The organism is Nocardia niigatensis NBRC 100131 (assembly GCF_000308655.1).
Lineage (GTDB): Bacteria > Actinomycetota > Actinomycetes > Mycobacteriales > Mycobacteriaceae > Nocardia > Nocardia niigatensis.
The window spans coordinates 1-57,298 of record NZ_BAGC01000109.1; the positions used below are offsets into that span (position 1 = coordinate 1).

The 57,298-nt window shown below is 65.1% G+C and carries 55 protein-coding genes and 1 pseudogene (1 of these 56 cut by a window edge); 19 read left to right on the forward strand and 37 right to left on the reverse strand.

Annotation, left to right across the window (positions count from 1 at the left end; all coding sequences use genetic code 11):
- From ON33_RS33060 to ON33_RS33115, 12 genes are all read right to left on the reverse strand, one after another.
- The coding region (locus tag ON33_RS33060) for an ATP-binding cassette domain-containing protein (RefSeq protein ID WP_040863092.1) at nt 1-195 on the reverse strand (195 nt) is incomplete at its 3' end.
- A gap of 144 nt (nt 196-339) precedes the next feature.
- Entirely contained in the window at nt 340-1,077 is a 738-nt protein-coding gene (locus ON33_RS33065) for a hypothetical protein (RefSeq protein WP_040863093.1), read from the reverse strand.
- A 37-nt stretch (nt 1,078-1,114) separates the two neighbouring features.
- Entirely contained in the window at nt 1,115-1,762 is a 648-nt protein-coding gene (locus ON33_RS33070; RefSeq protein ID WP_157184850.1) for an Rv1363c family protein, read from the reverse strand.
- The gene (locus ON33_RS33075) at nt 1,759-2,349 is read right to left on the reverse strand and encodes an Rv1363c family protein (RefSeq protein ID WP_040863094.1); all 591 of its coding nucleotides are present in this window, start codon (nt 2,347-2,349) and stop codon (nt 1,759-1,761) included. The genes ON33_RS33070 and ON33_RS33075 overlap by 4 nt, the downstream gene beginning before the upstream one ends.
- On the reverse strand, nt 2,325-3,776 hold the full coding sequence (locus ON33_RS33080) for an MCE family protein (protein WP_040863095.1): 1,452 nt from the start codon (nt 3,774-3,776) through the stop codon (nt 2,325-2,327). Before ON33_RS33080 ends, ON33_RS33075 begins: the two co-directional genes overlap by 25 nt.
- Nucleotides 3,776-4,906: an MCE family protein gene (locus ON33_RS33085; protein ID WP_051153274.1), complete on the reverse strand. Its 1,131-nt coding sequence runs from the start codon at nt 4,904-4,906 to the stop codon at nt 3,776-3,778. Before ON33_RS33085 ends, ON33_RS33080 begins: the two co-directional genes overlap by 1 nt.
- Entirely contained in the window at nt 4,903-6,105 is a 1,203-nt protein-coding gene (locus tag ON33_RS33090) for an MCE family protein (protein ID WP_040863096.1), read from the reverse strand. Before ON33_RS33090 ends, ON33_RS33085 begins: the two co-directional genes overlap by 4 nt.
- Entirely contained in the window at nt 6,102-7,112 is a 1,011-nt protein-coding gene (locus ON33_RS33095) for an MCE family protein (protein ID WP_040863097.1), read from the reverse strand. The genes ON33_RS33090 and ON33_RS33095 overlap by 4 nt, the downstream gene beginning before the upstream one ends.
- Entirely contained in the window at nt 7,109-8,131 is a 1,023-nt protein-coding gene (locus tag ON33_RS33100) for an MCE family protein (protein ID WP_040863098.1), read from the reverse strand. The genes ON33_RS33095 and ON33_RS33100 overlap by 4 nt, the downstream gene beginning before the upstream one ends.
- Nucleotides 8,128-9,294, reverse strand: a complete 1,167-nt coding sequence (locus ON33_RS33105) for an MCE family protein (protein WP_040863099.1) — start codon at nt 9,292-9,294, stop codon at nt 8,128-8,130. The genes ON33_RS33100 and ON33_RS33105 overlap by 4 nt, the downstream gene beginning before the upstream one ends.
- Entirely contained in the window at nt 9,291-10,175 is an 885-nt protein-coding gene (locus ON33_RS33110; RefSeq protein WP_040863100.1) for an MlaE family ABC transporter permease, read from the reverse strand. Before ON33_RS33110 ends, ON33_RS33105 begins: the two co-directional genes overlap by 4 nt.
- Before the next feature lie 13 nt (nt 10,176-10,188).
- The gene (locus ON33_RS33115; protein WP_040863101.1) at nt 10,189-10,941 is read right to left on the reverse strand and encodes an MlaE family ABC transporter permease; all 753 of its coding nucleotides are present in this window, start codon (nt 10,939-10,941) and stop codon (nt 10,189-10,191) included.
- Nucleotides 10,942-11,278: 337 nt separating this feature from the next.
- Between ON33_RS33115 and ON33_RS33120 the strand changes: the two genes are divergently transcribed.
- Complete coding sequence (locus ON33_RS33120) at nt 11,279-12,313, forward strand: MBL fold metallo-hydrolase (RefSeq protein ID WP_040863159.1); 1,035 nt, start codon at nt 11,279-11,281, stop codon at nt 12,311-12,313.
- A gap of 62 nt (nt 12,314-12,375) precedes the next feature.
- Here the strand turns inward: ON33_RS33120 and ON33_RS33125 are convergent, their stop codons facing one another.
- Complete coding sequence (locus ON33_RS33125; protein WP_040863102.1) at nt 12,376-13,353, reverse strand: NAD(P)H-dependent flavin oxidoreductase; 978 nt, start codon at nt 13,351-13,353, stop codon at nt 12,376-12,378.
- 182 nt (nt 13,354-13,535) lie between these two features.
- On the opposite strand from ON33_RS33125, the gene ON33_RS33130 reads away from it, so the two are divergent.
- The 4 genes from ON33_RS33130 to ON33_RS33145 are packed head-to-tail and all read left to right on the forward strand — an operon-like array spanning nt 13,536 to nt 17,275.
- Nucleotides 13,536-15,908, forward strand: coding sequence for a sensor histidine kinase (locus ON33_RS33130; protein ID WP_051153276.1), 2,373 nt, complete (start codon nt 13,536-13,538; stop codon nt 15,906-15,908).
- A complete protein-coding gene (locus tag ON33_RS33135; RefSeq protein ID WP_040863104.1) occupies nt 15,905-16,330 on the forward strand; it encodes a roadblock/LC7 domain-containing protein in 426 nt (141 codons plus the stop codon). The genes ON33_RS33130 and ON33_RS33135 overlap by 4 nt, the downstream gene beginning before the upstream one ends.
- Complete coding sequence (locus tag ON33_RS33140) at nt 16,330-16,704, forward strand: DUF742 domain-containing protein (RefSeq protein WP_040863105.1); 375 nt, start codon at nt 16,330-16,332, stop codon at nt 16,702-16,704. The genes ON33_RS33135 and ON33_RS33140 overlap by 1 nt, the downstream gene beginning before the upstream one ends.
- Entirely contained in the window at nt 16,685-17,275 is a 591-nt protein-coding gene (locus ON33_RS33145; RefSeq protein ID WP_040863106.1) for a GTP-binding protein, read from the forward strand. Before ON33_RS33140 ends, ON33_RS33145 begins: the two co-directional genes overlap by 20 nt.
- 19 nt (nt 17,276-17,294) lie before the next feature.
- Here the strand turns inward: ON33_RS33145 and ON33_RS33150 are convergent, their stop codons facing one another.
- Nucleotides 17,295-18,065 carry an alpha/beta fold hydrolase gene (locus ON33_RS33150; protein ID WP_051153277.1) on the reverse strand — a complete coding sequence of 257 codons (771 nt, stop codon included), beginning with the start codon at nt 18,063-18,065 and terminating at the stop codon, nt 17,295-17,297.
- A gap of 215 nt (nt 18,066-18,280) precedes the next feature.
- Here ON33_RS33150 and ON33_RS33155 point away from each other — a divergent pair, with 215 nt between their 5' ends.
- Entirely contained in the window at nt 18,281-19,006 is a 726-nt protein-coding gene (locus ON33_RS33155; RefSeq protein WP_051153278.1) for a TetR/AcrR family transcriptional regulator, read from the forward strand.
- 12 nt (nt 19,007-19,018) lie between these two features.
- On the opposite strand, the gene ON33_RS33160 is transcribed toward ON33_RS33155, so the two are convergent.
- On the reverse strand, nt 19,019-19,210 hold the full coding sequence (locus ON33_RS33160) for a ferredoxin (RefSeq protein WP_040863162.1): 192 nt from the start codon (nt 19,208-19,210) through the stop codon (nt 19,019-19,021).
- Between the two features lie 75 nt (nt 19,211-19,285).
- On the opposite strand from ON33_RS33160, the gene ON33_RS33165 reads away from it, so the two are divergent.
- The 3 genes from ON33_RS33165 to ON33_RS33175 are packed head-to-tail and all read left to right on the forward strand — an operon-like array spanning nt 19,286 to nt 22,294.
- Complete coding sequence (locus ON33_RS33165; RefSeq protein ID WP_063711127.1) at nt 19,286-19,951, forward strand: TetR/AcrR family transcriptional regulator; 666 nt, start codon at nt 19,286-19,288, stop codon at nt 19,949-19,951.
- 41 nt (nt 19,952-19,992) lie between these two features.
- Complete coding sequence (locus ON33_RS33170; RefSeq protein ID WP_040863107.1) at nt 19,993-21,144, forward strand: acetyl-CoA C-acetyltransferase; 1,152 nt, start codon at nt 19,993-19,995, stop codon at nt 21,142-21,144.
- Nucleotide 21,145: 1 nt separating this feature from the next.
- Nucleotides 21,146-22,294, forward strand: coding sequence for an acyl-CoA dehydrogenase family protein (locus ON33_RS33175; RefSeq protein WP_040863108.1), 1,149 nt, complete (start codon nt 21,146-21,148; stop codon nt 22,292-22,294).
- 105 nt (nt 22,295-22,399) lie between these two features.
- On the opposite strand, the gene ON33_RS33180 is transcribed toward ON33_RS33175, so the two are convergent.
- The 5 genes from ON33_RS33180 to ON33_RS33200 all read right to left on the reverse strand — a co-directional run bounded on the left by ON33_RS33180 (nt 22,400) and on the right by ON33_RS33200 (nt 28,659).
- The gene (locus ON33_RS33180) at nt 22,400-23,566 is read right to left on the reverse strand and encodes a CaiB/BaiF CoA transferase family protein (RefSeq protein ID WP_040863109.1); all 1,167 of its coding nucleotides are present in this window, start codon (nt 23,564-23,566) and stop codon (nt 22,400-22,402) included.
- A gap of 412 nt (nt 23,567-23,978) precedes the next feature.
- Complete coding sequence (locus ON33_RS33185; protein WP_373281078.1) at nt 23,979-25,352, reverse strand: aldehyde dehydrogenase family protein; 1,374 nt, start codon at nt 25,350-25,352, stop codon at nt 23,979-23,981.
- 11 nt (nt 25,353-25,363) lie between these two features.
- Nucleotides 25,364-26,629, reverse strand: a complete 1,266-nt coding sequence (locus tag ON33_RS33190) for a cytochrome P450 (RefSeq protein ID WP_040863111.1) — start codon at nt 26,627-26,629, stop codon at nt 25,364-25,366.
- A 33-nt stretch (nt 26,630-26,662) separates the two neighbouring features.
- Nucleotides 26,663-28,213: an acyl-CoA synthetase gene (locus ON33_RS33195; RefSeq protein WP_083869484.1), complete on the reverse strand. Its 1,551-nt coding sequence runs from the start codon at nt 28,211-28,213 to the stop codon at nt 26,663-26,665.
- Between the two features lie 41 nt (nt 28,214-28,254).
- On the reverse strand, nt 28,255-28,659 hold the full coding sequence (locus tag ON33_RS33200; RefSeq protein ID WP_040863112.1) for an SCP2 sterol-binding domain-containing protein: 405 nt from the start codon (nt 28,657-28,659) through the stop codon (nt 28,255-28,257).
- Nucleotides 28,660-28,904: 245 nt separating this feature from the next.
- On the opposite strand from ON33_RS33200, the gene ON33_RS33205 reads away from it, so the two are divergent.
- Entirely contained in the window at nt 28,905-29,465 is a 561-nt protein-coding gene (locus ON33_RS33205; protein ID WP_040863113.1) for a TetR/AcrR family transcriptional regulator, read from the forward strand.
- On the opposite strand, the gene ON33_RS33210 is transcribed toward ON33_RS33205, so the two are convergent.
- Together ON33_RS33210 and ON33_RS33215 are read right to left on the reverse strand one after the other, a co-directional pair.
- A complete protein-coding gene (locus ON33_RS33210) occupies nt 29,433-30,416 on the reverse strand; it encodes a MaoC family dehydratase (protein ID WP_040863114.1) in 984 nt (327 codons plus the stop codon). The genes ON33_RS33205 and ON33_RS33210 overlap by 33 nt on opposite strands.
- On the reverse strand, nt 30,413-31,312 hold the full coding sequence (locus ON33_RS33215; RefSeq protein ID WP_306307531.1) for an HpcH/HpaI aldolase/citrate lyase family protein: 900 nt from the start codon (nt 31,310-31,312) through the stop codon (nt 30,413-30,415). Before ON33_RS33215 ends, ON33_RS33210 begins: the two co-directional genes overlap by 4 nt.
- Before the next feature lie 59 nt (nt 31,313-31,371).
- On the opposite strand from ON33_RS33215, the gene ON33_RS33220 reads away from it, so the two are divergent.
- The gene (locus tag ON33_RS33220; RefSeq protein WP_040863115.1) at nt 31,372-32,529 is read left to right on the forward strand and encodes an acyl-CoA dehydrogenase family protein; all 1,158 of its coding nucleotides are present in this window, start codon (nt 31,372-31,374) and stop codon (nt 32,527-32,529) included.
- A gap of 81 nt (nt 32,530-32,610) precedes the next feature.
- On the opposite strand, the gene ON33_RS33225 is transcribed toward ON33_RS33220, so the two are convergent.
- The 3 genes from ON33_RS33225 to ON33_RS33235 form a co-directional block, all read right to left on the reverse strand.
- Entirely contained in the window at nt 32,611-34,062 is a 1,452-nt protein-coding gene (locus tag ON33_RS33225) for a WS/DGAT/MGAT family O-acyltransferase (protein ID WP_040863116.1), read from the reverse strand.
- A gap of 260 nt (nt 34,063-34,322) precedes the next feature.
- The gene (locus tag ON33_RS33230; RefSeq protein ID WP_245550988.1) at nt 34,323-35,192 is read right to left on the reverse strand and encodes an SDR family oxidoreductase; all 870 of its coding nucleotides are present in this window, start codon (nt 35,190-35,192) and stop codon (nt 34,323-34,325) included.
- Between the two features lie 407 nt (nt 35,193-35,599).
- Nucleotides 35,600-36,838, reverse strand: coding sequence for an NAD(P)/FAD-dependent oxidoreductase (locus ON33_RS33235; protein WP_040863118.1), 1,239 nt, complete (start codon nt 36,836-36,838; stop codon nt 35,600-35,602).
- Between the two features lie 164 nt (nt 36,839-37,002).
- Between ON33_RS33235 and ON33_RS33240 the strand changes: the two genes are divergently transcribed.
- From ON33_RS33240 to ON33_RS33270, 8 genes and pseudogenes are all read left to right on the forward strand, one after another.
- Nucleotides 37,003-39,759, forward strand: a complete 2,757-nt coding sequence (locus tag ON33_RS33240) for a serine/threonine-protein kinase (protein WP_051153280.1) — start codon at nt 37,003-37,005, stop codon at nt 39,757-39,759.
- Entirely contained in the window at nt 39,704-40,369 is a 666-nt protein-coding gene (locus ON33_RS38800; protein ID WP_051153281.1) for a hypothetical protein, read from the forward strand. The genes ON33_RS33240 and ON33_RS38800 overlap by 56 nt, the downstream gene beginning before the upstream one ends.
- Nucleotides 40,370-40,669: 300 nt before the next feature.
- On the forward strand, nt 40,670-41,275 hold the full coding sequence (locus ON33_RS38805) for a TetR/AcrR family transcriptional regulator (protein ID WP_051153282.1): 606 nt from the start codon (nt 40,670-40,672) through the stop codon (nt 41,273-41,275).
- A 71-nt stretch (nt 41,276-41,346) separates the two neighbouring features.
- Nucleotides 41,347-42,492 carry a phosphotransferase gene (locus tag ON33_RS33250; protein WP_040863119.1) on the forward strand — a complete coding sequence of 382 codons (1,146 nt, stop codon included), beginning with the start codon at nt 41,347-41,349 and terminating at the stop codon, nt 42,490-42,492.
- Between the two features lie 189 nt (nt 42,493-42,681).
- On the forward strand, nt 42,682-43,413 hold the full coding sequence (locus ON33_RS33255; protein ID WP_245550990.1) for a hypothetical protein: 732 nt from the start codon (nt 42,682-42,684) through the stop codon (nt 43,411-43,413).
- Between the two features lie 214 nt (nt 43,414-43,627).
- A pseudogene (locus ON33_RS33260) lies at nt 43,628-43,906 on the forward strand (phosphotransferase); the annotation flags it as partial.
- On the forward strand, nt 43,906-44,763 hold the full coding sequence (locus tag ON33_RS41910) for a protein kinase family protein (RefSeq protein ID WP_157184851.1): 858 nt from the start codon (nt 43,906-43,908) through the stop codon (nt 44,761-44,763). The pseudogene ON33_RS33260 and the gene ON33_RS41910, both read left to right, overlap by 1 nt.
- Nucleotides 44,764-44,846: 83 nt before the next feature.
- Complete coding sequence (locus ON33_RS33270) at nt 44,847-45,284, forward strand: nuclear transport factor 2 family protein (protein ID WP_040863122.1); 438 nt, start codon at nt 44,847-44,849, stop codon at nt 45,282-45,284.
- 91 nt (nt 45,285-45,375) lie between these two features.
- Here ON33_RS33270 and ON33_RS33275 read toward each other — a convergent pair whose 3' ends face one another.
- From ON33_RS33275 to ON33_RS33330, 12 genes are all read right to left on the reverse strand, one after another.
- Nucleotides 45,376-46,164, reverse strand: coding sequence for a maleylpyruvate isomerase N-terminal domain-containing protein (locus ON33_RS33275; protein ID WP_040863123.1), 789 nt, complete (start codon nt 46,162-46,164; stop codon nt 45,376-45,378).
- Between the two features lie 500 nt (nt 46,165-46,664).
- Nucleotides 46,665-47,969 (reverse strand): phytoene desaturase family protein, encoded by a 1,305-nt coding sequence (locus tag ON33_RS33280; RefSeq protein WP_040863124.1) that lies wholly within the window; start codon nt 47,967-47,969, stop codon nt 46,665-46,667.
- A gap of 14 nt (nt 47,970-47,983) precedes the next feature.
- Nucleotides 47,984-48,847 (reverse strand): SDR family NAD(P)-dependent oxidoreductase, encoded by an 864-nt coding sequence (locus tag ON33_RS33285; RefSeq protein WP_040863125.1) that lies wholly within the window; start codon nt 48,845-48,847, stop codon nt 47,984-47,986.
- Between the two features lie 34 nt (nt 48,848-48,881).
- Entirely contained in the window at nt 48,882-50,042 is a 1,161-nt protein-coding gene (locus ON33_RS33290) for an acyl-CoA dehydrogenase family protein (RefSeq protein ID WP_040863126.1), read from the reverse strand.
- Nucleotides 50,043-50,051: 9 nt separating this feature from the next.
- The gene (locus ON33_RS33295) at nt 50,052-50,828 is read right to left on the reverse strand and encodes an enoyl-CoA hydratase/isomerase family protein (protein WP_051153283.1); all 777 of its coding nucleotides are present in this window, start codon (nt 50,826-50,828) and stop codon (nt 50,052-50,054) included.
- Between the two features lie 90 nt (nt 50,829-50,918).
- The gene (locus ON33_RS33300; protein ID WP_040863127.1) at nt 50,919-52,112 is read right to left on the reverse strand and encodes an acetyl-CoA acetyltransferase; all 1,194 of its coding nucleotides are present in this window, start codon (nt 52,110-52,112) and stop codon (nt 50,919-50,921) included.
- On the reverse strand, nt 52,109-53,494 hold the full coding sequence (locus tag ON33_RS33305) for an OB-fold domain-containing protein (RefSeq protein ID WP_040863128.1): 1,386 nt from the start codon (nt 53,492-53,494) through the stop codon (nt 52,109-52,111). The genes ON33_RS33300 and ON33_RS33305 overlap by 4 nt, the downstream gene beginning before the upstream one ends.
- Complete coding sequence (locus ON33_RS33310; RefSeq protein ID WP_040863129.1) at nt 53,494-54,690, reverse strand: acetyl-CoA C-acetyltransferase; 1,197 nt, start codon at nt 54,688-54,690, stop codon at nt 53,494-53,496. Before ON33_RS33310 ends, ON33_RS33305 begins: the two co-directional genes overlap by 1 nt.
- Before the next feature lie 69 nt (nt 54,691-54,759).
- The gene (locus tag ON33_RS33315; protein WP_040863130.1) at nt 54,760-56,016 is read right to left on the reverse strand and encodes an acetyl-CoA hydrolase/transferase family protein; all 1,257 of its coding nucleotides are present in this window, start codon (nt 56,014-56,016) and stop codon (nt 54,760-54,762) included.
- Nucleotide 56,017: 1 nt separating this feature from the next.
- The gene (locus ON33_RS33320; RefSeq protein ID WP_051153284.1) at nt 56,018-56,260 is read right to left on the reverse strand and encodes a hypothetical protein; all 243 of its coding nucleotides are present in this window, start codon (nt 56,258-56,260) and stop codon (nt 56,018-56,020) included.
- Between the two features lie 11 nt (nt 56,261-56,271).
- Nucleotides 56,272-56,757, reverse strand: a complete 486-nt coding sequence (locus ON33_RS33325) for an aromatic-ring-hydroxylating dioxygenase subunit beta (RefSeq protein ID WP_040863132.1) — start codon at nt 56,755-56,757, stop codon at nt 56,272-56,274.
- Nucleotides 56,757-57,298, reverse strand: the 3' portion of a protein-coding gene (locus ON33_RS33330; protein ID WP_040863169.1) for an aromatic ring-hydroxylating oxygenase subunit alpha. It continues 691 nt past the right edge of the window; the window shows 542 of its 1,233 coding nt (coding positions 692-1,233); the start codon falls outside the window, past its right edge; the stop codon is at nt 56,757-56,759. Before ON33_RS33330 ends, ON33_RS33325 begins: the two co-directional genes overlap by 1 nt.

Consider the following 57,298-nt stretch of genomic DNA (forward strand, 5'->3'; position numbering starts at 1 on the left):
ACCGTCGATGTAGATCGAGCCCTTCTCCGGGCGCAGCAGACCGATCAACGACTTCAGGAACACCGACTTACCGGTACCCGACGGGCCGAGCAGAGCGCTGACCTCCCCCGACGGCAGCGTCAGCGTGACGTCCTGCCAAATACGCTGCGAACCGAACGACTTCGTGATGCCTTCGGTCCTGACCTCGACGCCCATGGCGAACTCCTTGATTCTTCCCCACCCGACATCCCAGCCAGAGTGGGTTTCATTTAGATTCCATTTCCGCGGAACCGGCGAAACTCGGGGACTGTGCACGTGAGTTGCGGCATGCGTGCGACACGCCACGAGAGAGCGTCCATTTCATGCGGTGGTCGCGTCCACGCCGACAACAGCTCGACCAGTGATCTGGTCACGGGATTGCGAGGGCAGTCGGCGAAGCATCACCACTGTCAGAGCGACGATCCACGAGCCCCATGTGAAAACAGCCGCGTACCAGGTCAGTACGGCATCCGGAGCAAACGGGCCATTCTTGGCGAAGATAATGCCGGCCTGACCCGGCTCCACCACGGCAACGGCGATGCTGAGCCAGCCCAGCCAGGCGGGAAACACCGCGGCCCGCCCGCGCTGCCGCAGAATCAGGATGCCGACGAGAAGCATCGAGAAGCCCAGCTGAGGCCAAATCAACATTGAGCCGATCCAGGCCACATCGCTGAAGGCCTGTGTGACATCTGGGTTCACCTCTCCCGCTCGATACACCGCGACGGCGAAGAACGCCAAATCGAAACTGAGAAGTATCGGAGAGGCCGCCAGACTGACGATCGCCACGACGGTGGCGATCCTGGCGCAATCCGCCTGCCAGAGCATGTATCCCAGTTGCAGCGACCACGCCAGTAAGAAGGCCATGGCGATACCGCAAAGCGTTATCCCGGTGAGAAAGCCCCTGGAGTGCGCCACATAGTAGTCGGCCGTGGCCACCGCAGATATGTCGAAATGCGGCGGTTGGGGCATGAAGACCTCCAGTCCAACGCCGCAGAACACGGCGAAGAGCAAGCCGTTCCATGTAAAGAACCGCTGCCAGCCCAAATCAGCGTTGAGCATCGTGAACTCTCCTTTCCGTGGCCACTCTCGGCGGCTATTACACGGGGGTGATATCGGAGATGAGCCAGGTGCCAGCATCGCGAGCCATGGTCACCCGCACGCGGCTGCCATCCAGACGCGGCCCCTGGTACTTGGTGCTGGTGGTCTCCTGGTTCAGGAACAGCAGCAGCGTCACCTCGTCCCGGCCGGCCGAGGCCACCGCGGTGCCGACGATCGTGGCCTTCGTAATGATCGAATCCCGGTGCGCGGCAGGAATGATCACGCTCGTTCCGAGCTTGGCAAAGTCGTCATGGAACTTGCCGGTCAGATTCTTTGTCGCGGTGGGGAATTCGCTGTCGACGGTGTCGAAGTCGTACGAAAGTACCTTCGGGACACGGCTTTGCGCGGAATCACGCGCCTCGCGCACGGACGTCGTGACAGCACGATGATCGGACACGCTGCGCTCGAGCAGGACCGTGGTCACTGTCGTCCCGCCCAGCAGCAGCCCGAGCACCACGGTCGACACGATGGCGGCGGTACGACTCAATCGGAACAAGGCCCCGAGACGACGGCGAATAGCAAGCCGCGCCAGAACACGAGGCCAGCGAGCCTGTGAAACTTGTTTCTGCTCTTCACTTTCGGCAACAAATGCTGTGCCTTCCTCGTCGACGTCCACGCTGTCGGCGAGTGCGGTATCGGTGGTCATGCGACGAACTCCACGTTCGAGACGAGCCAGTGGCCGTCGGAGTGGTCGAGGGTCATCTTCATGCGGTACACCCGCTGCTGTCCCTCAGGGGCTTCGGTGTTCTTGACCGTGGATGTGACCGCGGTCAGGACGGTGGCGTGCGCGTCGTCGATGTCGACGACACCGGATGCCTTGACCTCGCCGGTGGATTCGACCTTGCCGTTCTCCAGCACGCTGGCGAAGTTGGCCGAAATCTTGTCCCACTGATCGCGGAACGCGCCCGTCGAGTCGGCGGCGATGGCGTCGAGATTCTGCTTGGCCGAGGAATGATTGAGCGTGACAAGTTGCACGGCAATGCGATTCGCCGCGGCCAGCACCGTGTGATCGCGGTCGTCCGCGCGGGTGTCGGCGCGGAAGTCGAGTCCCAGTTCGGCATTCACACCGTTCAGAACCAATACCGCGGCGGCCATCAGGACTATCGTCCAGCCGAGCACCCGTCCGGGCGGCCGCTGCGGCGAAGCCGCGCTGTAGGCGTCGGGTTCCTCATCGCTGAGCACGGCAGCCTGATCTTCCCGCTCGGCCGCTACTTGATCAACAGTGATTGCCATCCCTGGTTCTCCTCTCCGTGGGCGGCGCTCGGAGCCGACTGCCCGAGTACGTAGGTGAGGCCGTCGGGGCCTCGGAAGGTGCCGTCACCTTCGGCATAGGGCACCGTCAGTGCCGCAGGCGCGGCCGTCGGTGGCGCCGCGGCGGGTATGGGTGACGTGGGCGGCTGCGGCGCCGCCGACTTCGGGGCGGCGGCCGGTGCCGAATCCCCCGGGTGCGCAAGCATTTCCGGCCACGTCGAGGGGAGCCCCTTCGGGCAGTTGGCGACTTCTGCCGTCCGTACGGAGGGATCGGTGGCACATGGCGTGTTGCGAGCGCCGCGAATGACCTTCGGGTCATCCGGAGCGATCTTGCAGTAGTTGTTCTGTGGGACGTCGGCCGGACCGGTATCCGACGGATCACGGCGCTGGGTGGCTTGGAACCCTTCGGTGCACGGCGGCGGATTCAGCGTGTTGCCGAGCTTCACGTCCAGGGCCGCCGCCGGTGCGAGCAGATTGCCGTCGGTTTGGAATCCTCCGCCCACGACGCTGTAGTCGACCGCGGCCGCCAGTGCGGGGTAGATGACCAGGACCTGTCGCAGCCCGGGGACATTCACCCGCAGCACTTGGCCGACCGTTTGCAGATCGGAGAGCATGGCGGGCAGCGGTGTGCTCAGATCGGCCAGGGTGCCTGCGACAGTGGTTGCCGCCGAGGGGCCTTGGTCGAGTACGCCGCGCAGGTCGGCGTCGCTGCGTGCCAGCTGATCGGTGAACGAGCCGAGATCGTGCACCGAGGAACGTAGTTCGGTGCGCACCGAATTGCCGGTGTGGAGCAAGGGTTCCGCGTCGTTGAGCAGCGTCACCGTCGGGCCGATGTCGGCCTGGGCGAGGTCGAGGAACTTCGCCGATGACTCGATCAGTGATGCCAGCGCCGGACCGGTTCCGTTGACGGCCTGGAAGGTCTCGTCCAGGGTGGTGCGCAGTGAATCGGTGGACACGCTCGCCAGCAAGGTCTGGGTCTTGTCGAGCACATCGCTGGTCGGGATCGGCACCGTGGTCCGCAACCGCGGGATTTCTGAGCCGTCGGAAAGGTAGGGCCCGTGCTCGTCCGATGGGACCAGATCGACGTACTGCTCGCCGATCGCCGAGGTGCTCTTGATGGAAGCGGCGGCCGCGGATGGAATATGCCAACCGTCACGCAGCTGCATCCGGACCTTGACGGTGCCGTTGTCGAGGTCCACTCTTGTGACCCGGCCGATCTCGACGCCGCGGTAGGTGACCGACGCCGATTCGTAGATTCCACCGGCCTCGGCGAAATCGGCTGTCACCGTATAGGTGCCGATGCCGGTGACACGTTGGACGCCGATGTAGTGGATGGCGCCGTAGACCAGGCTGACCACCCCGAGCACCGAGAAGACGATCAGCTGTCCCTTGATCAGGCGTGTCTTCATCACCGGCCTCCAATCCGATCGGCGTCCACGCCCGCCGGCTGCCGACCGGCAGCATCGGTCTGGGTCGGTGCGAGCAACGGGTTCACGACGCGGTTGGACATCGGAACCAGGTCCTTGAACGGAATGCTGCCGATGATCTTGTCGCGGATGGCTTCCACGCTCAGGTCGAGCGTGAGGAACAGATTCACGTAGTCGCCCTTGATGGCCTTGTCGGCGACCGTGACCGGAAACGGAAAGGTCGCGGCGACGAGAAGCGAGCCCGTCAGATCGGAACCGGCCGCGGCCAGCTGACCGAGGACGGGCTGGAGGTTGTGCAGATCGGAGGTCAGATCGTCGTGGCTGGACCGCAGTACTTGCGCCGCGCGCTGCCCGAAGGCTCCGACCCGGTCGAGCATGGTGACCAGCTGGGTCTTCTGTTCGTTGAGGATGCTCAGCGCGGGCTGGATCTGTTCGATACCGGTGCGCAGCGTGTCCTTCTGGTCCGCGAGTTCCTTGGCGAACGCGTCGAGACTGTCGATGGCGCGAACGATGTCGTCCCGTTGCGCGTCCAGACCGCTGACGAAGGTCGCCAGTCGGCTGAAGGACCGATTGACGGCGTCCTCATGGCCGCTCAGGCCCTGGTTCAGCTCGGACATGATCGTCCGAATCTGTTGCAGCCCACTCCCGTTGAGCACGAGGGACAAAGCCGCGAGGACTTCTTCGGTCGCCGGGTATTCCGAGCTCGCGGACAGCGGGATCACATCCCCGTCACGCAGCTGCCGGTCGCCGACATTGTCCTTCGGAGTGGTCAGTTCGAGATACTGGGCTCCGAGGACACTGGTCTGCGCCAGCCGCGCCGTCACGGTCGCGGGCAGCCACACACCCTTGTCGATCTCGAGCGTGGCGACCGCGATGTTATTGCGCACCGCGATGGAGGTGATCGTGCCGACGGTGACGTTGTCCGCCTTCACGAACGAGTTCGCCACCAGATTCTGGGTGTCACGCAATTCGACTCGGACCGTGTAGGAGCCGTGATGAATCACGTTACCGGGCAGGGGGATCGAGTTGGCACCGTCGAAACGACAACCTGCCGTCAACAGCGCGGCCAGGAGCAGAACACTGCCCGCACGTACTGTGGTGGAGGTTTTCATCGTCCGGCTCCTGGGATGAGCAGGTCGGACAGACCCGGAATGGGTGGCAGTCCGGCCGGCAATCCGGGCAGGCCGGTCGGTACGGGCGCGGGCGCCCAGCCACCCATCGCCGCTCGGGCCGCAGCGCCGAACAGGTCACCGAACTGCGCACTGGCGCGTGAGCATTCTTGCTGAGGCGCGTTCACCGTGGTCAGCAATGCGCAGATCAGCGAGACCGGATCCGGGAAGTCCGGCAGCGCGAGATTACCGGTGAGCGAGTGCGATTGAGGGTCGTAGATGTTGTAGAAGTTGTCGATCGCGGTCGGCGCCAGATGCAGGATCTCCGCCAGGTCGTCCTCCCGGTTGACCAGCAATTGGGTGATGTTGGTCAGGCTTCCGACATTCTTGATCAACGCGTCGCGATTGTCGGCGATGTAGCTTCGAATCTCGGGCAGCATCGCCTGGATGGACTGGAGTGCGGCCGCCACCTGAGTGCGGTTGTCGTTCAACAGGTTCGACACTCCAGCGAGTTGATTGACGAACGCCTGGACCTGGTAGTCATTGGCGGCCAGCGCCGAGACGACGACCTGCAGATTCCGGACCGTGGCGAACAGGTCCGGCCCGCCGTCGGCCAACGTCTGCATCGCCTGCGACAGGTTCACCAGTGTCTGGTTCAGGGTTGCGCCGTTGCCCTGCAACGCCTTCGCGGTCGCATCGGTGAAACGGGTCAGCGTGCCGGCGTGGTCTCCGGCCTTGGGCCCGAGCTGGGTCGCCAGATCGGTGACCTGCCGCTTGACCTCGTCGTATTCGATCGGCACCGCGGTCCGCTCGAGTGGAATCACCGCACCGTCGGCGAGCGCGGGGCTGTTACCGGCCTTCGGGGTGAGCTGAATGTAGCGACCCGACACCAGAGTCGGCGCGACGATCACGGCATGGGTGTCCGCGGCGACAGGATGCTCGGTGTCGAAGTGCAGCTCGATCCGGACGCGATCACCCACCGGGGTGATCGCGTCCACCGCCCCGACGGGCACACCACGCAGCGTCACCCGGTCGCCCGGGTACAGCCCCACCGAGTTGGTGAAGAAGGCGGTGATCCGCACGGTCGAACCGTTCGTTATCCACCAGGTCGCCGCGGTGCTCACCAAAGCCACCGCGACGAGCAGGGCGAGGATTCGGCCGGGCATGGGGATGCGGGATATGCCCGCGCGCAAGGATTTCATCGGTGGCTCCCTTGTCCGGGACTGCCAGGCTGCTGGCCGTTGAGATTCGCGGGGGCGATGTTCTGCAGCAGCGCACCGAAGAACGGTCCGCTGGCGACCGCCTCGCCGAGCTGCGTGATATACGGGCGGAGCCCGAGAATCGCGGAGTTGATGTTGTCGTAGTTCGTGTTGAGCAGGCCGACGACCCGGTCGAGTTCAGCGAGCATCGGTGCCGTCGTGGCGTCGTTGTCCCGAACCAGGCCGTGCAGCTCGTCGCTGACGCCCTTGACGTTCGTCAGCAGCGTCCGGATCACCTGGGCCCTGTCGTTGAGCGCCGCGAACAGGGAGCCGCCGTCGGTCATCAGTGCGGTGAGGTTCTGGTTGCGCTCTGCGAGGACGCCGGTGACCGAGTTGGCGTGCCCGAGCAGATCGCGCAATGCGCTGTCACGGGAGCCGATGGTCGCCGACAGTCGAGACATCCCGTCGAGCGAGGACTTCAGGTTGTCGGGCAGGGTGACCATCACCTTCGACAGGCTGTCGACGGCGTCGGACAGTTGCTTCTTGTCGGTGCCCTGCAGGCGACCGGTGAGCTGGTTCAGGGCCTCAGTCAGGTCGAATCCTGATGTCGTGCGCTCCAGCGGAATTCGCTTCACCGCGCGGCCGTCACCATCGGGACGCAGGTCGACGAACCGTCGTCCGAGCGCTGTCTCGACCTTGATCGCCGCCGTGGTTCGGCCCCCCAGGGCCTGCCCGTGCGGGTCGATCTTCAGCGTGATGTCGACATGGTCGCCGTTGAGTCCGATGGAATCGACTTTGCCGACCTTGATGCCCGAGATCTCCACCGCATCACCGGTATTCAGTCCACTGGCATCGGAGAACTCGGCCACGATCGTGCTGTGTCCCGGCCACCACGGGATGTTGTCGTAGTTGAAAACCGCCACGAGCAATACGAAGACGATCCCGGTGCAGACGAGTCCGAGCCGGACCGGATTGCGTTCGGAGAATGTCTGCTTCTGCTGCTTCGTCATTTGGCCTGGCACCTTTCGGCGGGAGCGACGAACATCGGAGTGTCCTGGTAGCTGCCGCCGATAGCGGGGTACCGGATCGCCAAGCCGCACACGAACCAGTTGACGAAGCTGCCGTAGCTTCCGACTCGCGTGATCAGCGGGTAGGTCGTAGGGAGCTTCCCCAGCACCAGCGATAACGTGCTCGAATCGGCATTGAGGTTGCCCGCCAGCTGTTTCAGGCCGTCGATGTCACCGCCGATCGCGGACCGGTTGTCCACCAGCAGCTGCGCGAGTTCACCTGCGCCCGCGTCGATTTGGTCCAACCCCGCGGTGATGGTCGCGCGATCGCTGTTCAACCCGCTGACCAGCGACTGCAGATCGACCACCAGATGGTCGAACTTGTCACCGGTGTTGTGAATCGCCCCGAGCGCGACGTCCAGGTTCTGGATCGTCTCCCCGATGACCTCGTCGCGGTCTGCGAGCGTATTGCCCAGCTGCCCCACCTGCCGGATGAAATCTGCGATGCTCTGCTCCTGGCCGTTCAGCACCGAGATCAGGGAGGCGGACAGTTTGTTGGCATCGTCAGGATTCAGGCCCTGCAGCAGCGGTTTGAATCCGTTGACCAGGCTGTCGATATCGAGTGCGGGCTTGGTCTGAGCCACCGGAATCGGGTCGTTCTCCGACCTGCGCCCGGACCCATCCGGCTGGGCCGTGACCTCGAGATAACGATCGCCGATGAGGTTCTTGTACTTGATCGCGACGGTGGAGCTGCGCAGCACCTCGACGTCACGGTCGACGCTGAACCCGATCTCGACGAGCTTGTCGTGCGCGAAGTCCACCGACTTCACCTTGCCGACAGGCACTCCCGCGACTTTCACGTCGTCGCCGACCTTCATGCCGGAGGCCGAGGTGAACAGCGCGTGATAACTGCGGGTGGATACGAAGCGCAGGTCTCCGACGACCACGACGAGCATCGCCGACACGATGGAGGTGACGGCCAGAAAGATCGCCAGCTTCAATCCGGCGTGGCGGGCGGTCATCGGGTCAGTCCGTAGATCAGGGCGGCGAAGGGATTGCCGATCAGGTCTTCGGGCGACCGGACCGGGCCGTACACCGTTGTGCCGGTGTTGAAGTCGGTGTGACCGAGGGGCGCGCTGCCCGGCCCGAAGGGATACCCGTAACAACTGGGCGGGTTGTCGGCACCGTTCACGGGAAGATCCTTCGCATAGGTGTACGGCGGGTCACCCATCAAGATGGTGCCCAGGGCGTTCAGGCCCGGGCGCCCGCCGCCGAACGCGCGCTCGAAGTACTTGCGAGCGTCGTTGAGAGCTGACAGGAAGCAGGGATACGACGGGGCCTGCTCGGCAAGGACCCGGGTCGTCGGCTCCAGCGCTTGCACTGCTCCGATGAGCGGAGTCCCCGAGGAGTCCAGAAACGAACTGCCGGTATTGCCGAAATTGGTGAAGGACAGCAGGAAAGCGCTCAGACTCGCCTGCTTCTCGACGATCGTGGAGCTGGTGGTCGAGAAATTGTGAATCGTATGCATCAGGTCGGGAGTCGCCGCGGCGAGGGTGTCGAGGTTGTCGGCGATCAGCGGAACATCGCGCTGCAGAGTCGGAATCGAGTCGTTGAACTGGCCGAGGTAACGGTCCAGGGCGACCATGAGGTCACCGAAACGACCGCCATGCCCGTCCAACGCGGTCCCCAGCGCGGTCAGGGTGGCGTTGACCTTCTGCGGCTCCAGGGTTTTCAGAACGGAGAGCAGGGTCTGGAAGATGTCGTTGATTTCGACGGTCACCTTCGACCCGTCGATCACGGCCCCCGCGACGAGCTTGTTGGCGACCGGCTGCTCGGGCAGCAACAGCGTGACGAACTTGCGTCCGAACAAGGTCGTGGGTGCGATTTCGGCGCCGATGTTGGCCGGCAGGCGTCGAGCCTGACTCGGTTCGAGATCGAGAGTGAGCTTCGCACGGTCATGGTCGAGGTCGATGGCACTGACACGGCCGATGACCACACCCTGCACCTTGACATCCGATCCGGGCGCCATCAGCAATCCCGCTCGATCCGAATACAGGTACACGCGCGTGCTCGAGACGAATGTTCCACTACAGGAGGCGATTGCGCCCGAAACAGCCACGACGAACGCGATCAGGGCGCTCAGGCCCAGGGTCAGTGCGCGGCGACGCGAGACTTCGAGTTTCATCCGGACACCCGTACCGTCGCGTGAATGCCGCCGTAGACGGCGATGCCGATGATCAGGTCGATGATCATGATCGAGATCAGCGAGGCGCGCACCGCACGGCCCACCGCGACGCCGACACCCGCCGGTCCCCCGGAGGCGTGATAGCCGTGGTAGCAGTGCACGGACATGACTACCAGGGCGAACGCGACCACCTTCACCAGCGACCAGATCACGTCACTGGGCACAAGGAAGACGTTGAAGTAGTGCGTGTACGTGCCCTCCGACTGGCCGGACAGCACGATGCTGACGAATTGCGTCGAGGCATATCCCATGAACAGCGCGATCGCGTACAGCGGCACGATGGCGATCAGCCCGGCGAGAATGCGAGTGGTGACCAGGTACGGCACCGCGGGCACCGACATCACTTCGAGTGCGTCGATCTCTTCGCTGACTCGCATCGCACCCAGCTGCGCGGTAAACCCAGCGCCGACCGTGGCGGTGAGTGCGACACCGGACACGACGGGAATGGCTTCGCGGGTATTGAAGAAGGCGGAGATGAAGCCGGACAGCGCTTCGATCCCAACCCGGCCGAGCGAGTTGGTGCCCTGCTGACCGACCTCGTAACCAGCCGCAGCGGTGAGGAATCCGACGATCACGATCGTGCCGCCGATGACCGCCAGCGCTCCGGTGCCCAGACTGACCTCGGCAACCAATCGGATCATCTCGCGGCGGTAGCGGCCCAGCGTCCGCGGGATCCATCCGATGCCGTGCAAATGGAACGACAGTTGATCGCCGAGTCCGGCGATCCCCTCGACCGGGCCCGATCCGGCGCTGAAGACTCTGCGCCCCAATCGTTTCCGGCGCAACGCGTCGGTGACGCGATAATCGCTGGTTGTACTCATCTCGTTGGTCCGTTCAGTTCAGCCACAGGGTGGTGATGATGGAATTGGCGAGGAACAGCAGCACGAAGCTGAAGACGACGGTCTGATTCACCGCGTCGCCGACGCCCTTCGGGCCACCCTTCGCATGCAGCCCCAGGTGGCAGGCGACCAGCGCCGCGAGGAGACCGAACACGCCGGCCTTCAACTCGCTCACCAGCAGATCCGGGATCCCGGTGAGGATCGGAATCGCGGTGATGAACTGACCCGGAGTCGCACCCTGCAGAAATACCGCGTACAGATATCCGCCCGTCAGACCGACAGCGGTTACCAGGCCATTGAGGAACAGCGCCACCATGGTGGAGGCGAGCACGCGCGGCACCACCAAGCGCTGTAGCGGATCGATACCCAGCACCCGCATGGCGTCGATCTCCTCGCGGATGGTGCGGGAGCCGAGATCGGCGCAGATGGCGGTGGCGCCGCAGCCGGCAACCACCAGAACGGTTGCCACCGGACCGATCTCACGGATGACCGCCATACCCGCGCCCGCGCCGGACAGGTCGATGGCGCCGACCTCATTGAGCAGCACATTGATCTGGAAGATCACCATGACGCAGAACGGGATAGCGATCAGCAGCGTCGGCACGATCGACACGCTCGCGATGAACCAGGACTGCTCGATGAACTCGCGGACCTGGAACGGCCGCCGCGGCACCATCCGCAAGGTATCCAGAGTGGTTCCGAAGAACTGACCCACCGCGCGCGGCACGATCGCAGCCTTCTTCGCCATACCGTCCCAGCGCCCCGGTGACGACCTCCCGCCGGACACAGCACTGCCCACCATGAACGAGCCTTCCCGCTCCACTCCTGGTCGATCGAACAGAAGTATTATCTACGTTTGATTAGATTCCCCATCCAGAGCGCTCCCACGGCCCCGAAGCGCAGGAGGTGCGCGAGCCGATACCGCGCGATCCGAACGGGTGAACTCCGGATGTGCCCCGGATCACATCGGAAGAGTAACATAAGTCGGCTTATCCGCAAGTGTTGCACGCCACTGGATTGCCTGAGGATTTTTAATTTAGGATAGATAAGTAATGAACCCGTCGAGTGAAAAGGGAGTGGTGCAGATGCCGCTGGTTACCGATCAACCCGAGGACTGGACCGAACCCGGTGCACACCCCATCGCGGACGGCATCCACCGCATTCCCCTCCCCCTCCCTCTCGATGGGCTGGGCACCGTCAACGCCTACGTACTGGAGTCCCCGGACGGGCTGGTGGTGATCGACCCGGGCTGGTATGGGCCGCGGACCGAAGCCGCCATGGCCGAAGCGCTGCGCCGGCTGGGCTACACGCTCGGCGACATCACCACTTGCCTTGCCACCCACCATCACTGGGATCACTACTCCCAGGCCTACGCCTGGCGCAGCACACTCGGCTGTGAGCTGATGGTGGGCAGCGGGGAACGCCACAGCATCCTGGGCTTCCGGATTGATGCCGGGCGGTTCCCCAATCACGCGCCGTTGCTGGCGCGCTGTGGCGCACCGCGGCTGGCAAAGGAACTCGCTCATACGCCGGCGCCCGAAAACGAAATGGGCATCTCGTTCGGACCGCCGGACCGCTGGCTCGACCACGGCGATCGGATCCAGCTACGCAGCGGTGAGCTCGAAGTGATTTCGACGCCCGGGCACACCCGTGGCCACGTCGTGTTCCACCACGCCGACAGCCAGTTGCTGTTCTCCGGCGATCACATCCTGCCGCACATCACGCCATCGATCGGTTTCGAGTGGGCACCGGAGGCCCATCCGCTCCGCTCATACATCTCGTCCCTCGAACTGGTACACCGGTTGTCGGATTCGGCCGTCTTGCCGTCGCACGGTCCTGTGACCCCGAGCAGTCACAGCCGAATCGACGAACTGCTGCGTCACCATCAACGACGGTTGGACGAAATCTGCGACGAGGTAGCCGCCGGAGCGTCGACCGCCTACGAGGTAGCCTGCGCCTTGCGATGGACTCGCCGGGATCGGCGGCTCGACGAGTTGCCGATCGACCATCAACTGTCCGCGGTGACCGAAATCCACGCGCACCTCGACGTTCTCGAGATGCTCGGCAGAGTCAGCTACACCGACCAGAGCAACGTGCGCACCTACGCCCTCAGCGCGTAATCCACTGCGCCGCAGACCCGATCGCATTCGGCGGACACCCGAGGTGTCCGCCGAAGCATGCGTCAAGCGTTCACCCATGCCGATGCGGTGATGGCGTCCACCGCCTGTTCGTATTCGGTCCGCATTCGTTCCACGATCGCCGCCGTGCTCTCGACCTTGTCGATCACGCCGATTCCCTGTCCCGAGCCCCAGATCTGGCTCCATGCCTTCGGTTTCGACTCGTCTGCACCGGAGCCGAACGCGGGGCCGGCGGCCGTGGGCAGACTGTCGGGGTCGAGGCCGGCTTCGGCGATGCTGCTTCGAAGGAAGTTGCCGTGCACGCCGGTGAAGTAGTTCGAGTACACGATGTCGGATGCCGTGCTCTCTACGACGCACTGCTTGTACTCCGGGGCGGCGTTCGCTTCCTGAGCCGATATGAACGCCGATCCGACATAGGCCAGATCAGCACCTGCTGCCTGCGCTGCCAGTATCGATCGTCCGTGCGCGATGGCGCCGGACAGCAGTAGCGGACCATCGAACCACTGCCGGATTTCCTGCACGAGAGCAAAAGGGGACAGCGCGCCCGCATGGCCGCCGGCGCCTGCAGCGACGGCGACGAGGCCGTCGGCGCCCTTCTCGATCGCTTTGTGCGCGAAGAGATCATTGATCACATCGTGCAACACGATTCCGCCGTAGGAGTGCACGGCCTCGTTGACATCCTCGCGGGCGCCGAGTGACGTGATCACCAAAGGCACCCGGTGTCGCACACACTGTTCCAGGTCATCCTCGATCCGGGCATTCCTCTTGTGCACGATCAGGTTCACCGCGAACGGCGCCGACTTGCGCGTGCTATCAGCTGTCGCATCGTGATCGGCCAGTCGCTCGGAAATCTCGGCCAGCCAGTCGTCCAGCATGCTCACCGGTCGCGCGTTGAGCGCCGGAAAGGATCCGATGACACCCGAGATACACTGCGCTACAACAAGTTCCGGTCCAGAAACGATGAACATCGGGGCGGCGACGACAGGTAGCGCCAGTCGCGAGCATAGGACATCGGGAAGCATTGGCTACCACCGTTCATAGTTCGCCCGACCGATAATCCGGTCGGCAGAGGATATTTTTTAACCTATGTTAAATTCAAGATTGAGCATGGTCAAACGCCAGCAGCACAACACTTCCGCTTGTTACTCATAAGTAGTTTAATTCATCATCAAAAAAATAACGCCCGATGCGCTACCTTGGGCCAGTGTTCAAGGCCAAGATCGGCATTCGAGGCCGGATCCTCTCCATTGCACTCGCACCAAGCCTCGCCCTGCTCGTCACCGGGGCGATCATCGCGGGACTCCTGCTCATCCGCGGCACCGACAATCGGGACTGGGCCACGCGCGTCGACCGCGACAGCGCACCCGGCATCGAATTCACGATCCAAATACAAGAAGAACGCCGCCTGACCCTGCTGATGATCTCGGGAGACGAGGCACGTCGACCCGGTCTCGCCAAACAGCGCGCGCGGGTCGACGCCGCGGTGGCGACCATCATCGCTGCCGGGGCGGCGTTCACCGACGTCGATCCAGGCCTGCTGAAAGACGATGTCGCGAAAGGACGTGCGTTGGCCGCGCAACTTCCGACCATCCGGCAACGCGCCGATGCCGGCACCCTTCCCGCCGCGGAGGCCTACACATATTTCAGCAGCATCATCAGTACCTACATCGGAAGTACCGAGCTCATCTCCCGCGCCGCCCCCACCCCCGACACCAGTACCGAGTTGGCCGTAGCGGCGCGGCTGCTCCGAGTGGCCGAGACCATGTCACGAGGCAATGCACTCGCTACCGCGGCACTGATACGCGGCGACCTGACGCCGGAATACCAACGGCAATTCGCGCACGACGTCGGCTTCTACCGCAGCGAGCTCGCCGCACTCAGCGGGCATCTCCCCCAGGCCGAACGTTCCGCCCTGGACGCCCTCACCACTGGAACATCCTGGCAGCGGCTGAGTGCGATGGAGGACGGGATCGCCGATCGCCCCGATCTCGCTGCTGCTGGCGGTTCCGGCTCGACCGCGGAATCCAAACTTCCACTCAAGGTTTCCGACTGGGAGGATGCCGCAACACAGGTCAGCGTCGCGCTGCTCGACCTGTGGCGGACCCACTATCGGTACGCCCTGCACTGGGCGCAGGAGGACGGCGCGCGAGCGCTGCGCCAGGCGCTTGTCAACGGAACTACGATCCTGGTGATCGCGATCGGCGCTTTCCTGCTCGCCGCACGCCTTGCCACGCGACTGATTCGGCGCCTGCGCCGCCTGCGGCAAGAGACGCTCACGCTGGCCGACGACCATCTGCCACAGATCACCACCCGGCTCCGTGACGGGCTGCCGGTCGCCACCGACGAGGCTGCCCGATTGGACTTCGGCGAGGACGAGATCGGGCAGGTCGCGGATGCCTTCAACCGCGCCCAGGCAGCGGCGATCGCGGCGGCCGTCGCCGAAGCCAAGACCCGGGCAGGCTTCAACGCGGTGTTCCTCAACATCGCCTATCGGAGTCAGATCATCATCCACCGGCTGCTGGCCGCACTCGACAAAGCCGAACGCCACCAAGAGGATCCGGCGCAGCTGGACCTGCTGTTCCGGCTCGATCACCTGGCGACCCGGGCGCGCCGCAATGCCGAAAACCTGATCATCCTCGGCGGTGGTCAGCCCGGACGCCAGTGGCGCACCTCGGTACCACTGATCGATCTCATCCGCAGCGCGGTCGCAGAAACCGAGCACTACCAGCGAGTCAGCGTCACCCGCGTTCCGGATGTCTCGATCGCGGGCAGTGCCGTCGCCGACCTCATCCATCTGCTGGCCGAACTGGTGGACAACGCCACGGCGTTCTCACCGCCGGAATGCCGGGTCGAGATCGCAGCGCAGGTCGTGGGGAAGGGCATCGCCATCGACATCAGCGACCAAGGGCTCGGTATGCCCGAGGACGAACGCGAACTGGCGAACGAAACCCTCCGCAACCCACCGGATTTCAGTCTGTCGAGCCTGACCGGCGACTCCAGGCTGGGCCTATTCGTCGTCGCGCGGCTGGCGCTGCGCCACCAGGCAACCGTGCGACTGACCGAATCGTCCTTCGGCGGCATCCGTGCCATCGTCTTGCTCCCGACCGCATTGTTCAGCGATGAACGGCAGGCCCCCGCGGTCACCCCGTCTTCGGAACCACGGGCCATCGCACCGCAGCCTACGACTACAGAGCGGACACTCGGTTCCTGGCCGAGTCCGAGTCATCACCCCACTTCCACTGCCACACTGTGGAACTCGACCCCCGCCCCGCTGCCGCCCGCTTCGGCGCCGGAAGCCCCTGACCCGGGCGTCACCGGTCCCGCACTCCACGACCGGCCACAGCTACCCCGTCGCCGGCGGCAGGCGAACCTGGCGCCCGAACTGGCGAACGGCCCACTCGAGGACTCCTCCACGCATCCCGACCCGGGCGGCCGGCACCGGGGTCCGGAGCGAACCGCCGACCAGGCACGAGACCTGATGTCCGCGATCGAGGCGGGGACCCGTCAAGGGCGCCAGCCGATTCCGGAATCCGACCCCTACCGATCCGCCCCCTACGACCATGAAGGCCCACGATGAACACTTCCCAGGTCCGCAACCTCGACTGGCTGCTGGACGACCTCGCCGAACGGCTGGTCGGCGTGCGCCACGCCGTCGTTCTCTCCACCGACGGCCTGCTGCTCGGCCGTTCGACCTCCATGGCAGTCGAGGAGGCCGAACACTTCGCGGCCATGTCCTCGGCACTGCACAGCCTCGCCCGGAGCGCGGGCCACCGGTTCGATGGCGGCGGCGCCCGTCAGGCCGTCATCGAACTCGACCGCGCGGTCCTGTTCGTCACCGCGGCCGGGCCGAACGCCTGCCTGGCTCTGCTCACGGAGGACGCCGCCAATCTCGGCATGGTCGCCTATGAGATGAACCAGACCGTCCAACGGGTCGGTACATTCCTCACCGCCGCGCCGCGTCGCCCCGGACTGGATTGGCACACCGAGCAGTTACGCTGATGTCCTGGGGCGCACCGCGATTCGATCAGGATGCGGGTCCGCTCGTGCGGCTGTACGCCGTGACGAGCGGGCGCACCCGGGACACGCGCCCGGAGCTGGACATGATCACACTGGTCTTCGCGGTGCACGAGGTTCACCGGGTCGGCCGGATCGAGCGCGAATACCTCGACATCGTCCGGCTCTGCCGGACCCCGCAGTCCGTCGCGGAGGTCGCCGCGCTCCTGGGCCTGCCACTGACGCTGGCCAAGATCCTCATCGGTGACCTCATCGCGGACGGACACCTGATCACCCGGTCTGCCGCGGCCCTCCCGCCGACCGATCTCTCCGAGTTGGACCTGCTACGAACGGTTTTGGATGGTATCCGCAAGCTTTAGCCCCGACGACTCCCCTATCCTCGCGGCCTCGGTGAAAGTCCTCATCGCGGGCGGCTTCGGCGTCGGCAAGACCACCATGGTGGCGGCCGTGAGCGAGGTGACACCGCTGCGGACCGAGGAACTGCTGACCGAACTCAGCCGCGACGTCGACGACCTGTCCGGCGTCGAATCCAAGCAGACAACAACGGTAGCAATGGATTTCGGGCGAATCACCATCTCCCAGGATCTCGTGCTCTATGTGTTCGGCACCCCGGGCCAAGACCGCTTCTGGTTCATGTGGGACGAACTCGCCGCCGGCGCACTGGGGGCGGTGGTGCTGGCCGATACGCGGCGGCTCGAAACCTCTTTTCCCGCGGTCGACTTCTTCGAACGCCGCCGAATGCCGTTCATCATCGGTGTCAACTGCTTCGACGGCGCCCCGCAATACACCATCGCGGAAGTGCGCCAAGCGCTCGATCTCGACGATGACGTGCCGGTCCAACTCTGCGACGTGCGCACTCGGGATTCGGCCAAGGATGTTCTGGTCCGGCTGCTCGAGCACCTGATCTCGCGGAACCCGCGGCGCCAGTGAGCGCCGCGGGCACGACCACCTACGCCGAATCGGCGGTGCGGCCGTTCATCGAGTCAACGGACTCCCGGATCTCCCCCGCGATCAAGGTCGGGGCCTCGAGCATCGGCACGTGCCCGACCTCAGGCAGCGTCTTCGACCCGATCGCAGGGATTTTCGCCACGATTCGGCGACCGAACCGCGCCGCTGGGATCACCCGGTCGCGCCCGCAGAACAATACTGTCGCCGGAACGTCGATGCGCCGCATGGCTTCCACAGCGGTGGCCTCGGGGTCATTGGCCACGGTGTCGAAGCAGCGGCAATGCGCCGGGGCCTCGATCGTGAGAGCGGCCAGCTTCGGAGAAACCAGGCCCGGCCGGTGAGCGAACGAACGCAGGAGCGCGCGACGCGCCATATCCGGCACCGCGGGATGGGCCGCGTACCGCATGGCTGGTGCCACCCGGGAAAAACTGCGAAACTTCCGCCGAACCTCGTCGGCGGCAGCACTATCGGAATGCCAGAGTCCAGCCGGCGCCACCGCGGTCACCGATCGCGCCCGGCCGCGCACCGCGAGTTCCATCGCCAGCCAGCCCCCGAGCGAGTTCCCGGCGATGTGCGCGTCGGCCCATCCGGCGGCGTCCATCTGACGCTCGAGGTAGTCGGTGAATCCGGCTATCGTCAACGCCCGATCGGGCTCCGGACCTCCCCAGTGGCCGGGCAGGGTCGGCGCGAGTACATCGAAGTCGGCACTCAGATCGTCGATGACGTCACCCCATGATTGCCAGTTGAGAGTGAACCCGTGAATCAGAAGCATGGGGTCACCCGAGCCTCCCCGGTATGCTGCGGGAGGGACCGCAGCCGAACGCTTCGTTGCGTCGCCCATAGTGCATCCTGTGGATCGGAGGCCCGGTCTCGATTCAGACAGGCCGACGCAATATCATATAACAAAGATTCGAAAATATTCGTTAAATCGAGCAAACCGGCCAGGTCATCAGAAAGCTCACCAGCGGGCTGGCTTATAGTTGAACCGTGGCTAGAAAACCTAAGGTGCAGCAGAACGCGGCAGACGACGATCACTCGTCGGAGTCCAAGTCGGCCAAGACCCGCCAACGCATCCTGGACGCCGCTGCCCACGTACTGAGCATGAAGGGCTACTCCGGGACGCGGCTGAGCGATGTCGCCGAGTATGCCGAGCTCCAGGCTCCTGCGATCTACTACTACTTCCCCTCACGCGAGGAACTCATCGAGGAGGTCATGTGGAGCGGGATCGCCGAGATGGTGAAACATCTGGCAGGCGTCCTCGACGGCATCCCCAGTGACGTCACGCCGATCGATCGCATCATGATCGCCATCGACGCGCACCTCCGACACGAGCTCGAGTTATCCGACTACGCGACGGCCGCGATTCGCAACAGCGGCCAGGTCCCCGAGCACCTCCGCGCCCGCCAACTCGCGGAAGAGGCGAACTACGGCACGTTGTGGCGCAAGTTGATCAAGGACGCCGCCGCCGAGGGGCAGATCCGAGACGACCTGGATCTGCATGTCACGCAGATGCTCATCATGGGGTCACTGAACTGGGCTGCGGAGTGGTGGACACCCCGGCGAGGATCATTGGAGACCGTCATCCGCACGGCGCAGTCACTGATTCGCACCGGGATTGCGACAGCCGCTGCGGCCGAAGAACCCGCGACGTCACCGCGGCGCAGGCGGGCGCCGCGGAAGACGACGGTCAGGCCCGCAGCCGAATCCGCCTGAGCCGCACGGCAGTCAGCGCAAGATCCAGAGCGCCTCTGTCGGACACCCCTGCACGGCTTCCTCGACAGCGGCGAGCTCGTCGTCGGTGATGTCCTCCTTGAGCTGGACGAGTTCGCCATTGTCATCGATCTCGAAGAACGCCGGAGCCAGCGACTCACAGATGCCCAGACCTGTGCACTTGCTCCGATCGACGACGACCTTCATCATTTCCTCCTTTGATGCTATGTTTTGAATCGAAGATAAATTAGATTTCCTGCTCGGTCAATACGCGAGGAGCCGATGACCACCACCTCTCCGATGAACGCCACCCGGGAGCGCATCCTCGCCGCGGCCGCGCACATTCTCAGCCGCCGCGGTGTCGCAGGAACCCGCCTCGCCGACATCGCCGCGCACGCCGAGCTGCGCGCGCCCGCCGTCTACTACTACTTCCGATCACGCAATGAGCTGATCGCCGAGGTGATGCGGGAAGGGCAGCGCCGGGTCCGCGAACACGTCCAGCACACGATCACCTCGGCGCCACCGGGGGCTCCGGTGGTCGAGGTGATCGATGCCGCCGTCGAGGCGCATCTGCGGATCGAACTAGGGTTGTCCGATTTTGCGTCCGCCGTGACGCGCAATGCCGGCCAGCTACCCCCGGAGATCGTCGAGTCCCTGCGTCTGGAAAGCACTGCGTATCACGCAATCTGGCGCACCCTGCTGGAGCGGCTCGCGGAGTCCGGCGAGCTGCGTCCGGGACTGGACATCGGGATAGCTCGCATGCTGGTGATCGGGGCGCTCAACTGGACCGCAGAATGGTGGAATCCCGACCACGGCTCACTGGACAGCCTGGTCGCGACCGCGCAGTCGATCGTGCGGAACAGCGTAGCCATCCACGACGCACCGGATCAGCAGCTGCGCGAGCACCCCCGGCCTGGCAGCACCCGATCGACACGTCGCAGTTTTTAGTCTACATTAAATTAATCAATGTCACTTCTTAGGAGAACCCCATGCCCGAGGCGTACATCATCGATGCCGTCCGCACCGCGGTAGGCAAGCGAGGCGGTGGCTTCGCTCAATCGCACCCGGCGGACATGGCCGCGCACGTCATCAAGACGGTGGTCGGCCGCAACGAATTCGACCCCGCCGACATCGACGACGTGATCCTGGGCTGCCTGGACAACATCGGAGCGCAGGCAGGCGATATCGCGCGCACCGCCGCACTGGCAGCGGGCCTGCCGGAGTCGGTACCCGGCGTCACCATCGACCGCCAGTGCGGTTCGGCCCAGCAGGCTGTGAGTTTCGCCGCACAGGCGGTGATGAGCGGGACCAGCGATCTCATCGTTGCCGGCGGCGTGCAGAATATGAGCCAGTTCCCCATCCTGTCCGCCTTCCAGGCCGGCGAACCGTTCGGTTCGACCGATCCTTGGACCGGCTGTGAGGGTTGGCAGGCTCGCTACGGCGCGCAGGAGATCTCGCAGTTCCGCGGCGCCGAGATGATGGCCGAACACTGGAACCTGAGCCGGGAGACCAACGAGGCCTGGGCCTTCCAGAGCCACCAGCGCGCGCTGCACGCGATCGAGGCGGGCCGCTTCACCCGGGAGATCACCGAGTTCGCCGGCGTCTCGGTCGATCAGGGACCACGCGCCGACACCTCCCTCGAGAAGATGGCCGAGCTCAAGACCCTGACAGAGGGCGGACGCCTCACCGCGGCGGTCGCCAGCCAAATCTCCGATGGCTCAGCGGCGCTGCTCATCGCCTCGGAGGCGGCGGTCGAGCGGTACGGCTTCAAGCCCCGCGCGCGCATTCACCACATGTCCGTGCGCGGCGCGGATCCGGTGATGATGCTCAGCGCTCCGATCCCCGCCACCCAGCACGCGCTCAAGCGGGCCGGGCTGTCCATCGACGACATCGACGCGGTCGAGATCAACGAGGCTTTTGCGCCGGTCGTACTCGCTTGGCTGGCCGAGATCGGCGCGGACTCGGCCAAGGTCAACCCGAACGGCGGCGCGATCGCGCTCGGCCACCCGATCGGCGCGACGGGCGCTCGGCTGATGGTCACGCTGCTGCACGAGCTCGAACGCACCGGCGGCCGCTACGGCCTGCAGACCATGTGCGAGGGCGGCGGCCAGGCCAACGTCACCATCATCGAAAGGCTCTGACATGCATCGGGGCCTGTACGAGCCCGACCATGAGGCGTACCGCGAGACGGTTCGTGCTTTCCTCGAACGAGAGGTCGTGCCCCACAAGGACAAGTGGGACGAGGACCACTGGATCGACCGTGAGGTCTACACGAAAGCCGCGACCGCCGGGCTGTACGGACTCGAGATCGCCGAAGAATACGGCGGTTCGGGCGTCCACGACTATCGGTATCGGATGGTCGTGTGTGAAGAGGTGTCGCGCATCAACGCCCTCTCGTTCAACCTCACGATCAGCTTGCAGGACGACCTGGTCCTGCACTACCTGCTCGATCTCACCAACGACGACCAGAAGCAGCGCTGGCTGCCCGGCTTCGCCGCGGGCGAGATCATCGGCGCCCTCGCAATGACGGAGCCCGGGGCCGGCAGCGATCTGCGGGGAATTCGCACGAGCGCGGTCCGTGACGGCGACCACTGGATCATCAACGGGCAGAAGACCTTCATCTCCAGCGGCATCATGGCCGATCTGGTGGTGGTCGCCGCCCGCACCGATCCCGCGGCAGGTTCGCGCGGATTCAGCCTCTTCGTCGTCGAACGGGAAACTCCCGGGTTCGAACGTGGCCGCAAGCTCGACAAGATCGGGCTGCCCGGGCAGGACACAGCCGAACTGTTCTTCGAGAATGCCCGTGTTCCGCATGCGAACCTGCTCGGCGAGGAGGGAAACGGCCTGCAGTACTTGATGAGCCATCTCCCGCGCGAGCGCCTCGGCGTCACCGCCAAGGCGCTGGCGACCACGCGGGCGATCCTCGACCAGACCATCGAATACTGCAAGCAGCGGCGGGCTTTCGGCCAGCCGATCTCCGACTTCCAGCATGTCCGGTTCGAACTGGCCGAGATGGAGACCGAGGTCGACCTCGCCGAGGCGTACACCGACAAATCGGTGCTTGCCTACAACGCGGGCGAACTCGATCCGATCGACGCGGCCAAGGGCAAGTGGTACGTCAGCGAGCTTCAGAAGCGCGTCGTCGACCGCTGCCTGCAACTGCATGGCGGGTACGGCTACATGACCGAATACCCGGTCGCCAAGGCCTATGTCGATACCCGGATCCAGACGATCTACGGAGGCACCACCGAGATCATGAAGGAACTCATCGGACGGGCGATCGCTCGCTGAGCCCCCGACCGGCCACCACCGGCTACGCTGGGTGAACAACACTGAGGGCCCCGGACCAAACCAGGTCCGGGGCCCTCGGCGCACCGGTCGAGAACGCCACTGCGCTCAACCGGCGACGCCACGCTCGATCAGGTCGTCCACGGCCGGGATTCCCCACTCCGTCAAGACATCTCGGGTGTGCTGGCCCGGCGACGGCGGCGGATTCCCCAGCTCGGTCCGCGACAGCGAGAACCGCGGTGCGGGCGCGGATTGCACCACACCGCCGTGGTCGACGATCGAGCCGCGCGCCTCGATGTGCGGGTGCGCTACGGCTTCGCGCAGACTGACGACGGGAGCGACGCAGGCATCGGACCCCTCGAAGACCTCGCACCACTGCGCCATGGTCCGCGTCGCGAACGCCGCGGCGAGTTTGATCCGGATCGCCGGCCACGCGCGGCGATCGTGTTGCCGCGCAGGATCTTCGTCGATACCCAGCCGAGCCAGCAGCTCGGCGTAGAACTTGCTTTCGATCGCCCCGACCGCCATGTGGCGGCCATCCGCGGTTTCGTAGGTGGTGTAGAACGGTGCACCGCCATCGAGCATGTTGGCTTCTCGCCGATCGTTCCACGCTCCCGCGGTGAGAAAGGCATGGATCCCGGTCAGCAGATGCGCAGCGCCGTCCACGATCGCGGCGTCGACGACCTGTCCCGCCCCGGTCCGCTCCGCCACCCGCAGCGCGGCCAGAATACCCACCACGAGATACATTCCGCCGCCGCCGAAATCGCCGACGAGATTGAGCGGCACACTTGGCCCGGTGTGGGCGTCGCCAATGGCGTGGAGCGCTCCGGTCACCGCGATGTAGTCGATATCGTGGCCGGCGCTCTGGGCAAGCGGGCCGGTCTGACCCCAGCCCGTCATCCGGCCGTAGATCAGGCGCGGGTTCCGTTCCAGGCAGGCGTCCGGCCCGAGCCCAAGGCGCTCGGCGACGCCGGGTCGGTAGCCTTCGACGATCACATCCGCATGCTCGAGCAACTGCAGAACGACTTCGACCGCCTCCGAACGTTTGAGGTCCAGGATCAGCGATCGCTTGCCCCGATTGAGCAGGTCCTCCTCCGGCTTGCCCGGAAACACGCTGCCGGCGGCCGCAGGGCGATCGATTCGGACCACGTCGGCGCCGAGATCCGCCAGCATCATGGTGGCGAACGGTCCCGGGCCCAGGCCGGCCAGTTCGACTACCCGCACCCCCGTGAGCGGACCGGAATATGCGGTGGGACCGCCGGTTTCGACTGTCATACGTGTCTCCGATTCATCTGCGCCCCGCTGGATAACAGAACGCGCCCTGCGAACCGGTCCTGAGCCGGTATCTGGTTCGCAGGGTGCGCGGCCTCGCTGCAGTGGGTGTCAGCAAGGGGTCCTCTCCTATGAGGAAGATCGAGCGGCGCGTCCCGAAACGACGAGGGTTGGGCGGCTCGAGATCCCGGGACGCGCCCTTTCCTTGCTGCGTCTAGGGGCGTCCGACGAGGCAAGGAGTTCTCGGACCCGGTCGGATTCGGCTCGTGCGGACCGGACAGCTGGCCCGCACGAGCCGACGGGTACACCTGGGACAGTGATCGGGTAATCGAGCGAGAGGCTCGTGTCCCGGGTGCACCCTCCTCGCTGCCGCCGGGTAATTCGGCAGCAAGGAGCTTTCCTCACACCGGCGGTATCAGAAGACCTTCCGCATGATCTTCATCGCGAGATCGGTATAGGGCGGATACATGAGCCGGAGATCCGGCTTGAATGTCTTCTTCAGCACCGCCTTCCGATGACTCAGTGCCTCGAAACCCCAGCGGCCGTGATACGCGCCCATACCGCTCGCGCCGACACCGCCGAACGGCAGTTGCGGCACCAGGTAATGCATCGCGATGTGGTTGATCACGGCGCCGCCGGACGGGATTTCGTCGACCAGGCGCTGCTGCACCGCGGACGACCCGCTGAAGAAGTACGCGGCGAGGGGCTTCGACCGGCTGTTCACGAAAGTGATGGCGTCATCGAGGCTTTCGTAGGACAGCACCGGCAGGATCGGCCCGAAAATCTCCTCCACCATCAGCGGTTCGTCCGGATCCGGGTCGACGACAACCGTCGGCTCGATCGACAAGGACGACCGAGTCGTCCCACCGCCCGTGACGATCTTGCCGCGCGTCTGCTCGAGATAACCCGAGAGACGATCGAATTGTCGCTCGTTGACGACGCGCCGACCGTCGACATGCCCGTCGCGCTCGAATTCGCCGATCAGCTCGACGACCTTGTCCACCAGCTTGTCCTGGATCCGGTGATCGGCGAGGACATAGTCCGGTGCGATACAGGTCTGCCCCGAGTTCATGAACTTGACCCAGGCCAGACGGCGGGCAACGACCTCGAGATCGGCGTCCGCGGTGACGATGACCGGGCTCTTACCACCGAGTTCCAGCGTGACCGGAGTCAGGGTGGGAGCGGCGGCGGCCATGATCTTCTTGCCGACCTCGGTACCACCGGTGAAGACCGCGTGGTCGAAGCCCTGGGCCAGCAACGCCTGGGTCACGCCGGCATCACCTTCGACCACCGCGACAGCGGTGCTGTCGAAGTACTTCGGCACCAGCCGGGCCAGCAGGGCGGAGGTCGCGGGCGCGAGCTCCGAGGGCTTGATGACGGCGCAGTTTCCTGCGGCGAGCGCCGCGATCAACGGCCCCAACGTCAGCACGACGGGGTAATTCCACGGCCCGATGATCAGGACGACGCCCAGTGGCTCGTACTGGATCCAGGCTGAGCCCGGATACTGAATGAGCGACAACGGCTGGCGCTGTCGTTTCATCCAGCCGCGCAGGTGCTTGATCGCGAAGACGGCTTCGCCTCGGGTGGAGGCGATATCGCCGAACCACGCCTCCCGCTTGCTCCGCCCGAGGTCCTCGGCGAGTGCCGCCGCGACCTCGTCCTCGCATTGGTCGAGCAGCTTGACCAGGTTCCGCAGCTGTTCGAGACGCCACTCCACGCTCCGGGTCCGCCCCGAGGCGAACCCGCGCCGCATCCGCTCGACCACGGCCGTGATCTGTTCGGTGCTCATCAGTTCGGCGCTCATCGCAGTGTCGCCGGAAGATGCTTGACGGCGTGCACGAAGTTGCCGACCAGGTAGGACGGCTCGCCGACCCTCAGGTCCGGCGCGCGATGCAGCAACTGGTCGAAGATCTCACGCAGCTGGATCTTGGCGACGAAGTTGCCCATGCAGTAGTGCGGGCCACCGCCGCCGAAGCCGACGTGCGGGTTCGGCGACCGCGTGATGTCGAAGACGTCCGGGTCGGTGAAGACGGTCTCGTCCCGGTTGCCGGAGGAGAAGATCGTGGCGACCCACTCCCCCTTCTTGATCTCCTGCCCGCCGAGCACGGTGTCCTGGGTCGCGGTCCGGCGGAAGGTCATCACCGGCGTCACCCAGCGCACCAATTCCTCGGTGGCCGAACCGATTCGCCCATCGAAATCGTCGAGCAACAAGGACTTCTGCTCAGGGAAATCCTGCAGCGTCTTGATACCGAGGGAGATCGTGTTTCGCGTGGTGTCGTTGCCAGCGACCGACAGCAGCACGAAGAAGGAGGCGATCTCGTCATCGGTCAGCCGCTGACCGTCGACCTCTGCCTGCACGAGGTTCGTCATCAAGTCCGAGGCCGGGTTCTTACGCCGCTCCTGCGCGAATTCCATTCCCATCATGAGCAATCCGACGAGAGAATCGTTGAGCAGCTCGACCGGCGCCCGACCGCCGGCGACATCCTCGTCCGCCCAGGCGACCATCGCGTCGGCCATGTGCGCGGCTTCGTCCCGCTGTGACACCGGCAGCCCGAGCATCTCGTAGATCGTCCACATCGGCAGCCGCTTGGATACCTGGTGCACGAAGTCGAACTCGCTGTCACCGACCTCGAGCAGCTCGTCGACGATGGTTCGCGCCTGGTTCTTGATCTGATCGTGGATCTTGGCCACCTGCTTCGGCGTGAACGCCGAGCTGATCAGCTTGCGCAGCGCGGGATGCCGGGGCGCGTCCATCGCAAGGAACGACGAAGCGGCCTCGAGGATGTCGGGCGGGACTTCCTCGAGCTGAACACCCAGGCCAGAGCAGAAGACCTCGGGCTGCTTGCTGACCTCGGTGATCAGCCGATGGCTGGTCACCGCCCACACACCATCATTCTCCGGGGGCATCAGCGCGCCCTCGATCGGCGGGTGCCAGCTGATCGGTCGTTCGGCGCGCAGCACGCGGAAGGTCTCGTCGCGCTCCGCGGCGGTCTTCGACCAGAACGACAGGGGCGAGATGCTCAGCGGATCGTAGGCCCGGGCAGTCGTTTCGATTGCCGTAGTCATATCAGCACTTCCTTGCAATGCGATTGAGCGTCGCTAGTTCTGAACCGCGGACGCAGGGTTCTTGTACAGCTTCTCCAGCTCGCGCTTGACGAGCTTCCCGGTTGCGGTGCGCGGCAACGAATCGACGAAATCCACACTCTTGGGGGCCTTGTAACGGGCCACACGGTCCCGCGCGTAATCGATGATCTCGGTGGCCATATCGCTCGTGGGCGCGACACCGGGATGCAGCTGAACGACGGCTTTGACCTGCTGGCCCATCTCGGCGTCGGGAACTCCGATCACGGCCACGTCGAAGATGGCCGGGTGCAGGGTGAGGACGTTCTCCACTTCCTGCGGATAGATGTTCACGCCGCCGGAGATGATGACGAACGACTTCCGGTCGGTCAGGAACAGGAACCCGTCCTCATCGACGTACCCGAGATCGCCCACGGCCGTCCACGTCGGATGTTCCGGGTGCTGTGCGGCAGCGGTCTTCTCGGGATCCTTGTGATAGGTGAACGGCAAGGTCTCGCGCTCGAAGTAGACGGTGCCGACCTCACCGGAAGGCAGCTGCTTACCGTCGTCGTCGCAGATGTGCACCGGCCCGAGAACACTGCGGCCGACCGAACCCGGCTTCCCCTCCCAGTCGGGCGTCGTGATCACGGTCAGCCCATTGGCCTCGGTGGAGCCGTAGTACTCCACGAGAATCGGCCCCCACCAATCGATCATCGCGCGCTTGACATCCGGCGGGCACGGCGCAGCGGCGTGAATGGCGAGACGCAGACTCGAGATGTCGTAGTGGTCGCGGACTTCAGCCGGCAACTGCAGCAGCCGCACGAACATGGTCGGAACCACCTGGGTGACCGTCACCCGATACTGCTCGATCGCCCGGAGCATCTCCTCGGCGCCGAATTTCTCCATCATCACCACGGTGCCGCCATAGGCGTGGACCGCACCACACCAACGCAACGGAGCCGCATGGTAGACCGGGGCCGGTGAGAGGTAGACATCGGACCCGTTGACGCCGAACAGCTTTCCGACCGCCATGGTCAGCGGGTCGCCAGGCTGGTCGACCGTGATCGGCAGCAGAGGCGGCTTGATGCCCTTGGGCCGGCCGGTGGTGCCGGACGAATACAACATGTCCGATCCACGAGGCTGATCGGCCAAGCGCTCGCCAGCACCCTCGAGCTCTCCGGTGTAGGAGCTGTAGCCCTCGATGTCTCCGCCGAAGACCATCCACTGCTCGACACCGGACGCCAAGTCCCGTATCCCGTCGGCGAGTTCGCCGACGGCGGCTGACGCGACAACGATCTTGGCGTCACAATCCTCGATGATGTACGCCGCTTCCGCTGGCGTCAGATGCCAGTTGATCGCGGTCACGTATAAACCGGAACGCAGTGCCGCCCAATAGATCTCGAAACACTCGGGCGCATTGTCGGACACCAGCGCGATGACATCGCCCTGGCGCAGTCCGAAGTCGTGCAGCACACGGGCGAACCGTGCCGAATTCTCGTCCAACTCGCGATAGGTAATCGTCCGGCCGGTACCGGCCATGATCACCGCGGGTTTGTCGGGGGTGGACAGGGCGTGGACGCCTGGAAACATTGTGCGGTACCTCTCCGCTCGATCTGTTGCGCTCTGCCGGATCAGACCAGAAGGTCCGCGCGACCGTCCTGCTTCAGGCTTTCGATGTAGACCGGGTAGAGCTTGCTGCCCAACGGAGCCAGCTTGAGCATGCTGGCGACATTCCCCCCGATCTTGATCTTGCCCTTCGCCATCGCGAGCGGCAGATTGACCTTTCCTTGCCAGTAAGCGTTGCCCGTGTCGGCAGTCATTCGCATGGTCGCCGTCGTCTTGCCGAAATGCTCCTGACCCAGCTCGACCGCGCCCGCGGGTGCGTCGATGACCAGGAAGGTTTCCGGATCCGAGAACTCGAAGCCGAGAACGACACCCGTCGCCGCCAGCTTCGGGCCGATCTCCGGATCGGCGAATGCAGACTCGAAGATGCCGCCGATGTACTTGCGCACCTCGCCCGCGTCCTTGAAGGCCATGTCGCTTCCTCTCCCACGGGGCAGCACCCCTGCGTTCTAGAATATATCTTTGATTAAATTTCGTTCCGAGACTTCACCGGAAACCTTCAGATCAGGATTCCGGGCGACGTCCGTCGGGTGAGCCTTGTGGTGTGCCTCACAAGCGATGCGAGTATCGTAAGCATAAGTCGACTTATGCACAAGACCCGCGGGAAACTTCGAGCCAACATCGGTCAACGCCAACCTGACACCCAAGACGGAGATCAATGGCCATCAAGCAGGACTACTTCGACACCGCGCTCGAGCTGCTGTCAGAGCAGGGTTACAGCGCACTGAAGCAGGCGACGCTGTGCAAGCGTCTGCGGGTGACGACAGGATCCTTCTATCACTACTTCGAGAACTGGCACGATTTCACCTCGCAATTGCTCGAGCACTGGCAGGCGGAGCGGACGACGCAGTTGGTCGAAGCGGCGCAGCAACACCGAGATCCACTCGCCCAACTGGACGCCCTGCTGCGGTTCGCACTCGCTCTCCCCCATCGCGCCGAAGCGGCGATCCGGGTCTGGAGCAAGGTCGACCCCGAGGTCCGTTCGATTCAGGACGCCGTCGACGCCCAGCGTCTGGAAGTGGTCGCGCATGCTGCCCGAGCGATTCTCGACGACGAGGAGGAGGCCCTCCACCATGCCCGCTGGGGCCTCTACCTCCTGGCCGGCTATCAGGAGCTGGACTCCGGCGAGAACCCGGAGGCACTCGAATGGGTCCTGAGCCGGCTACTGCAAGAGCTCCGGGACAGGTCAGTCGAAAAGCGCCACGTAGCGCCAATCTAGAACCGGCCGTTCATGATTGACGGTTTGGCCACCAGCGAACACCTGCGACCGGAGGTGAACCAGGCGACCTCCGGTATCGAGCGGGACAACCTCTTCGACAGTGATCACACTGCGTAGCGTGTCGCCTTCGTGCACCGGCCCGACGTGGTCGCACCCGTGCCAGCCGACGACCGTCGCCAGATTGGGGAATGCCCGGGATGCCTGGGACAACGCGATGCCGATGGTGTGGCCGCCGTAGACCAATCGACGACCACCGGCAGCGTCTGCGTCGTGGTGCACTCTGGCGATATTGAGGGTGATCCGGGCCAGTTGCGGAGCCGCGTCGACCACGTCGCCACCAATCACCTCCACCCGCTGACCGGCTTCCGGAACAGGGCCGCGGGTGCCGCCCCCGGCCAGTGCCGCGACATCCCAATCCCGCACCGCCGCATTCCAATTCAGATCCGCGTCCGCACCGATGCCGTCCAGGTCATCGGCGCGGCCGGTATCGCGATCCATACGCAGCGGCAGCATGGCGCAGCGCCAGAAATCGAGTACGTCCCGACCGTGCTGATCGACGGTCCGAATGCGCAGGGCGACCAGTCCGGTCGAATCCCGATCAGGACGACGCCGGTTCTGCCGCAGCCCTTCGACCGTCGTCGTGGTGGTCAATGTGTCGCCTAGATGGGGCATCCTCCGGAAAACCAGCCCCCGGTAGAACAGATTGGCCTTCACGTGATGGGTGACCACTGTGGATTGACCGATGGCGATGTCCCATACCAGCGCCGGATGCGCCAGACCGGCCCGACCGGTAACTGCCGCGGACAGGCCATGATCGAGCGGAAGCCGGAGACGATCACCGACTATCGATTGATGCACGGCTGCAAGGCCATCGGACAGGGTGACCGACGGCGCGCCGTCGAATACCTGACCCGGCTCGAGTTCTTCGAAGTACGGCCCTTCGGCATTCACAGTGAAACTCCGCTCTTCAGCAATGTGCGGCGTGCAGCGACCGCGATCGCTTCGTCGATCATCTGACCATCGAGTTCCACCGCGCCTCGACCACCCTCATGGGCAGCGGCCAGCGCATCCACCACTGCGCGCGCGTACCGCACCTGTTCGCTCGACGGCTCGAACGCGAGGTTTATCGTCTCAATCTGCCGAGGATGAATCGCCCACTTGGCGTCGAACCCGATCCGCGCCGCGTGGCCTACCGCAGCCCCGAATGCGTCATCGACTCCCACCCCCAGATGCGGACCATCGACCACATCCAGACGATTGGTGCGCGCAGCGGCAATCACCCTGTCCTGCACCGCGATCCAGAGCGCGGGTTCCAGGCCGGCCGTCCTGCCCAGCGATGCCGCGAGATCCGCGTACCCGGTGATCAATGTAGAGAGCCGTGATGTCGCCGAAGCGATCTGCTCGATCCGGCTCAACCCGTCGGCGGTTTCGATCAGCGCTTCTACCGCGATCCGTTGAGCGTGGCCTGCTCCGGCCTCGACACCGTCGAGCAGACGATCGGCGAACTCGAGATCCCCCACCGACTCGACTTTGGGAAGAACGATGGAACTCGCAGGCACCCCCAGCCGCACTACCGCGTTGATATCCGAGTGGCACCAGGGTGTTCGGGGCGCGTTGACTCGCACCGTGATCGCAGGCAGCTCATCGGCGATCTCACTCCAGGCGATCGCACCGAGCAGCGCCCGCGCACGGTCCTTGTCCGCGGGCGGCACCGCGTCCTCGAGATCGATGACCACCTGATCCGCGCCGGCTGTCAACGCCTTGCGGATCTTGTACTCGTCGCCACCCGGCACACAGAGGACCGACCTCCGCCGTGGACGTCCCGTCATCAAGCACCCACCTTTCATAGTTTTTAATCTATGTTAAAGTATATCGATAGTTGTCCAAGCCCAACGAGGAGTCAACGGTGAGCGAGCTGTCCGCCGAGGAACAGCAGGTAGTGGCGACGGTGCGCGAATGGGTCGACCGCGAGGTCCGACCCGTCGCTCGCGACCTCGAGCACGCCAACGAGTACCCGGAAAAACTGATCGAGCAGATGAAACAGCTCGGTATCTATGGGCTGGCCATCCCGGAGCCCTACGGCGAAGCACCGGTCTCGATGCCGTGCTACGTGGGTGTGACCGAGGAGCTCGCCCGCGGCTGGATGAGCCTGGCCGGCGCGATGGGCGGCCACACCGTCGTATCCAAGCTGATCCTCACCTTCGGCACCGAGGAACAGAAGCAGCGCTACCTGCCGAAGATGGCCACCGGCGAGATCCGGGCGACCATGGCCCTCACCGAGCCCGGCGGCGGCTCCGACCTGCAGGCCATGACCACCGTCGCCAGGCGAGACGCCGACGGCTACACCGTCAACGGCGCGAAGACCTGGATCAGCAACGCCCGCAGATCGCAGTTGATCGCACTGCTGTGCAAGACGGATCCGGCCGCCGAACCCCGCCACCGCGGCATCAGCATCCTGCTCGTCGAACACGGCCCCGGCCTGACGGTTTCGCGCGATCTCCCCAAGCTCGGGTACAAGGACGTCGAGAGTTGCGAACTGCTCCTCGATGGCTACCGTGCGCCCGCGGACGCGGTACTCGGCGGGGTCGAAGGCAAGGGCTTCTCGCAGATGATGAAGGGCTTGGAAACCGGTCGCATCCAGGTGGCCTCGCGCGCCCTGGGTGTCGCCCAGGCCGCTTTCGACGACGCCTTCGCCTACGCCCAGCAGCGCGAGAGTTTCGGCGTGCCGATCTGGCAGCACCAGGCCATCGGCACCTACCTGGCCGAGATGGCCACCAAGCTCACCGCCGCGCGGCAGCTGGTCCTGCACGCCGCCCGCAAGTTCGACGCGGGCGAACGCTGTGACATGGAAGCAGGCATGGCCAAGTACTACGCCTCCGAAGTCGCCATGGAGATCGCGCTCAACGCGGTACGCATCCACGGTGGCTACGGCTATTCGACCGAATACGACGTCGAACGGTATTTCCGCGACGCTCCCCTCATGATCGTGGGCGAGGGCACGAATGAGATCCAGCGCAATGTCATTACGTCGCAACTCATTGCCCGCGGCGGCCTGACCCACTGAGGCCGCGTGAACCGGAACGGCCGGTGCTTGCGATCCTGATCGCAAGCACCGGCCGTTCTCATTGTGGTTCACCCGGGTCGACTACGCCGAAGTCTCTTGTGGTGCAACAGATTCGGGCAACTGCTCGATGCCGAGCGCCGCTTCGATCTCTTCCAGCGCCTCGCCGGTGTACACCGCCAGCCGCTGCACGTGCGGTACGGACTTGCTGCATGCGGTGAAACTGATGACGGCCTTGCCGGCGTAACTCGACATCGTCACATTCAGCGCTTGGCCGTGAAAGAGCACCGATGGACCGTAGATTTCTTCCACCTGGGCGCCGTTGAAGTACAGCGGCTCGACAGGTCCGGGCACATTCGAGATGACCAGGTTGGCGGGCGGGCGGCCGATCCCGCCGAGGCCGGCGATCAGCAGCGCCATCTGCGGCCCCATCAGCAGCAGCGTGAACGGCGTGACCGCGGACGGCGGCAGCGTCTGATGGAAACCCTTGGCGGCGATGGTGGATCGATGCACCGCCTGCAGGCGGACGACCGGATCGCTGATGTCGGTGCGCAACCGAGCGAAAATGAAGGCCAGTGCGTTCCCCGTGGTCGCCGCATTCAGCTCGCGCATGTTCACCGGAATCTGGCCGACGATCGGACCGTCTGGCACCGCATCCAATTCCCACAGGTATCGCTGCAACGCGCCGCCGAACGCCGTCAAGAAAACGTCGTTCACGGTGACATTCGCGGTCTTCGCGACGCGCTTGAAGCGCGCCAGATCGTAATGCTGCGTGGCGAATCTGCGCTGATCGCAGATTCGATGATTGAACAGTGCCGTTGCCGCCTGAAACGGCCGAGTCAGATCGCCGGTGCGATCCGCACGGACCGCGAGCGCCATATCCACCAGCGCCCGCCCCGCCACCGCAACGGAGCCGATTGCGCGACCGAATCTTTCGACAGCACCGAACCTGCCCCACGCCGACACCGTGCTCGCGGCCGTTTGGGTGGCGATGGGCCGCCGCGAGGGACCATTGCCCCGGATACCCGCACTCCACGGCGGCAACAAGTCACGAGCGTCGGGGTCGGTCGAGAAGATCCGGCCTATGAGCCGGGCGGTCGCGACACCGTCCAACTGTCCATGGTGAAACTTGAGGTAGACCGCGAAGCGGCCGTGTTCGAGCCCTTCGATGACATGGCATTCCCACAGCGGCCGACGGCGGTCCAACGGAAGCGAATGCAGATGGGAGACGAGCACTCCCAGCTCCCGTTGACCGCCCGGAGCGGGCAATGCGATGTGCCGCAGGTGGTAGTCCAGGTCGATAGCCTGGTCAGGAACCGTTTCCCAGCACGGGATCGGCTTCTTGCGCAACACGGTATTGAATGGTGGGGCGAAGGCTTCACTCGCGCGCCACTGCGCGACCAGGTCTCCCACATAGGTGGCCGGTGCCCCCGCCGGCGGTGAAAGGATGATCAGCGGACCGAAATGCGCAGGCGCATCGCCCCTTTCCACGAAGAACCATGCGGCATCAAAAAGGTTCAGGAAGGTTTTCGTCATCTACCTGTTCTCACTTGACTGGAACGGATGGATGGCGTTCGTCATTGAATGCCCTTGCTGTGAAACCGTGGACCCGACCCCCAATCCCCCAGCAAATCTAATGTACTTTAGAATCTTGGCTCACATACAGTAATCGCGCGACATGTGGCGCTCTACACAGCGGCCCGGCCGATCAGGCAGCACCCGCGTGCGGGTACGCACGAAAAAGGGGTGGCCCCAACGGGACCACCCCTTTCACCGCGGACCGACCGCGACCACGCTCAGCTCCGCGATCGGCGTGCCGAGGACGATTTCGGCGCCTCCGGAGCACCGCTGATCCGTGCGTCATAGCCACTTCGCGCCGACTTGTCGAAGGCGAGGAAAGTGGTGTCCGCGTCGAGCAGGTGGTTCATGACATCCCGGATCCTGCGGCCGAACACCGGCTGCAGCCGGGCGATCGGTCCGAGGATCCCCGGCAGATAGACGTCCGGCTTGCGCGCCGCGATCGCTCCGACGATGCCTTCGGCGACCTCCTCGGGCTCGAGGTTGCGAACGAACTTCGTACCCCGTGTGCCCGCGATCAACTCGGTGTTCGTGAAAGAAGGCAGAACACAGGTGAACGACACACCGGACTTCGCGAATTCGACCCGTGCGGTCTCGGTCATCGAGATCACCGCCGCCTTGCTGGCGCCGTAACTCAGACCTCCCGGAATCGGCGCGGTGCCCGCCATGGAGGAAACATTGACGATATGACCCGAGCCGCGCGCGATCATGCCGGGCAGCGCCGCCCGCATCCCGATCATGGGCCCCGCCACGTTGATGTCCAGCACTCGCTTGGACAGCGAGGTCGACTCTTCGAGGAAGGGGCCGATAGGCATGATGCCGGCGTTGTTGATCAGGATGTCGAGCGGACCGAAGCGCTCCTCGGCCTTCGCGAGAAAGGCGACGAACGACTGCTCGTCGGTGATGTCGACCCGGACGGGTTCGACGTCCGGCCCGATCTCGGCGGCGGCCTTCACGACGGCGTCACCGTCGATGTCACCGATTACCACCTTGGCGCCACGGCGGTGCAGCGCCTTCGCAGTAGCCAAGCCGATGCCGCGCGCCGCGCCGGTGATGGCGACGACGCGACCTTCGATCCGACGAGTCAATTGCGATTCGTTCATTCCCTACCTACCTCATTGGAGGTCGTGATCGACCAGCTGTGACAGTCATTATATTGGAATCTAAATTAAATTCTAGTCCTGATCGATCGGAATCGGTCAGGCATACCGCCACAGGTCGCGGCACGGCAACGGCCGCAGCCCTCGGCGCATTTCGGTCCACCAGCACGCGATAGCCGCGCGTGATCATCGCCTCGGCAAAGTGGCCGGCCTCCGCGGCCGTGGTCGCATACTCGAGCCGCATCTCCCCCGCCGTGCAGTCGAACCGGATCTCGACGCGACGGAGTTGCTGGCGCACCAGACGCACCGTCGATGCTCGACGTCCATTGCGCATCCCGCTGACCTCCTACTACGCCAGGGGCGCCTGCGGCAGGCCACGCGGCGTCCGACTCGGGTCATGAACCCGCAACCGGTGCGGCGGCACGGGCGGCGGCGAAGGCGAGGGCTTCCTCCCAGCTCGCCTTCTTCGTCAGCAGGCCACGGTATTTCATGATGACGTTCTGAGCGTTCAGGGTGAGCGCTCCGGCGAGCCGGTCGCCCTCGCGGTACAGCGCAACCCAGCGTCCGCCAGAGTCCGGGTCACCCTCCACGACCTTGATCTCGTCGGCGGTCGGCACGCCCACGAACTGAATCCGGCTGTCGTACCAGTCGGACCAGAAGTACGGCACGGTCTGATAGGGCTTGGCGGATTCGGGGTCCAAAGCGTTGCGCGCTGCGAGCGCACCCTGCTCGGCCGCGCTCGTCCAGTGTTCGAGCCGCATCAGGCGGTCGAAGAGCGGGTTGTGCCACCGCGCGACGTCACCCGCGGCGTACACACCGTCGACTCCGGTCCACAGCGTCTCGTCGCAGACCACGCCATTGTCCAGGTGGAGTCCAGAGCCCTCGAGCCAGCCGGTCGCCGGAATCGCACCGATGCCCACGACGACCAGATCCGCTTCGATGGCCGTGCCGTCACTCAGCCGTACGCGCTCGACGCAGCCCTCGCCTTCCAGACCCGTCACACCGATACCGCAGCGCAGCGGGGTGCCGTTCCGCTCGTGCAGGGCCGCACAGGCCTCGCCCATCCGCTCGCCCACCGCCCGGACCAGCGGAGTCGGCAGCGCCTCGAGAATCGTGACGTCCAGGCCGCGCTTGCGCGCACCGGCGGCCACCTCCGAACCGATGAATCCCGCACCGACAACGACCGTGCGCGCACCGGCATCCAGGGCCCGCCGGATCGCGATCGCGTCATCGAGGGTCCGCAGCGCATGGACGCCGCTCAAGCCCTCCGCGCCGGGCAGCATCCGCGCGTCGGCACCGGTCGCGATCACGAGCGCATCGTAGGAGACGGCGCGGTCGCCGATCAGGACCCGCTTGCCTTCGGTATCCAAACCCGTTGCCGGCGCACCGAGTACGAGCTCGACGCCGAGTTCGCCACGCAGGACATCTTCGTCGCGGAAGACGGTCGACGCGGGCCCCTCACCGTCGGGCAGTTGCTCCAAGTACGCCTTCGACAGCGGCGGACGGTCGTAGGGCAGATGCGCTTCGGCCCCGATGAGGGTGATGCCGCCCCCGAAACCCGCTTTGCGGGCGGCTTCCACCGCCCGCAGCCCGGCGAGGGACGCTCCGACTACGACGAGGTTTTCCTGGGACACTCGGTCACCTTCCCGCTCGATACGACTTTAATCGAGATTAAATTAGATTATGAGCGCCAGTCAACCGGTAAACCGCAGTCCGAGGCCCCGCGTCGGCGACTGCTACCCGGTTGCCCACGGTCGTATCCTTGATCCACCAACGAAGACCGTGTCAAGGACGATTCATGAGCACCGTCGACGATCCGGCGAGCACCCAGCGGCGCCCGGCACTCGGAATCGAAGCGGAATTGGACGCCGAAGGGTTCGAAGGCGCCGAGTTGATCGGTCGTGGCGGATTCGGCACCGTGTATCGCTGCCTGGAGCGGGCACTGGACCGGCAGGTTGCCATCAAGGTCCTCCGAGTCGGCCCACGCCCGGGCGATATCGACCGATTCCTGCGTGAACAGCGCACTCTCGGTAAGCTGTCCGGGCATCCCAATATCGTCACGGTCCTGCATGCCGACGTCACCGCGACCGGTCGGCCGTTTCTCGTGATGCCGTACCACTCACGCGGATCGCTGGCCGAGATTCTCCGAACCCGCGGACCACTCCCCCTCACGGACGGACTCCGACTGGGCGTCAAGCTCGCGGGCGCACTGGAGACGGCACACCGCAACGGGATACTGCACCGTGACGTCAAGCCCGGAAACGTCCTCGTCACCGACTACGGGGAACCCCAGCTGTGCGACTTCGGCATCGCCCACGTCACCGGCGGATTCGAAACCGGCACCGGCGAAGTGACCGGCTCCCCTGCCTTCACCGCGCCGGAAGTGCTGTCGGGGAGAACATCGACGGTGCAATCCGACATCTACAGCCTGGGCGCCACTCTGTTCACCGCGCTCACCTGCCACGCGGCCTTCGAACGGCTCGAGGGCGAAGACCTGGTGGCGCAGTTCGTGCGGATCGGACGGGAAGGCCCGCCGAGGGCACCCGAGATTCCGGACGAGGCGGCCGTGCTCATCTCCGCGGCGATGGCCCCGCGTCCCGAGGACAGGCCGAGCTCGGCACGTGAGTTCGGTGAGTCCCTGCGAGAGCTTCAGCGCCGCTACGGATTACCGGTCGACGACATGGGCCTGCCCGAGAGCGGCAATGGCTCGGCGCTGCCGTCGACTGCTACCGCCACCCTGGACCCGGTGTCGCGCCGGTATCACCGCAGCATCTCGTTCCCGACGCCGGCGACCCGGTTCCGCCCACCACACCCCCCTGACATCCTGGTGCGCCGGCCACGGCTGGTCGAGCTCGCCGAGCTGCACGCCCGTAAGCGGCTGACCCTCATCCATGCTGCGGCTGGCTTCGGAAAGAGCAGTGTCGCAACCCAATTGGCGGAACAACTGCATTATGACGGGGTTCGGGTCGCGTGGTTGGCGGCCGACGTGGACGACGACAATCCCGTCATTTTCTGCGCACATCTGCTCGAAGCACTGGGCCGGGCCGACCCGGGCCTGGGGGCCGAACTGCGGCTCGTCCTCGAAGAAGCCGGTACGGGCGCGGAGCGGTTCGTGCTCGGTTCCCTGATCAATGAAATCCACGAGCGGAAACAGCAGATGGCCATCGTCGTCGAGGACTGGCATCTGGTGACCAGCGATACGACCCGCTCCGCATTGCGGTTCCTGCCCGACAAGGGCTGCCACCACCTGCAATGGATCATGACGAGCCGCACCAGGTCCGGACTTCCGCTCGGCACCCTGCGCGTGCGTGGCGAGCTGGTCGAAATCGACTCCGCCGCACTGCGTTTCAGCGAAGAGGAGGCACACGCACTCCTGCAGCACTACGACGACGTGGAGATCGGTTCCGAGGACGCGGCGCGCATCTCGGCCGCCACCGAAGGCTGGGTCGCCGGCCTACAGCTGGCCGGGCTGTCCCTGCGTCACGGGACCACTCCCGACACGCTGCTCACCGAGCTCTCCGGCCGTCATCACGCCATCGGCGAGTTCCTCACCGAGAACGTACTCGACACGCTCGATCCGCGACTCGTGGAGTTCATGATGGCCACCTCGATCACCCGGCGCGTTTGCGGCAGTCTCACGAATGCGCTGACCGGCGGCGACCGTGGTCAGGCGCTGCTCGAAGACATCGAGGAGCGCGACCTGTTCCTGCGGCGGGTGGACGAGGACGGCCGGTGGTTCCGGTACTACCGCCTGTACGCCGACTTTCTGCGGCAGCGGCTGGAACGCGATCAGCCCCAGCGCATTCCGGTCCTGCACCGGGCGGCCGCCGGCTGGTTCGCCGAACATGAGATGGTCAGCGACGCCGTGACCCACGCCCTGGCCGCAGGCGCTGACGAGTGGGCCGCCGAACTGGTCGAGAACGCCGGAATCGCACTGCTCGAGCAGGGGCAGATGGCCCGTTTGCTCGCACTCACCGAGGAGCTGCCCACCGGAGCGGCCGCCACACGCCCGCGCCTACAGCTCGTGATCGCCCTGGCCAACCTCACCCTGCGCAAAGCGGCGGCCGCGCGCGCTGCCTTGGATCGCCTCCACGCCATAGCGGATGCCCCGGGGTACGACCCGGCCGTCGCCACGGACCTGCGTGCGCACGGACGGTTGATCGAGGCGGTCGCGGCGGTACTCGCCGATCGAACCGAGGGGGTTGCCGAACTGATCGCTCCCGCCCTGACGCATCCGGAAGCCTTCGAGCCGTGGTATCCGGCCGGAGCCGCGGTCGCCGAGGCGTTCCTCGCGCTCACCCGCTCGGATTACGCAGCGGCCCGAGCCTGTCGAGAACGCGCAGCCGGATACCTCGAGAACGCGAAGGGACCGTTCACCGAAACCTACGCGTACTGTCTCAGCGGCATTGCGGCGCACGAACAGCTTGACCTCGACGCCGCCGACTACTACCTGCACAAGGCCTACCAGGTCGCGATGCGCGGACGTTCGACCCCCCGGTATGGCAGCCCGGCTGGCCGGGGCGCTGCTCGGCGACCTCCTGTACGAGCGCGATGAACTCGACGAAGCCGAAAGACTCCTCGATGCGGCCTTCGAACCTGCGCCGACGGCAGGGTCGGTCGACTTCATGATCGCCGTCTACGTCACCGGAGCGAAAGCCAAAGCAGCGCGGCACAACCTGACCGAGGCTCGAGCACGGCTCGACGCCGGTTCGCGGCTGGCCCACGATCAGTCGTTCCCGCGGCTGGCAGCCGCCATCGTGAGTGAGCGAATCCGACTGGGACTGGAGGACACCACGGAAGCGGACGCTGCTACAACTGTCTCAGTGTCGGCGGACGGGGAACAGTCCGGAACAGCAGCGCTCACTCGTGACATCGTCCGCGCCAATGCAATCCGGCGGGCCCTGATCGCGCCCGATGCCGGAGCGCCGCCTGTCACCGAGGCCAGATCCTTGGTCGAATCGCTGGCCGAACGGGGCCGTCAGCACGCGCTGATCACCGCGGAAGTTCTGCTCGCCAAGTGCCTATGGGCGGCCGGGCAGCACGACTCGGCCCAACAGTTGCTGTCCCGCAACGCAACTCGTTGCACCGAGCTCGGAATCCTGCGGTTGATTCGAGACGAGGACGTGTCGCCGATACTCCCGGCGATCCAGTCCGCGCCGCATTGATGTCCTGGTGAGCTCACGCGGTGCGCGGCAGTTAGCCCGTCCGTTGTCCTGTTTCCAACAGCCGCTGGGCAACTCGGGCACGCGACTCGCGAGCCGGCCGTGGAAGCCGGCCACCGCATCGAAGGTCTCGACACCATGGACGCGAGTTGTCTGCATGCACGACAGGTCGTCCATGCCCGGCGGGGCGACCAGACCTCCACTTGCGTTCGAGGCCGCGGAGCGTCAGCGGCCTGTCCTAGACTCTCCCTGGTGACGAGGTTGTCGAATCGAAGTTCGAAAGATGCGCCTGCACCCGCGGCAGTGAGCGGCAAGGGACGTCGGCGCCGCACCGACGTGCTGAACGCGTTGACCGAACTGCTGCAGTCACATCGCCTGGCCGATATCGAGGTGCAGGACATCGCGCGCCAGACGGGTATCAGCCGTTCCAACTTCTACTTCTATTTCCCGACGAAAGGCGCAGCGGTCGCCGCGCTCATCGCAGATATCCGGCACAACCTTCGAGCCGTCGCGGTGGACTGGTACAGCCGGGACGATCTGCCCGATGACGAGCGGATCCGCCGCGGCATGCGCGCCACGGTCGAGTACTGGCGAGCCCACGCGCGACTGATCGCGGCGATGTTCGAAGCGGTTCGAGAAGATCCCGAGGTTCGCCAGGTCTGGCAGGAGACGATCGATGAGCTCATCGCGGGTGCGAGCGAACGTATCGCGCGCGATGACAACACATACCCGGACCTCCAGCCCGCAGCACTGGCCGCGGTTCTGGTCGATATGACAGCACGAGCCATGGAACGTGACGTCACCGCCATCGTCGACTGCGGTAGACCGCTTCCCGAGATCGAAGCAGCGTTGGTCCACGTGTGGCTGTCCAGCACCACGCCCACCGAGAAAAATTCGACGCGCGTCTAATTTTTTCTATACAAGAGTAAAAACTGTCGCTACGCTTCGTGTAACCCCCAACACGAACGTGAGGTACCCCGATGCGCGCCACACTCTCTGCGACCAAAGACATCCTCCTCGGCCTCTCCCCATGGGTACCGAACCAGAACGGCTACGGACTCGATTCGCTGACGCCCCAGGAGCTGACGGCCGCGCTGGCAAACGACACGCCCGGGGCGAAGATCGAATCCCTGCGGGTCGAGATCGACTCGCGCGGTACAACCGACCGGGCACGATTGCACCTGACCTGGAACGAAGCCGGCCGCCGCGCCGGGTTGCCCGCATCCGCGTTCGCGAAGGGCACCTCGACCAAGCCGGTCTCGCGCATCATCGTCTCCGGATTCGGCTGCCACACTTATGAATCGCGCTTCTTTACTCAGATTCAGCCGAGCCTGTCCGACCTGACCATCGCACCGTTCGTCAGCCGCGCCGGAATCGGCGGGCGCTACGTGATCGCCTTCGAGGACCTCGCACTGCGCGGCGATGTCACCTTCTACAACGCCGACGACGAGGCGACCAAGGAGCACGCCGAGGGCGTCATCGACCTGCTCGCCACCCTGCACGGCCGCTTCTGGCGGTCCCCGCGGTTCCAGACCGACCTCTCCTGGCTCGAAACCTATTCCCGCAGGCCGGGTTACCCGTTCATGCAGCGTTTCTTCAGCTGGAGCGAGAACCGGTTCATGAAGCAGGACCGGGTTGTGCCCGATCCCGTCCGGCGCCTCACCAAGAACTACGTACAGAACCAGCCGGCGCTCGTGAAGGTCTGGGAATCGATGCCACAGACCCTCTGCCACGGCGACTGCCACCTCGGCAACACCTTCTCCAACCCCGATGGCACCGCCGGCATCTACGACTGGCAGGTCTTCCACAAGATGAACGGCCTGCGCGACTTCGCGTACTTCATGATGCACTCCATCCCGACCGAATTGCGCCGCGCGGAGGAACATAACCTGCTCCGGCGCTATCTCCACGGCCTGGCCGAGGCGGGCGCGGGCAGCGAGGCACCGAGCTTCGACGAGGCCTTCGACACCTACCGTCTCCTCACCGTCGACGGCTGGATCGCGATCGTCTTCACCCTGGCGGCCGGTGGCATGCAGCCTGACGATCGCATGGAGGTCACTGCGAAGCGCGCCATCAACAGCCTCCTGGACCTCGATGTCGAGCGGGCCCTCGCGGCCGCCCTATAACAGCTCACTTCACTGTCGGCCTACCCAGGTTCGGGCGGGTAGACCACTCGCGGCCGCCGTCCGGAGTAGGGTTGACGCCTTCGAATAAATTAATCTAACTTTGATTTAAGTCACATTGGTTGGGATGCAGACGAGAAGAATCCATCTGTGAGCTGCCCCAAGGCCAACCCCTCGCCTTCAGGAGACCCGATGCTCACCGATACGAAGAAACGCATCCTCGACGCGTGTTCGATTACCGGACTGGTGACCCTGCTCGCCAGCCTGGTCGGTTGGCTGATCGCCGACGTGCTCCCGCTGCCACTCGGGCCGTCGCACAGCACCCAACGCGTAGTCGACTTCTACTCCGACGGCGGCACTCTGCGGATGACCGGCTTCGTGATCGCCCAGCTCGGAATCGCATTCACGATTCCGCTGGTCGCCGTGATCACGATCCATCTGCTCCGGGTGGAGGGCCGAATTCCCATTCTGGCGTTCGTGCAGATGGTCGCGGGCACCGTGGCGGCGATACTGCTCATTATTCCGATGATGCTGTTCGCGATCATCGCGTTCCGCCCCAACGCCCTCGAACCGTCGACGATCCGCTTCCTGAACGATATGGCCTGGTTGTTGTTTCTCACGCCGATCGTGCCGTTCATGATTCAGAACATCTCCATCGGTGTCTGCGTACTCACCAACGAGCAGACGGTCTTCCCCCGGTGGGTCGGCTACGCCAACTTCTGGATCGCGCTCTCGTTCGTCCCGGATATCCTGGCCTACTTCTTCTTCTCGGGTCCGCTCGCTTGGAACGGCGTCCTCATCTTCTGGCTGGCTCTGACGACATACGCCATCTTCCTGGTGATGATGTCGGTGATGACGATGCGCGCCAATCGCCAATTGGCTGCTCCTTCGGCGGCCCCCGTCCCCGATACGGCCCAGGTATGACATTCTCCCAGACTCCCCGGACCGACCACTGGTCCACGCTTTCCGATCCCTGGCCGCGCGCGTTCGAATGGATCGAGCGCACCATGGCCGGCGAAGTGGTTTCCTTTCGTCGGCAGGCTCATTGGCGACCCACCTGGTTCATCGACGTCTGCGCGGACGGGCAGCTACACCACGCCTACTTCCGTTGTCAGCGTGAAGAGAACCTCCCCCGGGTAGCAGGCTTTCCGTCGAACGCGAGTACCGCATCATGCGGGCGCTGCAGGACAACGGCGTGAAAGTCCCTCAGGTGTACGGATTCTGCCCGGATCCCGAAGGCATTCTCATGGCATCGATACCCGGCCGCGACAGATTCGGCGCTGAGGACCCGCACGAACTGCGTGACCGCGTGCTGATGGACTACATCGAGGAACTCGTCCGAGCCCATGCGATCGACCCGGCAACGTTCGAAAGTGCCGGGCTCTACCGCCCGAGCGCGCGCGAGAGATCGGTCTGATGGGATTCGAGCTGTCGGAGAAGTGGTATCGAACAGTCAAGCCCGGACCGGATCCGATCAACGAGTACATCGTCGGCTGGATTCACCGTAACGTCCCCAGCGGGCGCGATCGGCTCGTGTGGACGCACTTCGACGCCGGACAGTTCCTGCATCACGATGGCCGTATGACTGCACTGATGGATGTCGAATTCGCCTGTCTCGGTGATTCACTCGCCGACCTCGGCGCCATGCGGATGCGCGACACCGCTCAGCCGATCGGAGACCTCACGCAGGCCTACCATCATTACGCGCAGATGACCGGCGGGCGGGTCGATCGCCACGTCGTCAATTTCCACGCAGTGCGCTTCGCGCTGCTGACGTCCTTGCTGTCGGTCGGGACCCGATCGGACCCGGTACCGGAATTCGATCTGGCGCAATGGGAGTCCTGGTCGTTGCTGTCTCAGCGACTGTGCCTGGAGATCATTGCCGAGGAAATGGGAATCGAACTCGAGACCGAAGGGGACCTGCCGATCCCGGCACCGTCGCGCCGCCGACCATGGATCCTGTCATCCGAGCGAGTTCTCACCGACGTGCTGGCCGATCTGCCAGAGCAAGATCATCTCTCGTATCGGCTCCGGATCGCACGTGATCTGACCGCCGCAACACTGCGCGCCGATGAAATCGCGCTCGAGGTGGAAGAGAGACCGCACCGACGAAGAGCTGCTGCTCGGCCACCGGCCATCCTCCTGGCAAGAAGCCGATCGGCTGCTGGAGTTGGCGATTCTCGAAACGGGCGAGGATCAGGAGGGCCGCCTGCTCCGCTTCCTTCACCGCCGGCTCCGACGCCAACAGATGATGCTCGATCCAGCGATGCGTGACGTCCGCGGATTCATAGTGCAACGTATCGACTGGGATCGCGTCGGCTGATTCCGCAGCTGCCGCAACCGAAAGGAAGCCTTCCATGACGACACCTCACCCGACCGACACGGGATTCGCTGCAGCGTACTCACAGGCATGGACCACGGATCCCGAAAGCCTCCTGCAGTTCTTCGCTCTGGACGGAACATATACCGACGTCGCGATGGACACGACGTATGAGGGGCGCGAGGCCATCGGCAAGTTCCACCGGTACATGCTCGAGTTCGCACCCGACTCGGCAATCGTGTTCGGCGACACCTATGCTGCCGTGGGCCGTCTTTACTCCGAATGGGTCTGGAGCGGAACGTTTTCCGGTCCCCTTCGTCTCCGCTCAGGCAAGCTGATCGACGCCGCCGGAACCCGATTCAGCGTCCCCGGCATCGCCGCATGCACCTATAACCGCGACGGACTCCTGACGACCCACCGCGACTTCTGGGATCTCGGCACCGTCTTGGACCAGACCTCGGTCCCCATCGGTTGAGACCGAAGCGAGCGGCGGCGGCAGGCTTTCGGCCGGTTCCCGCCCCCACCTCATCTAGCGGGAGCACAAGGGATGCCCTTCGATCCCGCTGTCAAACGACGTTCACACCGTCCAGAAATCGGATGGCGTAGTCCGCGTCACCTCGGATTCGCACGCTGCGGTCGCGCCACGGAGCGCGACCGGTCGCCCATTCCGGGAATTCATCGGCCCGCCCTTCGACAGTTGCGGCAGCCGCACCACCGGCACGGCCCGTGCCCACCATGCCATCGGGATGAACCCGCCAGACGCCGCCACCTGGGCCACCCAGCACGATATCGAGCGGGTAAGAAAACCAATGGGTTTCGGCGGATTTGAGTTGGTTGCTCAATACCGCGAACATCCAGTCGAGCACACCGGCCATTCGGGCCGGGTCGGTATCCGGGATCCGGCGATCCAATGCCGGAGCGATGTCGAATCGCAGATGGGTGTGGTGGTCGAACAGCATCGCACCGGACAACAACATTCCAGCCGGGAAACGGCCCAGTTCGCCGAGAGGCAACGGCAGCCGGCCCCGGGGTGTACCGGCCAGTGCTGTCGAGACGACCACCAAACACCGGCTCCACATCTTGTAGTCGGCGAACACACGCGCTGATGGCCACTCGCGGCGCTGATCGACGAATAGGTCATTGGTCCGCTCGATGTCGTCAGTGCGCATGATGGTCAGCAGTGCCGGAGTGAAGACTGCCCGGCAGCCGGAACCCAGATGCGCCACCACGTCCTGGACCCGCCAGCTCGCCGCCCGGCTCGGGACCCGCCACTCAGCCTCGTCGAGTTCGCCGCAGAAGCGCACCATGTCAGCGCGTTCACGGCGCAAGGCGGCTGCCAGTTCAGACCTTTTCATAGTCGGAATCCTCTAGTTCCGCATCCCGCATTCAGGGCAGGTCCGGTCCTGCAGGCAAGTCACTCGAAAGAGAAAAGAGCCGGTTAGGCCGTAGGCGCTTGGATCACCCCGCCCACGGCCTACCCGATTGTGGCGCGATCGATTGCGGATTGGATTCAACCGATCGCGACCGTCTGGCCTGTTCGAGAACAGTGACCTCAACATCGGCGTCGGCGAGAATTCGCCCGCCGCGGCCCCCGCCGGTCCTGCTCCGATGACAACGACTCGCGGACGTTTGCCGTTTCCGAATTGTCAAAACCGGCCTTCCGAGAGGGATTACAGATCGATCGGTGCGGTCGATAGTGGCGAGCATGGCGAACAGGCCGTGGGCACACGGATCACCCTGCCCACGGCCTGTTCGATTGCGCCGCAATGGATGCGGTTGGGAACTTATCCATCGCGGCGGTCCCGAAAACGCACGGTCCACTGGATCACGGCGGACCGTGCGCCGAGTCCTGTGGCTACGCCCTCACCGGGAACTGGTCGCGGATCTTGTCGACAACGATCTTGGCGGTTTCCGCGCACGCGGTGGTGCCGCCGTTCCCGTACTCCTTCACCGCGTCGCCCACATTCCACAGGTTCGCGATCGGCGTGGTATTGGGCAGGTCGAAGCCTGCGACCGCCCGCTGCGGCGGCCAGCCGTCGCGGGTGACGTTGATCGACAGGATGCGCGCGTCGTCGAAGCCGGGGACCTGATCGCGCAGATCATCCAGCAGCAGTTGGGTTTCGGCGGCCTCGTCGAAATCGCCGACAGCGGGCTTGGGGACGGCGGTGCCCTGGTAGAGGTGCCAGCCTTCCGGCGCCATTTCCGGGCAGACATCGGTGAAGTTGGCGACGTAGCAGAGTCGGCGGGTCTGGGCGAAGCTGGTCATGCCCGGGGCCTTCACCAGCGGGCGCTGACTGGCGAAGTTCACCGAGATCATGGCGCAGGGCCGGTTGGCCTTGTCGACCTGCGCGAGGTAGTCGGCGGGTAGGTTGTCCCGGCCCACCAGGTCCAGGGTGGCGAACGGACCGACGTCGCTGACGGTGAAACGCGCTGTCACGTCGATGTTCTCACCGCCACGCGCGATGGTCGCGCCGGTGACGCGGCCGTCGGTCAGGGTCAGCGCTGTCACCTCACTGTTGAGCCAGACCGCACCGCCGCTGTTCTCCACCACCTCGGCGAGGGACTTCCACACGCCGATGGTGCCGTCGGGGCAGTACCCGAACTTCTTGAAGGCGCTCTTCCGAGTGAAGTAGGTGAGGAACACGCGGGCCGGCAGTTCCTCGGAACCGACGGCGAACACCGATCCGCACATGTTGCGGAAGATCCCGTGCACCGACTCGTTCTTCGTGTACTTGGCGACCCACTCGGCGGTCGACAGCTCGTCCTCGGGCATGCCGCTGTCGTTGCGCGCCGCACCAAGACCCTGCACCAGCTTCGCACCCTGGCGGGTGAGCTTGGACAGCAGGAACCCCCAGCCACCACCGGTGACGTCCACGTCCTTGCCACCGATGCGGTACAGGATGGGCGGTTCCGGCTTGCGGACATCGAACTTCGCGCCGACCTCGTCGAAGGTCTCCTCGGTGATGCCACCGAGTTCGATGACGATGGCGCCGTTGTTGACCTTGAAGCCGTCGATGTCATCGGTGGACGCGCGGCCGCCGACCTTGTCCAGTCGTTCGACGACCAGGGTTTTGTAGCCCAGGTGTGACAGGCGCGCCGCGGCGAACAATCCGCCCGCGCCCGCGCCGATAACCAGTGCGTCCCAGTTGTTTTCGGTCATGTTCAATCCTCGATTCAGCCGAGCGGGTTCGCGCCGGGCTCCGCGCCCGACATGTCGGTGATCTGGCTCCACTGCGCCGCGACCTCGTCGATACTCGGCGGGGCGGCGAAGACGGCTCCCTTGTTCTGGAACTGCTGCACGCGGTAGACCCGGCCACCACCGGCGACGACAACCGTTGCGGTGTCCTCGCATTCGTCACTCATCAGGTAGCCCACGACACCGGCCACATGGGCGGGCGGGAGCTTGTCGAGCATCTCCTTGGGCGCGATGTCCTCGGTCATGCGGGTGGCGGCCAACGGAGCGATCGCGTTCGCGAGGATGTTGTTCCGGCCGCCCTCGATCGCGAGGGTGTTGATCAGACCGACGAGACCGAGCTTCGCGGCACCGTAGTTCGCCTGGCCGAAGTTGCCGAACAGACCGCTGGTGGACGCCGCGACGACGATCCGGCCGTGGTTCTGCTCACGGAAGTACGGCCAGGCGGCCCGGGTGACGAAGTAGCCACCCCACAGGTGCACCCGCTGCACCGATTCCCAGTTGTCGGCGGTCATCTTCGCGAACGAGCCGTCGCGCAGGATGCCCGCGTTGTGGATGACGCCATGGACGGTCCCGAAGTTGTCGACGGCGGTCTTCATCAGGCTCGCCGCGCCTTCCTCGGTGGCGATGTTGTCGTAGTTGGCCACCGCGGTGCCCCCGGCGTCGCGAATCTCCTGGACGACGGCATCGGCCATCGAGGTTCCGGAACCGGAACCGTCACGGGCACCGCCGAGGTCGTTCACCACGACCAGAGCACCCTCATTGGCGAGCAGCAACGCGTATTCACGGCCGAGACCGCCACCGGCGCCGGTGACGACGATGACGCGATCGGTTACTCCGGGCATTAGTGTTGTCTCCCTTGACTTTCCAGAGTTGATGTCAGTACGACGCAGGCAGCTTCAGGCTGGTCTGCGCGACGAAGTTGAGGACCATCTCGCGGCTCACCGGCGCGGTCTTGAGCAGGCGCGCGGAGAACCAGAGCTCGGCCAAGCCGTACTCCAGCGACAGGCCGTTGCCACCGTGAGTCTGGATGGCCTGGTCGAGCGCCTTCAGCGACGCGTCGGCGGCCGAGAACTTGGCGATATTGGCCGCCTCCGCAGCGGGCAGCCCGGCGTCGAACAGCTCCGCGGCACGGTAGGCCGCCATACGGGCGAGTTCGACCGCGATGTGCGCCTCCGCGAGAGGATGCGAAATACCTTGGTGCGCACCGATCGGCACCGACCACACCTTGCGGTTCTGGGCGTAGGACACGGCCTTGGTGATCGCGTAGCGACCGATGCCGGTGCTGATGCCCGATGCGAGAATGCGCTCGGGGTTCAGCCCTGCGAACACCTGCCGTAGCCCGTTGCCCGCTTCGCCGATCAACGCCTCCGGACCGACCCGGACCTCATCGAAGAACACGGTGAACTGGTGGTCGGGCGAGACGACCGCCGTCGGCAGCGGCTGCAGCGTGACTCCGGGAGTGTCGGTGGGAACCACGAACATCGACAGCGGCGATCGCGAAGTGCCCACGAACTCCGGATCACGAGTGATGAGCAGGATCGCTTCGCACTCGTCGATCGCGGAGATGAAGTACTTGCCCCCGGAGATCACCCAGTCTTCGCCGTCGCGGCGCGCGGTCGTGCTGACATTGTGGCTGTTGGAACCGGCGTCGGGCTCGGTCAGGCCAAAGGCCATCTTGCGGCTGCCGTCGGCGAGGCCGGGCAGCCATTCGGTCTTCATCCGCTCCGAGCCGTGCGCCGCCAGGATCGACCCGCAGATCGCGGGCGAGACGACTGCGAGCAGCAGCGGAAAGCCGTGCGCGGCGAGTTCTTCGATCACGATGAGCATCTCGGACAGACCGGCGCCACCTCCGCCGTACTCTTCGGGTAGATGCACCCCGAGCAGACCCGCCTGGCCCAGGTCACGCCACAGTTCGTCGACCTTGGCCCCGGAGCGGGAGCGCTCCAGGAAGTATTCCTGACCGTACTTGGCGGCGAGTTTGCCGACGCTCTCGCGCAGCAGCGCCCGTTCGTCGGTATCGATAATGAAGGCGGACAACGGTTTATCTCACTTTCCGGTGAAGGTCGGCTGCTGTTTGGCGAGGAAGCTCCCGATCGCATCGGCCGCGTCGGCTGTGTGGGCGACGCGGCGCAGCGCCTCTGTCTCCTCGGACAGCGCGTGATCGAGAGTGGCTGTCCAGGAGTTGTGCAGCAGCCTGCGCATCTCGCCGTAGCCACAAGTGGCGCCCGCCGCCAATCGGCGCACGGTTGCCTCGGCTTCGGAAGCGAGCTTGTCGGCGGGCACAACTCGGTTGATCAGGCCCCAGTCAGCAGCGGTATGGGCGTCGACGACGCGGTCTTCGAACAACATTTCGGTGGCGCGCCGGATGCCGATGAATTTCGGCAGATACCAGGTGTTCCCGGAATCGGCGGTGATGCCGATCCGCCCGAAGCCGGTCGCGAACTTGGTTCCGGCCGCAGCGATCGTGATGTCGGCCGGGTAGAGGAAGCCCAGCGCCCCGCCCGCGCACGCACCGTGCACGGCCGTCACGATCGGCACCCGGACGCGGGCGAGCAGCCGAATGGCCTCGTGCATGGGTATCGCCATCCGAGTAAGGGTGTCCGGCAGGTTCTCCGCACCGTCGGAGAACGCCGAGATGTCGCCTCCGACACTGAACACCGGTCCATTCCCGGTGATCAGCACCGCGCGCAGGCCCTCCTCATTGGAGATCCAGGTGGCCAGCTCGAGCAGCGCCTCCCCCATCGCCTTGTCGAGGGCATTGCGCGCTTCGGGCCGATCCAGCCTGATGTAGGCGATGTTGTCCACGACCTGATAGGCGATCAACGCCTCACCTCCTTTTCGAATTTAATGTAAATTAGGAAACGGTGCTTGGTCAAGCCCCGAACGAGCGGTGTGACCGCCGGCGCGACTACGTCAGCCCAGTTCGGACCCGAGAACGGCGACGAACGACACACAGGCGCCCGGGCGGCCTCCGAGGTTGTGCGTAAGAGCCAATCGCGGATCACGGATCTGACGTTCCCCGGCCTGTCCGCGGAATTGCAGCCAGCATTCATAGAGCATGCGCAGTCCACTCGCACCCACAGGGTGACCGAACGACTTCAGGCCGCCATCCGGATTCACCGGGAGTCGTCCCCCCAGATCGAAATCGCCTGCGACGCTGTCCTTCCATGCCTGGCCGCGATCCGTGAAGCCGAGGTCCTCCATCAGAACGAGCTCCGTGGGCGTGAAGCAGTCATGGACTTCGGCGAAGGAGATCTGGGTCCGAGGCTCGGTGATTCCGGCCTGTGCATAGGCGTCCTCGGCACTGGCGACCACCTCCGGGAAGGTCGTGAAATCGTAGTCCGGATCAACCGCACCGCGACCCGGCCCGGCCGTGAGCGAAAGCCCCTTCACATAGAGAGGGGTATCGGTGTATTTCAGCGCATCCTCGGCACGGACGATCACCGCACACGCCGCACCGTCGGAGACCCCGGAGCAGTCGAAGACACCCAGCCGTCCCGCGACCAGCGGAGCTCCTTCGATCTTCTGCTTCGCCACCTCGGATCTGAACTGCGCCTTGGGATTCAGTGCGCCATTGTGATGGTTCTTCCAAGCCACATGGGTCATGGCCTCCCGCATGTCCGCTGGGTCCACGCCGTATTTGGCGCAATACGCGGGGTCGAGGAGGGAGAACGCCGCCGGGGCACCGAAGGACAGTTCGGAGGCCGTTCCGTCGCTGGGCGCGTCGCCACGCAGCAGGCCCGAGAAGCCGGAATCCTTGAGCTTCTCCACACCGATGGCGACGACCTGATCGTAGGCACCCGACGCAACGGCGTAGCAGGCGTTGCGGAACGCCTCCGAGCCGCTGGCGCAGTAGTTCTCGACGCGCGTAACCGGCGTGTAGTCCAAGCCCAGCGGCTTGCTGACGGTCAATCCGCTCTGGCCGCTGCCCAGCGTGCCGAGCCAGTAGGCGTCGATGCTCGAACGGTCGAGTTCGGGATTGCCGGTGAAGCATTCGTCCATCGCCTCGAGCAGCAGATCGTCCGCCGAGCTCTCCCAGCGTTCACCGAAGCGCGTGCAGCCCATGCCGACGATCGCTACCTTGTCGCGAATACCGTTGCTGCTCATAGCTGTTGCGCCTTCCAGAAGTAGTTGTGGATGCCACCCGCACTGTTCAGGCGCCGGAAGGTGGTGCGCACCCGTGAGCCCACAGCGAGTCGGTCCACATCGGCGTCGGCGACTTCGAGGGTGTACCGGCCGCCGCCGTCGAAGTCGACCACCGCGCCCACCACCGGCGGGGCCGGCGAGAAGGACTGCCGGTCAACGGTGAAGCTGGTGACGGTGCCTTCGCTGCGTGCCACCGAAATCGGCGTCATCGCGTCGATAGCGCCGCAACGCTTACAGACCCGGGCCGGCGGTAGATGAACCAGGCCGCATCCCGCGCAGGCTGTGCCGGTGAAGGAGAACTTCCACGCTGCGGTGCGAGCCGATGGCGGCGCGGCTGCTCGATCCGGTTCGGGTCGGCCCGGCGGCTCCCGGTCGAGCAGACCCCGCCAGTTCAGGTAGGTGGTGTAGGGCACGTTTTTGCCTGCCGCGAGCTGCTCGGCGACCGGAACCGGCTGTCGCGCTTCGGTTATGCGGTCGGTGACCCGCAGGACGAGAGCGTCGCACCCGTCCGCGGCCGACAGGACCAGGATCGTCTCCCCCGGCTCGGCCTGATCGAGAACGGATGCCAGCGCCAGCCCCACATCGGCGGCGCCCGCGTGCCCGATGGGCGAATTCCGGGTGGAAAGTTTGCCGGCTACCGAGGTCGCGGACCGCTTGGCGAAGCTGGTGTTGGGCGAAACCAGGACGACATGGTCAGCTTCGCTGAGTGCCGCCCGGTCCAGCGCAGCTGCCGCGGCACGCTCGAGCAGCAGCTGGTAGCGGGAGATACCGAACCGCTCCTCCCACTGCTCTCCGGTCGCCGATCGCGGGTCACGCCAGCGATCGAGGAACTCGGCGGTGACGGACGCCTGAGCAATGACTTCGGCGATCGGTTCGTCGCCGAACAGGAAGGCCGCAGCACCGTCGCCGCCGCCACGTTCGTCAGCCGACCCGGGACGTCCGACCCTCATATCCGCCAGCACCGCCAGGCCACTGCACCCTGATGCCGCGCGCAGAGCGGCGATGCCATTGCGTGCGGCCCCGGCCAGGTCAGCCGCGAAGAGCGCGGCGGGCAGGCCGAGTGCGGCGTGGATCGCTGTCGCGTTGGTCTTATCGGCATACGCCGGCGTGGTGGTCGCGAAATGCAGTCCCGCCGACATCGACGCCGGGACCGCATCCCATTCGAGGTCCGCCAGCGCGGTCATCGCCGCAGCGACACCCATGGTGGTGCTGTCCTCGTCGAAGGCCGCCGCCACACGAACACCTTTGCCCGCGTTGGTGTTCAGCGTCGCGCCGATGTCCGCCAGCGACACGCGATGCGAGGGAAGATAGGTGCCGTAGCGGGTAATTCCATACTGTGTCATCAGGGTGCCTCGAAGAGTGCCGCCATGCCCTGGCCACCACCGATGCACATCGATTCCAGGGCGTATCGTCCACCGCGCCTGCGCAATTCGTGCAGCATGGTGGTGAGTATCCGAACGCCGGTCGCGCCGATGGGATGGCCGAGCGAGATGCCGGATCCGTTGACATTGAGTCGTTCGTGGTCGTCGAAGCCCCAGCCTTTCAGCACCGCCAGGACCTGCACGGCGAAGGCCTCGTTGAGTTCGACGAGATCGATGTTGTCGAAGGTGTGGCCGGTGCGCTGGAAGAGTTTCTCGACTGCGGGCACCGGGCCGATTCCCATCTCGGAGGGTTCGCAGCCGGCGGCGGACCAGCCGACGAGGTAACCGAGCGGCTCGAGCCCGAGTTCGTCGAGTTTGTCCTCGGCGACGACCAGGCAGGCCGCCGCCGCGTCGTTCTGCTGGCTCGAGTTGCCCGCGGTCACGGTGCCGTCGCGCATGATGGTGCGCAGTTTCGCGAGTGATTCCGGTGTGGAGTCGGCGCGGATGCCTTCGTCGCGGACGAATTCGATCTGGTCGCCCTTTCGCTGCGGTATGGGTACCGGCACCACCTCGTCGGCGAACTTGCCCGATTCCCATGCCGCGGTTGCCTTCTGGTGGCTTCGTGCCGCGAATTCATCGGCGGCTTCGCGTGTGATCGCGTACCGCTGCGCTAGGTTCTCGGCGGTCTCGATCATGCCGCTGATGTGGCCGAAGCGCTCGACCGGCTGGGAGCGTTCCCGTCCTCGATCGAGTCGGTCGTAGAAGGCGACGTTGCCCGACCGCGAGCCCCAGCGCATGTCCTGGGTGTAGTACTCGATGTTGCTCATGCTCTCGACGCCACCGGCGAGAACCACGTCGGCGGCGCCTGTCTGCACCATCATCGCGGCGGTCACGACGGCCTGCAGCCCACCACCGCAACGGCGGTCGGTCTGGAATCCGGGCACCTCGATAGGCAGGCCGGCAGCGAGTGCGGCCCAGCGGCCGATGCAGGGTGCTTCGGAGTTCGCGTACGACTGAGCGAATGCGACGTCGTCGATGCGCGCCGGGTCGATGCCGGAGCGCTCCACGACCGCCTTGATGATGTGGGCGGCCAGGTCCTCGGCGGGGACCGGTCGCAGTGTACCGCCGAAGGTTCCCACGGGGGTACGCAGTGGGCTGACGATCGCCGCTCTCTTCATGATTTCACCTCTGTGCTCACTTTCACTGTGCCGCTGTGGTTTCGGGCCGCGACATCGATTACGCGGAGGTCACCACCGGCTCGCTACCGCGCGCAGAATCTCGCGCTGGTCGGGCTGCGCGATCGCCAGCATCCGCTCGCGCCGCTCGGACAGCGGCAGGCCGCGCAGATCGGCGATGCCGAATTCGGTGACCACGATGCCCGCGTCACTACGCGCGATGCTGACCGGCCCGGACAGCCGGTCCACGATCCGGCTGCGCGAGCCTGCCGTCGACGGGAGTGCGATGATCGGCAGGCCGCCGTCCGAGCGCGCGGCAGCACGCAGGAACTCCCCGCCACCGCCGACCGCTCCGACATAGCGCCCGCCCGCGACCTCGGCGTTGACCTGCCCGGTCAGATCGACCTCGATGGCGGAGTTGATCGCGACGAAACGGTGTTGTGCCGCAAGTCGTTCCGGATCGTGGGTGTAGCCGATCGGCCGTAGCGACACGGCCGGGTTGTCGTGTGCGTACTCGAACAACCGACGGGTCCCGATCAGCACCGCCGCCACGGAGACCCCGCGGTCGGTCGTCTTGCGGGCGTTGGTCACCACGCCTTTGTCGATCAGTTCGACCGCGGCGTCGGAGAGGATGCCGGAGTGGATCCCGAGGTCGTTGCGCACGCCGAGGGCGCCGAGCACGGCCTCCGGCACCGACCCGATGCCGAATTGCAGGGTGGCACCGTCGGGGACGATGCTCGCGACATGCGCGCCGATGGCCGTCATTTCCGGTGTCGGCGGCGCGGCCGGACTCTCCGCCACCGGACGGGAAGTGCGGACCACGATGTCGATCTCCTGATCGGTCAGATGCCGGGCGCCGGGTGTGGCGGGCACCTGATCATTGACCTCGGCGATGACGATCCGCGCACCATCGATGGCCGCGGTGAGATAGTCGTCGGCCAGCCCGAGGCTGTAGCGCCCGCGCGTGTCCGGCGGTGCGCACTGCACTAGGACGACGTCGGCACGCGAGACGAAGTCCGGCAGCGTCGAGTAGTGACCGGGGTACACCTCGAGCGACCCCGTCGCGGCCAGTGCCCGATTGCTGCCGGTGCCGCAGTAGCTGACGAACCGAATGTGGTCGGCGTGTTCGGGTTTCACCGTCGCGGCGGCAGGGATGCCGATGAAACAGGTGATTCCGCCGAGGCCCGCTCGTTGCTCGAGCAGGCGCTCGGTCAGCGCCACCGGTTCGGCGCAGGACTGCCCCCAGACGACGAAGTCTCCCGGCCGGATGACGGTGCGAAAGTCGATCTCCGGTAGGCGAACCACCCGTGGCGGCCTGGCATCCGGCATCTCAGTCCTCCCGCCAGCGGTCGGCGGACGGGTCGAGCAGACGCTGCATGTGGCCCTCGGTGAGCCACACGATCGTCTCCAGTTCGAGGGCGTCCAGGAACCGGACGCGGCCGGACTTCAAGTCCTCCAGCCGCAGACGTGGCCCGTTCGCGGTGTCGTCGATGGCGACCCGCACCTGAGCGAATTCACTGTGCACGACACCGAGTTCACGGCTGGTGCCGGCATCCGATCCTGTCCTGTCCATCTGCTGTCCCCTCAGATCAGGAAGCCCATGCTGGGCACGGCTTCCGCACTGTTGACGAGCATGACGGTCTTGCGGACCAGCTTCAGCTCGCCGTCGACGCGGCGCACCACGTAGGTGTAGCGACCCGCCCAGGTGTGCAGGCCGCGTGGCTTCGACTCGTACAGCACGAAATTCGCACCCAGTGTGATGTCGTCACCCTCGACGCCGAGGAGTTCGATGTTCGAGATCGTGCGGCGCAGATTCGACGGCGGCGACTGCGCGTACCGCTTGCCGGTACGCAGCTGTTGCAGCCGGGTGGAGATGCGACGACGGTTGTCGTACATGATCGACACATGCCGCTCCGGGTCGTAGCCGCCGCCGTCGACGGGCACCCAGTACAGCGCGTCGTCGGTCCACAGGGCCTCCCACGAGTCGTAGTCGTGTTCGTCGGCGAGGCGGGCCTCGCGGTAGATGAACTGCTCGAGTTCGCGCAGATCGATTTCGGTCAGGGCAGTCATCACGCCTCCATCAGATTCTTGTAGTGCAGCCAGAACGCCCGCATCGCGGTCTCGTCCGTGGCTCCGCCGATGCGGAAACCGTTGTCGTCCAACGATTCCCGGATCAAGCCGCGGCTCAGGTCGAGCCATTCGGGCAGCAGCTGCTCCACGCCGACCTGATTGCGCTCGTACATCTCCGTGTCGTCGGCGAGCAGCATGCCGGCCGGGCCAACCGAGCCGATGGACTGCGACAGCATCCGCTTGTTCAGCTCGTCCGCGCCGTCCAGCTGCACCGAGGTGGCGAACTGGATGCATTCGGTGGCCGAAATCGGCTGGATGTTGAACACCTGGATCTCGGCAATGAACAGGTTCGGGAAGATCATCACGTGGGGCGCGCCCTCGATCATGATCTCCTCGGCCGCTTCGCCGTGGACCTCCCGCATCTTCGCCACGTACTCCGGCACGCGGTCGGCGGTGGTGCCGAACCAGCGCATGGGCTCGGCGAACTTGCGGAATTCCGGGCGCAGATCGTTCTCGCTGTGGCCGTTGCCGAGTGCGCGAG

Bases quoted from the DNA above. Each gene is read 5' to 3' on its own strand.
- ON33_RS33315 (WP_040863130.1), bottom strand. From the start codon at position 56,016: ATGCCGGATGCCAGGCCGCCACGGGTGGTTCGCCTACCGGAGATCGAC.
- ON33_RS41910 (WP_157184851.1), top strand. From the start codon at position 43,906: ATGGGATTCGAGCTGTCGGAGAAGTGGTATCGAACAGTCAAGCCCGGA.
- ON33_RS33310 (WP_040863129.1), bottom strand. From the start codon at position 54,690: ATGAAGAGAGCGGCGATCGTCAGCCCACTGCGTACCCCCGTGGGAACC.
- ON33_RS33305 (WP_040863128.1), bottom strand. From the start codon at position 53,494: ATGACACAGTATGGAATTACCCGCTACGGCACCTATCTTCCCTCGCAT.
- ON33_RS33110 (WP_040863100.1), bottom strand. From the start codon at position 10,175: ATGAGTACAACCAGCGATTATCGCGTCACCGACGCGTTGCGCCGGAAA.
- ON33_RS33300 (WP_040863127.1), bottom strand. From the start codon at position 52,112: ATGAGCAGCAACGGTATTCGCGACAAGGTAGCGATCGTCGGCATGGGC.
- ON33_RS33320 (WP_051153284.1), bottom strand. From the start codon at position 56,260: ATGGACAGGACAGGATCGGATGCCGGCACCAGCCGTGAACTCGGTGTC.
- ON33_RS33175 (WP_040863108.1), top strand. From the start codon at position 21,146: ATGCATCGGGGCCTGTACGAGCCCGACCATGAGGCGTACCGCGAGACG.
- ON33_RS33120 (WP_040863159.1), top strand. From the start codon at position 11,279: ATGCCGCTGGTTACCGATCAACCCGAGGACTGGACCGAACCCGGTGCA.
- ON33_RS33100 (WP_040863098.1), bottom strand. From the start codon at position 8,131: ATGACCGCCCGCCACGCCGGATTGAAGCTGGCGATCTTTCTGGCCGTC.
- ON33_RS33180 (WP_040863109.1), bottom strand. From the start codon at position 23,566: ATGACAGTCGAAACCGGCGGTCCCACCGCATATTCCGGTCCGCTCACG.
- ON33_RS33140 (WP_040863105.1), top strand. From the start codon at position 16,330: ATGTCCTGGGGCGCACCGCGATTCGATCAGGATGCGGGTCCGCTCGTG.
- ON33_RS33070 (WP_157184850.1), bottom strand. From the start codon at position 1,762: ATGACCACCGATACCGCACTCGCCGACAGCGTGGACGTCGACGAGGAA.
- ON33_RS33090 (WP_040863096.1), bottom strand. From the start codon at position 6,105: ATGAAATCCTTGCGCGCGGGCATATCCCGCATCCCCATGCCCGGCCGA.
- ON33_RS33185 (WP_373281078.1), bottom strand. From the start codon at position 25,352: ATGAGCACCGAACAGATCACGGCCGTGGTCGAGCGGATGCGGCGCGGG.
- ON33_RS33250 (WP_040863119.1), top strand. From the start codon at position 41,347: ATGCGCGCCACACTCTCTGCGACCAAAGACATCCTCCTCGGCCTCTCC.
- ON33_RS33160 (WP_040863162.1), bottom strand. From the start codon at position 19,210: ATGAAGGTCGTCGTCGATCGGAGCAAGTGCACAGGTCTGGGCATCTGT.
- ON33_RS33075 (WP_040863094.1), bottom strand. From the start codon at position 2,349: ATGGCAATCACTGTTGATCAAGTAGCGGCCGAGCGGGAAGATCAGGCT.
- ON33_RS33195 (WP_083869484.1), bottom strand. From the start codon at position 28,213: ATGTTTCCAGGCGTCCACGCCCTGTCCACCCCCGACAAACCCGCGGTG.
- ON33_RS33115 (WP_040863101.1), bottom strand. From the start codon at position 10,941: ATGGCGAAGAAGGCTGCGATCGTGCCGCGCGCGGTGGGTCAGTTCTTC.
- ON33_RS33275 (WP_040863123.1), bottom strand. From the start codon at position 46,164: ATGAAAAGGTCTGAACTGGCAGCCGCCTTGCGCCGTGAACGCGCTGAC.
- ON33_RS38800 (WP_051153281.1), top strand. From the start codon at position 39,704: ATGGCAGCCCGGCTGGCCGGGGCGCTGCTCGGCGACCTCCTGTACGAG.
- ON33_RS33085 (WP_051153274.1), bottom strand. From the start codon at position 4,906: ATGAAAACCTCCACCACAGTACGTGCGGGCAGTGTTCTGCTCCTGGCC.
- ON33_RS33165 (WP_063711127.1), top strand. From the start codon at position 19,286: ATGACCACCACCTCTCCGATGAACGCCACCCGGGAGCGCATCCTCGCC.
- ON33_RS33105 (WP_040863099.1), bottom strand. From the start codon at position 9,294: ATGAAACTCGAAGTCTCGCGTCGCCGCGCACTGACCCTGGGCCTGAGC.
- ON33_RS33325 (WP_040863132.1), bottom strand. From the start codon at position 56,757: ATGACTGCCCTGACCGAAATCGATCTGCGCGAACTCGAGCAGTTCATC.
- ON33_RS33240 (WP_051153280.1), top strand. From the start codon at position 37,003: ATGAGCACCGTCGACGATCCGGCGAGCACCCAGCGGCGCCCGGCACTC.
- ON33_RS33205 (WP_040863113.1), top strand. From the start codon at position 28,905: ATGGCCATCAAGCAGGACTACTTCGACACCGCGCTCGAGCTGCTGTCA.
- ON33_RS33270 (WP_040863122.1), top strand. From the start codon at position 44,847: ATGACGACACCTCACCCGACCGACACGGGATTCGCTGCAGCGTACTCA.
- ON33_RS33200 (WP_040863112.1), bottom strand. From the start codon at position 28,659: ATGGCCTTCAAGGACGCGGGCGAGGTGCGCAAGTACATCGGCGGCATC.
- ON33_RS33095 (WP_040863097.1), bottom strand. From the start codon at position 7,112: ATGACGAAGCAGCAGAAGCAGACATTCTCCGAACGCAATCCGGTCCGG.
- ON33_RS33225 (WP_040863116.1), bottom strand. From the start codon at position 34,062: ATGACGAAAACCTTCCTGAACCTTTTTGATGCCGCATGGTTCTTCGTG.
- ON33_RS33285 (WP_040863125.1), bottom strand. From the start codon at position 48,847: ATGCCCGGAGTAACCGATCGCGTCATCGTCGTCACCGGCGCCGGTGGC.
- ON33_RS33170 (WP_040863107.1), top strand. From the start codon at position 19,993: ATGCCCGAGGCGTACATCATCGATGCCGTCCGCACCGCGGTAGGCAAG.
- ON33_RS33280 (WP_040863124.1), bottom strand. From the start codon at position 47,969: ATGACCGAAAACAACTGGGACGCACTGGTTATCGGCGCGGGCGCGGGC.
- ON33_RS33135 (WP_040863104.1), top strand. From the start codon at position 15,905: ATGAACACTTCCCAGGTCCGCAACCTCGACTGGCTGCTGGACGACCTC.
- ON33_RS33150 (WP_051153277.1), bottom strand. From the start codon at position 18,065: ATGCTTCTGATTCACGGGTTCACTCTCAACTGGCAATCATGGGGTGAC.
- ON33_RS33125 (WP_040863102.1), bottom strand. From the start codon at position 13,353: ATGCTTCCCGATGTCCTATGCTCGCGACTGGCGCTACCTGTCGTCGCC.
- ON33_RS33190 (WP_040863111.1), bottom strand. From the start codon at position 26,629: ATGACTACGGCAATCGAAACGACTGCCCGGGCCTACGATCCGCTGAGC.
- ON33_RS33255 (WP_245550990.1), top strand. From the start codon at position 42,682: ATGCTCACCGATACGAAGAAACGCATCCTCGACGCGTGTTCGATTACC.
- ON33_RS33065 (WP_040863093.1), bottom strand. From the start codon at position 1,077: ATGCTCAACGCTGATTTGGGCTGGCAGCGGTTCTTTACATGGAACGGC.
- ON33_RS33145 (WP_040863106.1), top strand. From the start codon at position 16,685: ATGGTATCCGCAAGCTTTAGCCCCGACGACTCCCCTATCCTCGCGGCC.
- ON33_RS33215 (WP_306307531.1), bottom strand. From the start codon at position 31,312: ATGAAAGGTGGGTGCTTGATGACGGGACGTCCACGGCGGAGGTCGGTC.
- ON33_RS33080 (WP_040863095.1), bottom strand. From the start codon at position 3,776: ATGAAGACACGCCTGATCAAGGGACAGCTGATCGTCTTCTCGGTGCTC.